The 55,044-nt window shown below is 39.7% G+C and carries 49 protein-coding genes and 4 tRNA genes; 30 read left to right on the top strand and 23 right to left on the bottom strand.

The genetic code is table 11. The features are described 5' to 3' along the window. Window positions 1-245 precede the first annotated feature (245 nt). Window positions 246-1,409 (top strand): acyl-CoA dehydrogenase family protein, encoded by a 1,164-nt coding sequence (locus AC1M9I_RS13600; RefSeq protein ID WP_481595111.1) that lies wholly within the window; start codon window positions 246-248, stop codon window positions 1,407-1,409. A 52-nt stretch (window positions 1,410-1,461) separates the two neighbouring features. Here AC1M9I_RS13600 and AC1M9I_RS13595 read toward each other — a convergent pair whose 3' ends face one another. Then, on the bottom strand, window positions 1,462-2,064 hold the full coding sequence (locus tag AC1M9I_RS13595; RefSeq protein ID WP_481593999.1) for a TetR/AcrR family transcriptional regulator: 603 nt from the start codon (window positions 2,062-2,064) through the stop codon (window positions 1,462-1,464). 154 nt (window positions 2,065-2,218) lie between these two features. Between AC1M9I_RS13595 and AC1M9I_RS13590 the strand changes: the two genes are divergently transcribed. The 6 genes from AC1M9I_RS13590 (at window position 2,219) to AC1M9I_RS13565 (ending at window position 10,795) form a co-directional block, all read left to right on the top strand. Further along, window positions 2,219-4,024 (top strand): acyclic terpene utilization AtuA family protein, encoded by a 1,806-nt coding sequence (locus tag AC1M9I_RS13590; protein WP_481595110.1) that lies wholly within the window; start codon window positions 2,219-2,221, stop codon window positions 4,022-4,024. A gap of 72 nt (window positions 4,025-4,096) precedes the next feature. Next, window positions 4,097-4,978, top strand: a complete 882-nt coding sequence (locus tag AC1M9I_RS13585) for an SDR family oxidoreductase (RefSeq protein ID WP_481595109.1) — start codon at window positions 4,097-4,099, stop codon at window positions 4,976-4,978. A 31-nt stretch (window positions 4,979-5,009) separates the two neighbouring features. Then, the gene (locus AC1M9I_RS13580) at window positions 5,010-6,623 is read left to right on the top strand and encodes an acyl-CoA carboxylase subunit beta (RefSeq protein WP_092768482.1); all 1,614 of its coding nucleotides are present in this window, start codon (window positions 5,010-5,012) and stop codon (window positions 6,621-6,623) included. Between the two features lie 136 nt (window positions 6,624-6,759). Continuing rightward, on the top strand, window positions 6,760-7,917 hold the full coding sequence (locus AC1M9I_RS13575; RefSeq protein ID WP_481592318.1) for an acyl-CoA dehydrogenase family protein: 1,158 nt from the start codon (window positions 6,760-6,762) through the stop codon (window positions 7,915-7,917). A gap of 14 nt (window positions 7,918-7,931) precedes the next feature. After that, window positions 7,932-8,762, top strand: a complete 831-nt coding sequence (locus tag AC1M9I_RS13570; RefSeq protein ID WP_481595108.1) for an enoyl-CoA hydratase/isomerase family protein — start codon at window positions 7,932-7,934, stop codon at window positions 8,760-8,762. 83 nt (window positions 8,763-8,845) lie between these two features. Next, complete coding sequence (locus AC1M9I_RS13565; RefSeq protein ID WP_481595107.1) at window positions 8,846-10,795, top strand: acetyl/propionyl/methylcrotonyl-CoA carboxylase subunit alpha; 1,950 nt, start codon at window positions 8,846-8,848, stop codon at window positions 10,793-10,795. 44 nt (window positions 10,796-10,839) lie between these two features. Here the strand turns inward: AC1M9I_RS13565 and AC1M9I_RS13560 are convergent, their stop codons facing one another. The 5 genes from AC1M9I_RS13560 to rplM all read right to left on the bottom strand — a co-directional run bounded on the left by AC1M9I_RS13560 (window position 10,840) and on the right by rplM (window position 14,318). After that, a complete protein-coding gene (locus AC1M9I_RS13560; RefSeq protein ID WP_035269490.1) occupies window positions 10,840-11,490 on the bottom strand; it encodes a hypothetical protein in 651 nt (216 codons plus the stop codon). 21 nt (window positions 11,491-11,511) lie between these two features. Next, window positions 11,512-11,946, bottom strand: a complete 435-nt coding sequence (locus AC1M9I_RS13555; RefSeq protein ID WP_035269488.1) for a ClpXP protease specificity-enhancing factor — start codon at window positions 11,944-11,946, stop codon at window positions 11,512-11,514. A gap of 21 nt (window positions 11,947-11,967) precedes the next feature. Continuing rightward, complete coding sequence (locus AC1M9I_RS13550) at window positions 11,968-12,621, bottom strand: glutathione S-transferase N-terminal domain-containing protein (protein ID WP_481595106.1); 654 nt, start codon at window positions 12,619-12,621, stop codon at window positions 11,968-11,970. Window positions 12,622-13,490: 869 nt separating this feature from the next. Next, window positions 13,491-13,877, bottom strand: a complete 387-nt coding sequence (gene rpsI, locus AC1M9I_RS13545) for a 30S ribosomal protein S9 (RefSeq protein ID WP_035270019.1) — start codon at window positions 13,875-13,877, stop codon at window positions 13,491-13,493. Window positions 13,878-13,889: 12 nt separating this feature from the next. Continuing rightward, the gene (gene rplM / locus AC1M9I_RS13540; protein WP_035270016.1) at window positions 13,890-14,318 is read right to left on the bottom strand and encodes a 50S ribosomal protein L13; all 429 of its coding nucleotides are present in this window, start codon (window positions 14,316-14,318) and stop codon (window positions 13,890-13,892) included. A 211-nt stretch (window positions 14,319-14,529) separates the two neighbouring features. On the opposite strand from rplM, the gene AC1M9I_RS13535 reads away from it, so the two are divergent. The 4 genes from AC1M9I_RS13535 (at window position 14,530) to AC1M9I_RS13520 (ending at window position 17,733) form a co-directional block, all read left to right on the top strand. Continuing rightward, the gene (locus tag AC1M9I_RS13535) at window positions 14,530-14,952 is read left to right on the top strand and encodes a hypothetical protein (protein WP_035270015.1); all 423 of its coding nucleotides are present in this window, start codon (window positions 14,530-14,532) and stop codon (window positions 14,950-14,952) included. A 105-nt stretch (window positions 14,953-15,057) separates the two neighbouring features. Then, window positions 15,058-16,038 carry a 4-hydroxythreonine-4-phosphate dehydrogenase PdxA gene (pdxA, locus tag AC1M9I_RS13530; protein ID WP_228133293.1) on the top strand — a complete coding sequence of 327 codons (981 nt, stop codon included), beginning with the start codon at window positions 15,058-15,060 and terminating at the stop codon, window positions 16,036-16,038. Between the two features lie 30 nt (window positions 16,039-16,068). Further along, on the top strand, window positions 16,069-16,881 hold the full coding sequence (gene rsmA, locus AC1M9I_RS13525) for a 16S rRNA (adenine(1518)-N(6)/adenine(1519)-N(6))-dimethyltransferase RsmA (RefSeq protein ID WP_035270009.1): 813 nt from the start codon (window positions 16,069-16,071) through the stop codon (window positions 16,879-16,881). Further along, window positions 16,882-17,733 (top strand): symmetrical bis(5'-nucleosyl)-tetraphosphatase, encoded by an 852-nt coding sequence (locus tag AC1M9I_RS13520; RefSeq protein WP_092768500.1) that lies wholly within the window; start codon window positions 16,882-16,884, stop codon window positions 17,731-17,733. Between the two features lie 75 nt (window positions 17,734-17,808). On the opposite strand, the gene AC1M9I_RS13515 is transcribed toward AC1M9I_RS13520, so the two are convergent. From AC1M9I_RS13515 to hflX, 3 genes are read right to left on the bottom strand one after another with little or no spacing between them, the layout of a single operon-like run. Then, window positions 17,809-18,486, bottom strand: a complete 678-nt coding sequence (locus tag AC1M9I_RS13515; protein ID WP_035270007.1) for an LrgB family protein — start codon at window positions 18,484-18,486, stop codon at window positions 17,809-17,811. Window positions 18,487-18,495: 9 nt separating this feature from the next. Then, window positions 18,496-18,867, bottom strand: coding sequence for a hypothetical protein (locus AC1M9I_RS13510; protein ID WP_092768555.1), 372 nt, complete (start codon window positions 18,865-18,867; stop codon window positions 18,496-18,498). Between the two features lie 42 nt (window positions 18,868-18,909). Further along, window positions 18,910-20,241, bottom strand: coding sequence for a ribosome rescue GTPase HflX (gene hflX, locus AC1M9I_RS13505; protein ID WP_092768502.1), 1,332 nt, complete (start codon window positions 20,239-20,241; stop codon window positions 18,910-18,912). A gap of 378 nt (window positions 20,242-20,619) precedes the next feature. Between hflX and AC1M9I_RS13500 the strand changes: the two genes are divergently transcribed. Then, a complete protein-coding gene (locus AC1M9I_RS13500; protein WP_481595104.1) occupies window positions 20,620-21,414 on the top strand; it encodes a lysophospholipid acyltransferase family protein in 795 nt (264 codons plus the stop codon). 39 nt (window positions 21,415-21,453) lie between these two features. Here AC1M9I_RS13500 and AC1M9I_RS13495 read toward each other — a convergent pair whose 3' ends face one another. Next, complete coding sequence (locus AC1M9I_RS13495) at window positions 21,454-23,088, bottom strand: phospholipase D family protein (protein WP_481595114.1); 1,635 nt, start codon at window positions 23,086-23,088, stop codon at window positions 21,454-21,456. A 99-nt stretch (window positions 23,089-23,187) separates the two neighbouring features. Here AC1M9I_RS13495 and AC1M9I_RS13490 point away from each other — a divergent pair, with 99 nt between their 5' ends. Continuing rightward, window positions 23,188-24,198, top strand: a complete 1,011-nt coding sequence (locus AC1M9I_RS13490) for a metallophosphoesterase (protein ID WP_481594009.1) — start codon at window positions 23,188-23,190, stop codon at window positions 24,196-24,198. Window positions 24,199-24,238: 40 nt separating this feature from the next. Here the strand turns inward: AC1M9I_RS13490 and AC1M9I_RS13485 are convergent, their stop codons facing one another. Then, on the bottom strand, window positions 24,239-25,549 hold the full coding sequence (locus tag AC1M9I_RS13485; RefSeq protein ID WP_035267948.1) for an MFS transporter: 1,311 nt from the start codon (window positions 25,547-25,549) through the stop codon (window positions 24,239-24,241). A gap of 141 nt (window positions 25,550-25,690) precedes the next feature. After that, window positions 25,691-26,329: a PAQR family membrane homeostasis protein TrhA gene (gene trhA, locus AC1M9I_RS13480; protein WP_481611152.1), complete on the bottom strand. Its 639-nt coding sequence runs from the start codon at window positions 26,327-26,329 to the stop codon at window positions 25,691-25,693. Between the two features lie 103 nt (window positions 26,330-26,432). On the opposite strand from trhA, the gene AC1M9I_RS13475 reads away from it, so the two are divergent. Together AC1M9I_RS13475 and AC1M9I_RS13470 are read left to right on the top strand one after the other, a co-directional pair. Further along, a complete protein-coding gene (locus AC1M9I_RS13475; RefSeq protein WP_481589547.1) occupies window positions 26,433-27,644 on the top strand; it encodes a class I SAM-dependent methyltransferase in 1,212 nt (403 codons plus the stop codon). Between the two features lie 21 nt (window positions 27,645-27,665). Then, on the top strand, window positions 27,666-28,094 hold the full coding sequence (locus AC1M9I_RS13470) for a GNAT family N-acetyltransferase (RefSeq protein ID WP_481595102.1): 429 nt from the start codon (window positions 27,666-27,668) through the stop codon (window positions 28,092-28,094). Between the two features lie 38 nt (window positions 28,095-28,132). Here AC1M9I_RS13470 and AC1M9I_RS13465 read toward each other — a convergent pair whose 3' ends face one another. From AC1M9I_RS13465 to AC1M9I_RS13450, 4 genes are all read right to left on the bottom strand, one after another. Next, the gene (locus AC1M9I_RS13465; RefSeq protein ID WP_179999860.1) at window positions 28,133-28,462 is read right to left on the bottom strand and encodes a hypothetical protein; all 330 of its coding nucleotides are present in this window, start codon (window positions 28,460-28,462) and stop codon (window positions 28,133-28,135) included. A gap of 113 nt (window positions 28,463-28,575) precedes the next feature. Then, window positions 28,576-30,708 (bottom strand): 3-hydroxyacyl-CoA dehydrogenase NAD-binding domain-containing protein, encoded by a 2,133-nt coding sequence (locus AC1M9I_RS13460; protein WP_481595101.1) that lies wholly within the window; start codon window positions 30,706-30,708, stop codon window positions 28,576-28,578. Window positions 30,709-30,719: 11 nt separating this feature from the next. Next, complete coding sequence (locus AC1M9I_RS13455; RefSeq protein ID WP_035267939.1) at window positions 30,720-31,925, bottom strand: acetyl-CoA C-acetyltransferase; 1,206 nt, start codon at window positions 31,923-31,925, stop codon at window positions 30,720-30,722. Between the two features lie 745 nt (window positions 31,926-32,670). Further along, window positions 32,671-33,681 carry an AraC family transcriptional regulator gene (locus tag AC1M9I_RS13450; RefSeq protein ID WP_092768523.1) on the bottom strand — a complete coding sequence of 337 codons (1,011 nt, stop codon included), beginning with the start codon at window positions 33,679-33,681 and terminating at the stop codon, window positions 32,671-32,673. Between the two features lie 210 nt (window positions 33,682-33,891). Between AC1M9I_RS13450 and AC1M9I_RS13445 the strand changes: the two genes are divergently transcribed. After that, window positions 33,892-35,010, top strand: coding sequence for a CaiB/BaiF CoA transferase family protein (locus AC1M9I_RS13445; protein ID WP_481595100.1), 1,119 nt, complete (start codon window positions 33,892-33,894; stop codon window positions 35,008-35,010). A gap of 131 nt (window positions 35,011-35,141) precedes the next feature. Next, window positions 35,142-36,137: a DUF2804 domain-containing protein gene (locus AC1M9I_RS13440; RefSeq protein ID WP_481595099.1), complete on the top strand. Its 996-nt coding sequence runs from the start codon at window positions 35,142-35,144 to the stop codon at window positions 36,135-36,137. Window positions 36,138-36,191: 54 nt separating this feature from the next. Here the strand turns inward: AC1M9I_RS13440 and AC1M9I_RS13435 are convergent, their stop codons facing one another. Continuing rightward, window positions 36,192-37,061 (bottom strand): metal-dependent hydrolase, encoded by an 870-nt coding sequence (locus AC1M9I_RS13435; RefSeq protein ID WP_481594018.1) that lies wholly within the window; start codon window positions 37,059-37,061, stop codon window positions 36,192-36,194. A 158-nt stretch (window positions 37,062-37,219) separates the two neighbouring features. Then, window positions 37,220-38,095 (bottom strand): metal-dependent hydrolase, encoded by an 876-nt coding sequence (locus AC1M9I_RS13430; protein ID WP_481594019.1) that lies wholly within the window; start codon window positions 38,093-38,095, stop codon window positions 37,220-37,222. 141 nt (window positions 38,096-38,236) lie between these two features. Here AC1M9I_RS13430 and AC1M9I_RS13425 point away from each other — a divergent pair, with 141 nt between their 5' ends. Further along, the gene (locus AC1M9I_RS13425; RefSeq protein WP_481587987.1) at window positions 38,237-39,292 is read left to right on the top strand and encodes an AraC family transcriptional regulator; all 1,056 of its coding nucleotides are present in this window, start codon (window positions 38,237-38,239) and stop codon (window positions 39,290-39,292) included. Window positions 39,293-39,355: 63 nt separating this feature from the next. Here the strand turns inward: AC1M9I_RS13425 and AC1M9I_RS13420 are convergent, their stop codons facing one another. Then, complete coding sequence (locus AC1M9I_RS13420; RefSeq protein ID WP_481594020.1) at window positions 39,356-40,693, bottom strand: Na+/H+ antiporter NhaC family protein; 1,338 nt, start codon at window positions 40,691-40,693, stop codon at window positions 39,356-39,358. Between the two features lie 351 nt (window positions 40,694-41,044). On the opposite strand from AC1M9I_RS13420, the gene trpA reads away from it, so the two are divergent. From trpA to AC1M9I_RS13400, 4 genes are read left to right on the top strand one after another with little or no spacing between them, the layout of a single operon-like run. Beyond that, complete coding sequence (gene trpA, locus AC1M9I_RS13415; protein ID WP_481594021.1) at window positions 41,045-41,848, top strand: tryptophan synthase subunit alpha; 804 nt, start codon at window positions 41,045-41,047, stop codon at window positions 41,846-41,848. After that, a complete protein-coding gene (gene accD / locus AC1M9I_RS13410) occupies window positions 41,845-42,741 on the top strand; it encodes an acetyl-CoA carboxylase, carboxyltransferase subunit beta (RefSeq protein ID WP_035267924.1) in 897 nt (298 codons plus the stop codon). The genes trpA and accD overlap by 4 nt, the downstream gene beginning before the upstream one ends. Further along, window positions 42,738-44,027: a bifunctional tetrahydrofolate synthase/dihydrofolate synthase gene (gene folC / locus AC1M9I_RS13405; RefSeq protein ID WP_092768531.1), complete on the top strand. Its 1,290-nt coding sequence runs from the start codon at window positions 42,738-42,740 to the stop codon at window positions 44,025-44,027. The genes accD and folC overlap by 4 nt, the downstream gene beginning before the upstream one ends. After that, window positions 44,014-44,976, top strand: a complete 963-nt coding sequence (locus AC1M9I_RS13400; protein WP_481587984.1) for an SPOR domain-containing protein — start codon at window positions 44,014-44,016, stop codon at window positions 44,974-44,976. Before folC ends, AC1M9I_RS13400 begins: the two co-directional genes overlap by 14 nt. Before the next feature lie 144 nt (window positions 44,977-45,120). On the opposite strand, the gene AC1M9I_RS13395 is transcribed toward AC1M9I_RS13400, so the two are convergent. Then, window positions 45,121-45,762: a peroxiredoxin gene (locus tag AC1M9I_RS13395; RefSeq protein WP_481611151.1), complete on the bottom strand. Its 642-nt coding sequence runs from the start codon at window positions 45,760-45,762 to the stop codon at window positions 45,121-45,123. Between the two features lie 330 nt (window positions 45,763-46,092). Between AC1M9I_RS13395 and secA the strand changes: the two genes are divergently transcribed. The 8 genes from secA to AC1M9I_RS13355 all read left to right on the top strand — a co-directional run bounded on the left by secA (window position 46,093) and on the right by AC1M9I_RS13355 (window position 52,429). Further along, a complete protein-coding gene (secA, locus tag AC1M9I_RS13390) occupies window positions 46,093-48,807 on the top strand; it encodes a preprotein translocase subunit SecA (protein WP_092768537.1) in 2,715 nt (904 codons plus the stop codon). A gap of 134 nt (window positions 48,808-48,941) precedes the next feature. Continuing rightward, window positions 48,942-49,292 carry a hypothetical protein gene (locus tag AC1M9I_RS13385; protein ID WP_092768561.1) on the top strand — a complete coding sequence of 117 codons (351 nt, stop codon included), beginning with the start codon at window positions 48,942-48,944 and terminating at the stop codon, window positions 49,290-49,292. 170 nt (window positions 49,293-49,462) lie between these two features. Next, window positions 49,463-50,683 carry a bifunctional glutamate N-acetyltransferase/amino-acid acetyltransferase ArgJ gene (argJ, locus tag AC1M9I_RS13380; RefSeq protein WP_035267912.1) on the top strand — a complete coding sequence of 407 codons (1,221 nt, stop codon included), beginning with the start codon at window positions 49,463-49,465 and terminating at the stop codon, window positions 50,681-50,683. Between the two features lie 114 nt (window positions 50,684-50,797). Next, a complete protein-coding gene (gene nadA, locus AC1M9I_RS13375) occupies window positions 50,798-51,865 on the top strand; it encodes a quinolinate synthase NadA (protein WP_481595113.1) in 1,068 nt (355 codons plus the stop codon). A 156-nt stretch (window positions 51,866-52,021) separates the two neighbouring features. Continuing rightward, window positions 52,022-52,098: transfer RNA gene (locus tag AC1M9I_RS13370), tRNA-Pro, on the top strand. A gap of 47 nt (window positions 52,099-52,145) precedes the next feature. Further along, window positions 52,146-52,222, top strand: a tRNA-Arg gene (locus tag AC1M9I_RS13365). Window positions 52,223-52,259: 37 nt separating this feature from the next. Beyond that, a tRNA-His gene (locus tag AC1M9I_RS13360) sits at window positions 52,260-52,335 on the top strand. 17 nt (window positions 52,336-52,352) lie between these two features. Next, a tRNA-Pro gene (locus tag AC1M9I_RS13355) sits at window positions 52,353-52,429 on the top strand. Between the two features lie 110 nt (window positions 52,430-52,539). Here the strand turns inward: AC1M9I_RS13355 and yfiB are convergent. Genes yfiB through yfiR form a run of 3 tightly spaced genes read right to left on the bottom strand, consistent with a single transcriptional unit; the run spans window position 52,540 to window position 54,770 of the window. Next, window positions 52,540-53,019, bottom strand: coding sequence for an outer membrane lipoprotein YfiB (yfiB, locus tag AC1M9I_RS13350; protein ID WP_035267906.1), 480 nt, complete (start codon window positions 53,017-53,019; stop codon window positions 52,540-52,542). Window positions 53,020-53,043: 24 nt separating this feature from the next. Continuing rightward, window positions 53,044-54,261: a diguanylate cyclase DgcN/YfiN gene (gene dgcN / locus AC1M9I_RS13345; protein ID WP_481595097.1), complete on the bottom strand. Its 1,218-nt coding sequence runs from the start codon at window positions 54,259-54,261 to the stop codon at window positions 53,044-53,046. 5 nt (window positions 54,262-54,266) lie between these two features. After that, window positions 54,267-54,770 (bottom strand): regulatory sequestration protein YfiR, encoded by a 504-nt coding sequence (yfiR, locus tag AC1M9I_RS13340; protein ID WP_092768549.1) that lies wholly within the window; start codon window positions 54,768-54,770, stop codon window positions 54,267-54,269. Between the last annotated feature and the right edge of the window lie 274 nt (window positions 54,771-55,044).

Here is a 55,044-nt window from a genome sequence, read left to right as displayed (position 1 = left end):
GTGTGGGGTTACCCATGTGAGAGTAAGTCATCGCCAGCTCATTATTCTAAACACCCCCTTCAATAGAAGGGGGTGTTTTTTTATGTGAAAAAAATCGAATTTGAAAATAATTAAACCCTTGTAATTAAATAAGAAGCTCCATTCAGTTAATTTATGCCAAAAGATTGATGATTCTTGCAATTAAAAAAACAACAATAAATGTCAGTATGCCTATGAGGATTTAAATAATTTCAGGGACATAGTTGATGCAATACAATCCGATCTATTACACAGATGAACACTTTGCATTTGCCGATGCAGTAAAAAAATTTGTAGAAAAAGAAATTATTCCCTATGTAAATGAGTGGGACGAAGCTGAAATTTTTCCACGAGAACTCTACAAAAAAGCTGCAGAAGTTGGATTGATGGCATCAGGTTTTGATGAAAAATACGGTGGTATCCCAGATACAGATGCATTCTATACTTTATTGGGATGTGTGGAGTTGGCAAAGGCGGCATCAGGTGGGTTAATCGCTTCCTTACTTTCACATATGATCGGTGCACCGCCAATCAATAGCTTTGCAAGTGAAGATGTTAAAGCAGAGGTTTTGCCACAAATCTTATCAGGTGAGAAGATTTCTGCTTTAGCAATTACAGAACCAGGCGGAGGTTCTGATGTTGCAGCACTTAAAACAAAAGCAGTAAAAGAAGGTGATTACTATATAGTCAGTGGTGAAAAAACATTTATTACTTCTGGTATTCGTGCTGATTACTATACTGTTGCCGTTCGAACTGATCCTGAAGGAAAGGGACCCAATGGTATCTCAATGCTACTGATTGATGCCCATACGCCAGGTATTACAAAAACGAAGTTAGATAAAATGGGATGGTGGGCGTCTGATACCGCTCATTTGCACTTCGATCAAGTTAAAGTGCCTGAAAAAAATTTGATTGGTCCTGAGAATATGGGCTTCTTTGTTATCATGAATAATTTCAATATGGAACGATTTTTCTTGGCTGCGAGTAGTTATGGTTATGCAAAAGTTTGTTATGAAGAAGCTTTAGATTGGGCTCAACAGCGACGTACTTTTGGTAAGCGTTTGGTTGATCACCAAGTGGTTCGTCATAAATTGGTAGATATGGCAACACGTTTACAAACGACTCGCGCTTTACTTGAAGATACGGCATATAAAATGGGTCGTCCTGAACTTCAGGGGAATGAAATGATTGCACAAATTTGTATGCTCAAAAACGTAGCAACGCAAACTATGCAATTCTGTGCTGATGCAGCCGTTCAAACACTAGGCGGCATGGGCTTTATGCGTGGCATGAAATCTGAACGTATATATCGCGAAGTTAAAGTGAATATGATAGGCGGTGGAGCTGAGGAAATTATGAAAGATTTGGCAAGCCGACAGCTGGGCTTCTAAAAGAAATAAAAAGGTGGCTAAAGCCACCTTTTTTAATTGATCAGATATAAAGTTAAGCATTCATTGCCATATCCCAGACGATATTGGTTAACTCATCAAGTGACATTTTCCCTTCTGGATTGTACCAAGTTACGGTCCAAGCGATTGACCCACCAATCAGTCTTCGCCAGATAAAAGGATCGTGCTTAATTTTGCCTTTGTCATGTAATACCTTGATGACACTCAGCCATATCTCTTCATAATCATTTCTTAATTTTAATAGTTTCTTCTGATTTTCCTCAGAAAGTGAAAACCATTCATAGACCAATACAGCCATAGCGGAACCTGTATCCCCAGAGATCGCATCGAGTTCAGCTTTAATCAGAGCCTTGAGTTGTTGCTCTGGATGGTCTGAAGTGGATATGGCACTTTCAAGGCAAGCGTGATTGTAAATGATGGTTTGTTCCATCACATGTGCCAAAATATCGTCTTTGGTTTTGAAATGATGAAATAAACTTCCAGATTGGATACCAATAAACTGAGCGAGTTCACGAACAGTGGTTTTGGCATAACCTTGTTTATGGAATAAATAAGCTGCCCCCAAAAGTAAACGACCACGTGGTGTATCGTCAAAGCAGGCTATTGGTTGAATTTGGTCAATAGAGGTCGCGATCATCTTGTTATTTTATCCTATTTTGTTTTCTAAACGCGTTGCTTCCATGCAAATTTTAGCGCAATAAGCAGATTTGCAAATAATAATAACATTTTGCACTTTACAAACCAAGCGCTTGCTTGGTAGATTAAGCTCAAATTCTAAACAGAATAATGAGATGGTTATGACAAATATTCAGGACGAACAAAAAATTGTAAAAATTGGCTGTGCTTCAGGTTTCTGGGGAGATACCAACACAGCTGCATTTCAATTGGTACACATGTCGGATATTAACTATTTAGTATTTGATTATCTTTCAGAAATCACCATGTCTATCATGGCAAAAGCCAAAATGAAAGATCCTTCTCATGGATATGCATTGGACTTTGTTAGTCGTGTTATGACACCGCTCATCAACAAAATTGCGGACAAGAAAATCAAAGTTGTAAGTAATGCTGGCGGTGTAAATCCATTGGCATGCCGTGATGCACTTCAAGAAGTGATCAAAAATGCTGGTTTGGATTTGAAAGTTGCGGTGGTACTTGGTGATGATTTAATGGATCAGCACGCTGAACTTCAAAAACAAAATATAAAAGAAATGTTTAATGGTGAGGATCTTCCTCCACATGTCGCAAGTAGTAATGCATATTTAGGTGCTGTAGCGATTCGTGATGCTTTAGATTTAGGTGCAGATATTGTAATTACAGGTCGTGTTGTGGATTCGGCTGTGGTGATTGGGCCTTTATTGCATGAATACAAATGGGATTTAGCAGATTACGATAAATTGGCACAAGCGGCACTTGCAGGTCATGTGATTGAGTGTGGTGCACAATGTACTGGCGGTAACTTCACAGATTGGCGTTTGGTTGAAGGCTTTGACAATATGGGCTTCCCAATTGTTGAAGTGAAAGCAGATTCATCATTTGTGGTGACTAAGCCAAATGGTACAGGTGGTTTAGTATCTCCGGGTACGGTAGGCGAACAAATTGTATATGAGATTGGTCATCCACAAGCTTATCTATTGCCTGATGTAACGGCTGATTTTAGCCAAGTCAAACTTGAGCAAGTGGGTGTGCATCGTGTACTTGTGACAGGTGCAAAAGGTACAGCGCCAACACAACACTACAAAGTAAGCACGACCTATCCTGATGGTAACCGTGTATTAGTCAGCTTCTTACTTGCAGGCCAAGATGCAGAAGAAAAAGCTTATGCCGTTTCTAATGCAATTTTAAATAAAGTTGAGCGTGTAATGGCGCTTCGTTCAATTCCACCATTTACTGAAAAATCTATTGAGATTTTAGGTACGGAAACAACTTATGGTGCAAACCGACGTGTGCAAAATCCACGTGAAGTTGTGGTGAAAATTGCCGTTAAACATATGTTTAAAGAAGCATGTATGTTCTTTGCTTCTGAAATTGCACAAGCTTCTACAGGTATGGCACCTGCATTAACAGGGATTGTGGGGGGGCGTCCAAAACCATCTCCAGTAATTAAATTATTCTCGTTCTTGGTAGAAAAATCGAAATTAAATATCGAGGTGGATATCAATGGCGAGCGTCATAAAGTTGATGTTCCGCATGGTGAAGCACCACAAGAAATCCCAACCATTCCAGCAGGTGAAGTGGCAACTTTAACAGGTAATGAAGTTGAAGTGCCTTTAGTACAAGTTGCACATGTACGTAGTGGTGATAAAGGTAACTACAGCAACATCGGTGTACTTGCACGTAAACCAGAATTTTTACCTTGGATTCGTGCATCTTTAACTGAAGCGAATGTTGCGGAATATATGAAGCATGTGTTTGAAGGTGGTAATGGTGGCGAAGTACGTCGCTATGAATTGCCGGGCTTAAATGCACTTAACTTCTTGTTAATTGATGCGCTTGGTGGTGGTGGTGTTGCAAGTTTACGTATTGACCCACAAGGTAAAGCCTTTGCACAGCAATTATTAGATATGCCAGTGAAAGTGCCTGCAGATTTACTGTAAGCATAAATTTGGGCATCGCCATGGTGCCCAATCTAAAACAATTTACATCAATTAAAAATGGAAATATGCGCAATGGGTTATCAATCAATTTTTAGAAATGATGCATTCGCTGGCAAAGTCGTGATTGTAACAGGTGGTGGCTCGGGCATTGGTCGTTGTACGGCGCATGAGCTTGCATCACTTGGTGCGCAAGTGGTGATTACAGGTCGTAAGATCGAAAAACTTGAAAAAGTGATTGCTGAAATCACTGAAGATGGTGGTCGTGCACATGGCATCGTGTGTGATAACCGCGAAGAAGAACAAGTTAAAAAAATGATTGCGGAAGTGATCGAAAAATTCGGTCGTATTGATGGTTTAGTGAATAACGCAGGTGGTCAGTTCCCATCAACATTAGAAAGTATTTCTGCCAATGGTTTTGATGCGGTCATCCGTAATAACTTACATTCGACCTTCTATCTTATGCGTGAAGCCTATAACCAGTGGATGGTAAAAAATGGTGGTGCCATCGTCAATATGGCAGCAGATATGTGGGGCGGTATGCCGGGTATGGGGCACTCAGGTGCAGCACGTTCAGGTGTTGATAACCTGACCAAAACGGCTGCGGTGGAATGGGGTAAATCAGGTGTGCGGGTAAACTGTGTGGCACCGGGTTGGATTATTTCATCAGGGATGGATACCTATTCAGGCCCTGTCGCAGAATTCATTATCCCAAACCTTTCAGGCAATGTGCCTTTACAACGTATGGGAACAGAATCGGAAGTGTCTTCAGCGATTGTGTATTTACTTTCTGAAGCGGCCAACTTTGTTTCAGGGATGACAGTACGTATCGATGGTGCGGCTTCACAAGGTACACGCGTATTCCCATTATCATCTGCAGAAAATAGTGAGTCTTATAACGGCTTCCACCGTGCATTTATTCCAGATGTACTAAAGAAAAAAGACGAAAAGAATTAATCGAGATTATAAGGAACAAGGAGGAAACGGAATGGCAGTGATTCAGTCCGAAGTTGCAGTAGGAAGCGAAGTATTTGAACAGAATAAAGCGAAATTGCTCGAGCAAATTGAAGAGATTCGAGCGATTCAAAAAAGTGCGCTAGATCGTTCTTATAAAGCTAAGCCTAAGTTTGATAAAAAAGGAAAGATTTTACCGCATGAGCGTGTACGTATGTTGCTCGATGCAGATTCTCCATTTGTAGAGTTGTGTGGTCTTGTGGGTTACAAGATGCATGATGATAAAGATGGTTCAGAAGCAGGTGGCGGGATCATTGCAGGGATTGGTTTTGTAAATGGTACACGTTGTATGGTGGCTGCCAATAACAGTGCGATCAAAGGCGGTACGATTGCCCCAATGGGTGTACACAAAAGCCTTCGTTTACACCAAATTGCGTTAGAGCAAAAATTACCAATCATTACTTTGGCAGAAAGTGGTGGTGCAAACTTAAACTACGCAGCAGAAGTATTTACTGCCGGTGGTACAACATTTGCCAACCAAGCACGTTTATCTGCAAAAGGAATTCCACAAGTTTCTGTAGTCCATGGTAACGCAACAGCAGGTGGTGCATACCAACCGGGTCTTTCTGATTATGTGATTACTGTACGTAAGCAAACTGAAATGTTGCTTGCAGGACCGCCATTGTTATTGGCAGCAACAGGGGAAGTGGCAACTGCTGAAGAATTGGGTGGTGCAGAAATGCATGCACAAGTGGCAGGTACAGCAGAATACTTAGCAGAAAATGATGCTGATGGTATCCGTATCGCACGTGAAATCTTTAAGCATTTAAACTGGAAAGAGCAAGTTAAGCTTGAAACACCAGAATATAAAGAGCCACGTTACTCGGCAGAAGAATTGCTTGGCATCATTCCTTCAGATCCAAAACAACCTTTGGATATGAAAGAAATCATTGCCCGTATTGTTGATGATTCTGATTTCTTCGAGTTCAAAAACGAATATGACTCACATACAGTGTGTGGTTGGTCAAAAGTCGGTGGTATGCACTTAGGCATCATTACTAATAATGGCCCAATTACGCCACAAGGTGCAGCAAAAGCAGCGCAGTTTATTCAATTATGTGAACAAACCAAACGCCCAATTTTATTCCTGCATAACACCACAGGTTTTATGGTGGGTACAGATGCAGAACAAAACGGCATCATTAAACATGGTTCTAAACTGATCCAAGCTGTTGCGAATTGTACAGTGCCGAAGATTTCGATCATTGCACATGGTTCATACGGTGCAGGTAACTATGCGATGTGTGGTCGTCCACTTGGCCCACAATTTATCTTCTCATGGCCGAACTCTCGTGTTGCGGTAATGGGTGGTGCGCAAGCTGGTAAAGTTCTTCGTATTGTTGCAGAAGCAAAACAGCGTGAATCTGGCATGGAGCCAAATGAGCAAATGTTAGATTTCTTAGAACAATCGACAGCAATGAAATTAGAGTCGCAATCGACTGCATTATTCAACACAGCGATGTTGCATGATGATGGCATTATCGACCCACGTGATACACGTAAATTGCTAATTTTCTTATTGCAAACGATTAATGAATCACAAGCACGTGAGTTGAATCCAACACGTTTTGGTGTGCCAAGATTCTAATAAATCCCTCTTGCGGAATATATTCCTCATCCCTGTGAAAAGTGAGGAATTCCCCCTCTTTTTAAAGTGGTGAGAAGCATGGCTTCGCAAGGGAGATTAAAGATTAAAAAATATTGAAATTTTAAGGAAGACAAAAATGAAATTTACTGAAGAACATGAAGCGCTACGCCGTACAACACGTCAATTTGTAGAAAACGAAATCAACCCATTTACAGCAGAATGGGAAAAAGCGGGTCGATTCCCAATTCATGAAGTATTCAAAAAAATGGGTGATTTGGGTTTATTAGGTATTTGTAAACCTGAAGAAAACGGTGGTTTGGCACTCGATTACTCTTATAACTTGGTGGTTGCAGAAGAGTTAGGTCGTATCAATGTTGGTGGTGTTGCACTTGCGATGGGTGTACAAACCGATATGGCAACGCCTGCGATTGCACGTTTTGGTTCTAAAGAGTTACGTGATGAGTTTTTAACGCCAGCAGTTGCAGGTGAAAAAGTTGCAGCGATTGCAGTATCTGAGGTTCAAGCAGGTTCTGACGTTGCAGCACTAAAAACCACAGCAACTAAAGATGGTGATGATTACATCATCAATGGTCACAAAATGTGGATTACAAACTCTCTACAAGCAGACTTCTTCTGTTTATTAGCGAATACCTCTGATGGTAAGCCACACTTTAACAAATCAATGATTGTGGTTCCTGCAAATACACCGGGTATTACATTCTCTGAGCCATTAGACAAGTTAGGTATGCGTTCAAGTACCACTGCACAGGTGTTCTTTGACAACGTACGTGTGCCACAGCGTAACTTAGTGGGTCAAGAAGGCATGGGCTTTATGATGCAAATGCTTCAGTTCCAAGAAGAGCGTATGTGGGGTGCTGCTAACGCCATGGGTGGTATGTTGCAATGTATCGAAAAAACAATTCAGTACACTAAAGAGCGTACGACATTTGGTCAGCCGTTAATTGACAACCAATATATCCATTTCCGTTTTGCTGAACTCATGACTGAAATTGAAGCGCTGAAAGCATTAACCTATCGTGCTTGCCAATTACATATCGAAGGCGAAAACGTAACGCAAATGGCGTCTATGGCAAAACTGAAAGCAGGTCGTTTAACACGTGAAGTTGCAGATAGCTGCTTACAATTCTGGGGTGGTAATGGCTTTATGGCAGACAACCCAGCAGCACAATTCTACCGTGATGGTCGTTTAGTTTCGATCGGTGGTGGTGCAGACGAAATCATGCTTGGCATTATCTGTAAGATGATGGACATCCTTCCTGGTAAGAAAAAATAAGCAGGAGATCTGATATGACATTATCAAGCTCAATTGCCAATTTAGAAGTTGATGGCAGCATCATCCTAGAGCAAGACGGTGGCATTTTAACCTTATGGTTAAACCATCCTGAAAGCCGTAATGCGATGAGTCTAAAGATGGTGCAATCGATGCAAGCGGTATTTGCTGCGATCAAAGATGATGTGTCTGTACGCGCTGTAATTTTGCGTGGTAAAGGCGGTCATTTCTGTGCAGGTGGAAACATCAAAGATATGGCGGGTATCCGTGCTAAAGCGATGGAAGTGGGAAACAACACACCATATACCGAATTTAACCGTACCTTTGGTGCGTTGATTGAGCAAGTCGATCAAGCACCACAAACGGTTGTGGCTGTACTTGAAGGTGCTGTACTCGGTGGTGGTTTCGGTTTGGCATGTGTCTCTGATGTTGCAATTGCGCATGCAGAAGCACAATTTGGCTTACCTGAAACTGGCTTAGGGATTTTACCTGCACAAATTGCACCGTTTGTGGTGACACGTGTTGGCTTAACTCAAGCACGTCGTTTAGCCTTATTAGGTATGCGCTTTAAGGGTCAAACCGCTTTAGAGGTGGGGATTGTGCATCAAGTGGTTGCAGATGAAGTTGAACTTGCATCAGCACTTGAAGAAACCATTACCCAAATTAAACGCTGTGCGCCATTGGCATCGCGTGCAACCAAAGCATTATTACATCGTACCACCAAAGAAGAATTGGGGCCGTTACTTGATGATGCAGCACGTCAATTTGCAGATGCCGTGGCAAGCGCAGAAGGCATGGAAGGCACAATGGCGTTTATTCAAAAACGCCAACCAAGCTGGGCAGAATAAACCACATTCCAACGCCTGTATGAATGTGAATTAAAAAGGATACGCTCCTCAAGATCAGAGGAGCCTAAAAAATTGGTGGAACTATGGCGTTTACAAAAGTATTAGTTGCAAACCGTGGTGAAATTGCTGCTCGTGTGATGCGTACAGCAAAAGCCTTAGGTTACGAAACCGTTGCTGTGTACTCAGATGCCGACAAAAATGCGCGTCACGTACAAGTCGCAGATGAAGCGGTTTATATCGGTCCTTCAAAAGTATCAGAATCTTATTTATCGATTCCAAATATTATCGAAGCATGTAAGAAAACTGGCGCAGATGCGGTGCATCCGGGTTATGGTTTCTTATCAGAAAATACTGATTTTGCTGCAGCATGTGCAGAAAATGGCATTATCTTTATCGGTCCACCTGCAGGTGCGATTGAGCTCATGGGTAGCAAGCGTTTGTCTAAAATCGCCATGATCGAAGCAGGCGTACCATGTGTACCGGGTTATGAAGGCGACCAACAAGACATCGACTTTTTAGCAGATCAAGCGAAAAAAGTAGGTTTCCCATTGATGGTGAAAGCATCAGCAGGTGGTGGTGGACGTGGTATGCGTCTTGTACATCAAGAAGCTGATTTGCTTGAAGCGTTAAAAACTGCCCGTTCTGAAGCAGAAAATGCGTTCGGTTCGGGTGAGCTGATTATCGAGAAAGCAGTGATTGCGCCTCGCCATGTAGAAATCCAAGTCTTTGGTGATACACATGGCAACTACGTGTATTTATTTGAACGTGATTGCTCGATTCAACGTCGTCACCAAAAAGTGGTTGAAGAAGCACCATGTCCAGTATTGACACAAGAAACACGTCAAGCCATGGGTGATGCCGCAGTTGCCGCAGCCAAAGCTTGTAACTATGTGGGTGCAGGTACGGTTGAATTCTTACTAGATCAATCAGGTGAGTTTTATTTCTTAGAAATGAACACACGTTTGCAAGTAGAGCATCCTGTAACAGAGATGATTACAGGTCTTGATCTTGTGGAATGGCAGCTTCGTGTGGCAAACGGTGAAACATTACCGCTCAAGCAAGAAGAATTGACTATGAATGGTCATGCCATTGAAGTGCGTTTATATGCAGAAGACCCACGCCAAGACTTCTTACCACAAACAGGCAAAGTATTGCGTTGGCAACCTTCGGATTTAGAAGGCGTACGTATCGATCACGGTATGATGCCAACTGATGAAGTTAGCCCATTCTACGATCCAATGGTGGCTAAAATCATCGTACATGGCAAAACACGTACCGATGCGATTCGTTTACTTGCACGTGCTGTAAATGATTCTGTACTGTTAGGTGTAAACAGTAATAAGGAGTTTTTAGTTAACTTATTACGTCATCCACTTGTGGTGGAGGGTGATGTGAACACTGGTTTTATTCAACAGCATTTCCAAAGTGATGTGAGTTTGAATAAACAGAGTCTAAATTTAGAAAGCTTAGCATTGATTGCAGCGTTGTTGATAAATGCATCTGCGCAAACAGATTGGAACACAGGAGTTTCTTCAGCATTACCACTGAAACTTCGATATGATGATCAAAAGTTAGATCTCATTGTGCATCGTGATGGTCTTTCAGTGAGTGTTGAAACCTGTGGTGAAAGCCAGTCGATTGAGGTTGTAGCGCAAAATACACAGCAATTGATTTATAGCATTAATGGAATTCGACGTCGAATCGACTATGTTCTTGATGGTAATTTTGTTTATTTAGATCGCGCGAATGGCAACGTCATGGTGGAAAATATTACCTATTTACCACCTGAGACTGCCGATGTGGCAGGGGATGGTAAAATTCGTGCCCCAATGGATGGTGCAATTATAAATGTCATTGCTCAACCTGGAGAGCGTGTAACTAAAGGGCAAACATTATTGATTCTTGAAGCGATGAAAATCCAACAGCAAATTAAGTCAGATGTCGACGGTGTTGTGGGTGAAATCGTAGGACAAGTTGGTCAGCAAGTGAAAAAACGTCAAATCTTGATGAATATTGAGGTTGATGCTGAATAAGCAATAAAAAAGCCATCTAACGATGGCTTTTTTTATGACCGGATTTATGCAAATACTGTTTGTACGGCACAGTAAAGCACCCAAAGAATTGCAATCGCAACTACAGGTTCTAAAACTTTTGCCCAAGTTGGTGTAGCCACTACTTCTGGCTCAGCAACATCGTGGTGATCATGTTGAACTTGATTGACCATGTCATGAAACTCCTTCATCGTTTGGTCTAATGATATCTCTTCTTGAATGACAGGTTGAGAACCAATCAACTCATTTAGGTTATTTGTTAGCCAAACCCAATCTTTTGCTTTACCAGAGAGATGTTCAACTTGACCCTGAAGTAATTCATTCATGCCTTGTAGTTGATAATGACCTGTTACATCAAGTTGTTTAAGTTCATTAAGCTGTAAGGTCAAAATCTCTGATGTCGCAGTTTCAAGTTCTTGATGAGACAGCGTAGACTGATTATGTTGAGATGTCGTCAAATGCCGTGCGACTTCTTGAATATAAAGTTGGTCAGCGGCATGAATTTCTTGGTATATTTTTTTTTCGTCTTTACGCCATAGGCTGATGAGTTTACCTAAAGCTAAGATATTTAATTCATTGAGATATTCATGCCGTTGTTCAGCTGGATACTGTTTCAACAGCTGAGGCTTTTGAATTTTGGTCTGCTCAACAAAATATTGTACTAAATCAAAAGCCATTCAACTCTCCTGTAAGTTTTTTCAATCCAAAATTCTTAAACTCGGTTTTTTCTTTGGTGCTTCATTTTCTTGATTTTGTTGCTGTTTAGATTCTATCGGATTTTCATCCGTTTGTGCATTGGCATATTCATCAGGATCAAAGAATAATCCTTGACCATTTTCTTTTGCATATAACCCGAGTACAGCATTGATTGGCACATAAATATCTTTGGAAACACCACCAAAACGTGCAGAAAAGGTAATCGCTTCATTGCTCATGTGTAGTTGATGCACAGCATGTGGCACGATATTTAAAACAATCTGACCGTCTTGAACGAACTGTGTAGGTACATCGGTATAAGGCTGTGTGGCATCTACCAGTAGATATGGGGTGAGATTGTTATCGCAAATCCATTCATAAATCGCACGTGCTAAATACGGGCGAGTTGGACTTAATTTGATTTCTTGATCAGACATGTGACTCACTCTTTTGCTTTTTTAAGCGGATTTTAATTCAGGACTATAACGATTTTTTTCCTGAACCGTCATGGACTTAATGAAGGCTGGACGACTGAAAACACGCTGGCAATATAAATAAAACGGGCGGCATTGTTGCTTTGGAAGCTCAATACCCATCGTTCTTAACCGTATAAAAATCGGTGCCAACATGCAATCTAAAATTGTAAATTGTTCAGACATGAAATAAGGATAGTGCTGAAACAAAGGTGTCAGCGAGATAAGCGTATCTTTTAACTTTTTTTGGGCTGCCTTTTGTGCGTCAACATCAAGTGTGTCTGGGTGGCGCAACATATCATCTGCAAGTTTTAACCAGTCATTTTCAAAACGCCATATATATTGGCGTTGTTCTGCACGTGGAGCAGGAGCATCTGCATATAACTTATTCTGACGATAGCGATCATCTAAATATTCAGAAATGATGGATGTATTGAAAAGTTTTAACTCATTTTCAATCATCATCGGGAGTCGATTGTATGGATTTAAACTCGCAAGATCCTCGTTGTCTTCGTCGATAATAAATAAATTGTGTTTAATTTGTTTTTCTGCCAGTAAGAAGCGAATCCAATGCGATCGAAAGTCATCTGCATGACTATAAATGGTGATGCCTTGTAATGGGGTGGTTTCGACTGACATATTCCAATCAAAGTATTAATGAATAGATAAGGATACTAAAAAAGCACGCTAAAATCATCGTTTAATGAGCGATGCATATTAAAACACTTGGATTTTATATTGATTCGTATTTATGTCTGGAACGTTTTTTATTAACTTCTATCCTTGCATTGTTGAAATTCAATCTTTAACTTTTTTATCCAAAGCGATGTAAAAAGCCGATCTTTAAATCGGCCTTGTGCACTAATGTATGATTCCACTCCACCATTGACGGACGTCGCGATTGTTAGTTAATGCACTTGTGTCGCCAGGTCTAAGTTTATAGCCACACTTGTAAACCACTGAGAATTTTTGACCTAAAGATCGATGTACCAGACTATTATTTTGTACAGGATATCCATCTGAGCATCCAACTAACTCTAATGCTTTATTTATGTTTTCATATGAAGACATTAATCTTTGTATAGGTCCATCACAAACATGCTTACCCGTATTGGATTGCCAGCACACGGCTAAAGCATCTATTGATTGTGAGTTATTTGCTTGTGCAATATTGGATGTACCGAATATTGTAGCGGCTACGGCGAATGATAAACATATTTCCCTATTTAACATTTTTATCCTCTTAATTTAAAAAACTGCATGAAAGTATTTTTTAATGAAGTTATAAAAGTTAACAATCCTCAAATTGGGATAGATGATTAAGCATATGTTTGTTTAAGTCAGTCAAAATAGAGCAATAAAAACTAGCGTCTTTTTATTGATATCAGAGTTTAATATTCATTTTAAAGTATCGTGTACGACTGATTTTCATGAGTAAGGGAAAATATAAAGATGAAAAAAAACCTTGGCATAAGCCAAGGTTTTTTTGTCCGAATTCGGAAAACGAATTAACGTTTAGAGAATTGTGGACGTTTACGAGCTTTACGTAAACCAAGTTTCTTACGTTCAACTTCACGAGCATCACGAGTAACGAAACCAGCTTGACGAAGAGCAGGTTTTAAAGTTTCGTCAGCAGCGATCAATGCACGAGTAATACCGTGACGGATTGCGCCAGCTTGACCACCGATACCACCACCAGCAACAGTGATGTAAAGGTCATATTTCTCAGTAGCATCTAAAAGCTCTAGTGGTTGACGTACAACCATACGAGCAGTTTCACGACCGAAGTATTGTTCTAAAGAACGGTTGTTAATAACGAGTTTACCAGTACCAGCAGATAGGAAAACACGTGCAGTTGCGGTCTTACGGCGACCTGTACCATAGTTAGTAGCCATGTGCTGTATCCCTTAGATGTCCAAAACTTGTGGCTGTTGAGCTGTGTGAGGATGCTCAGCACCAGCATACACTTTCATTTTCTTGATCATAGCATAACCAAGAGGACCTTTTGGCAACATGCCTTTTACAGCGCGTTGGAAGATTTCTTCTGGCTTGTGAGCAACTAATTTTTCAAAGTTAGTTTCACGGATACCACCAGGGAAACCAGTGTGGCGATAGTATTTCTTATCAAGTGACTTGTTACCAGTTACTTGAACTTGCTCAGCATTGATAATTACGATGTAATCACCAGTGTCAACGTGAGGAGTATAAGAAGTTTTGTGCTTACCGCGTAAACGACGTGCGATTTCAGTCGCAAGACGACCTAAAGTTTTGCCAGAAGCATCAACAACGTACCAGTCGTGTTGAACTTCAGCTGGCTTAGCGCTGAGAGTTTTCATTAACCACTACCTATTATAGTTGGTTTGGACGGTGGAATCTGTCCAAACAAAAAGGAGAGCGAATTCTAGCGGAAAAACACTAGAACCACAATCAAAATATTAAGATTTCGAGGGGCATATTCTATTTAATTTAGATTGAAAAGTATAGCGGTTTATTTAATCAATTTCTTTTAGAATGAGGAAATAATCATAATAATAGCTCGGAGTTTTGATGAGTTCACAAAATAATAATGATCGTTTCTCTCATTCTGTTCATCATTCAGATTTATCTTCACGCCATGATCAAATTAAAGTGAGTAAAGTGACGAAATTTTTGACCGGATTTTTATTTATTTTTCTCGGAATATATTTAGCGTTAGGCGTGGTGTTTGGCGCTATTTATGGAATCGATGTTTTGAGTGTCATTCTTATATATTCAATGTATGCACATTTTATGATTTTCCCTTGGTTTATTTATTCAATCGGTGGCTTTGGTTTCTTGTGCATTAAAGACTCAGCGTTTTATTCAGTGCGTTCAACGATTGGACGGATTCTTTTGTTAGGTTTGTTCCTCGTTATCGTGATTGTATGTGTATCCGAGATGGCTCATGCAATTGGTCTATTAGATGCAAGATTTCGTATGGATTGGCGCTAAAAGACTCAAAAGAACGATTAAAAAATCAGAGGGCTAAGATTTTACCATTTTGGGATTGTTGAACATCGCACATTCGATCTGTATTAAAATAATAAAAATCCTTGAATGATGATCGTTATGCTTCCTTTGTATGTCACCAGCGGTGAGCCTGCTGGAATTGGTCCTGATATCTGTTTAAGCCTTGCGCAACGTCTGGATGAGCGTCCACTCGTCGTGCTTGCTGATATACAAATGCTCAAGCAACGTGCAGAAATACTTCATCTTGAAGTTGAAGTGATTGAGTATCAAGGGCAACAAACATCGTCAAAAGTGGGTCAGCTTTATGTGGAACATATTCCTTTAAATGAAAGAGTAGTACTGGGTGAGTTAAATGCTCAAAATGCGAGTTATGTCTTAGAGCAACTCCGCCGTTCTGCAGATTATGCGATGTCAGGTAAAAGCGTTGGCGTGGCGACAGCACCTGTACAAAAGTCAGTGATTAATGAGGCAGGTATTCATTTCAGTGGTCACACTGAGTTTTACCAAGAGTTTGCTGGTGTGTTACGCGTGGTCATGATGCTGGCAACCAAAACCTTACGTGTTGCACTTGCAACCACGCACTTACCCCTTCGTGCGGTTGCGGATGCGATTACAGCTGAGCGCTTGCATCAGGTCATCGACATTCTGATTCATGATTTAAAATCAAAATTTAAAATCGAATCTCCCAAAATTTTGGTGTGCGGTTTAAATCCTCATGCAGGTGAAGATGGTTATTTAGGAGTGGAGGAGATCGAAGTGATTAATCCTGTACTTGAACGCTATCGTGCGCAAGGGATAGACATGAGTTTATGTCTGCCTGCAGATACCTTATTTACACCAGAAAATTTAAAAGATGCCGATGCAGTTTTAGCCATGTATCACGATCAGGGATTACCTGTGTTAAAATCGCAAGGATTTGGTGAAGCCATTAATATTACTTTGGGCTTGCCGTTTATTCGCACCTCTGTCGATCATGGCACAGCACTCTCCCTCGCAGGTACTGGACTTGCGAAAAGCTCGAGCTTACAGGTGGCTGTGGACTTAGCGCTCGATTTAGCGCGTCAGTGATCTTGTCTTAATTACACGTTGGAAATCTTTATGTATCAGATTAATGCCTTAAACCCGAAAGATGAAGGGCATCACACGCGTAAGCGTTTTGGTCAAAACTTCTTACATGACCAACGTGTCATTGCCAAAATTGTGCGTTCGGTGAACCCGCGTACTGGTGACAATATTGTTGAAATTGGTCCAGGTCTTGCTGCTTTAACATCGCCTTTAATTGGTGAATGTGATGCTTTGACTGTCATTGAATTAGACCGTGATTTAGCAGCTGGATTACCCGGTCGTGTACCGCATCCTGAACGTTTAACTATTGTGGAAACTGATGCCTTACGCTACGATTTCACTGAACTGTTTGATGGTCGTCCGTTGCGTGTTGTCGGTAACTTACCTTATAACATTTCTACACCTTTGTTATTTCATCTCTTAGAGTTTGGTGACAAAGTCAAAGACATGCACTTCATGTTGCAAAAAGAAGTGGTCGATCGTATTACGGCATCACCAAATACCAAAGAATATGGTCGTTTATCAGTCATGATTCAGTACTACTGTAAACCGACATTCTTGTTTGAAGTGCCACCTGGTTCGTTCAATCCACCACCCAAAGTAACTTCTGCGGTATTTCGCTTAGAGCCGTATGATGTAAAACCAATAGTGGCGAAGAATGAAAAAGCCTTGGCACGTTTAGTCTCCCATGTATTTACACAACGCCGTAAGACACTTCGCAACAGTTTAAAAGGCATGTTGCAAGAGGAAGGATTTGAAAAAGCTGGTGTTGATCCAATGGCGCGTCCAGAAACATTAACACTTGCTCAATTTGTTGCACTTGCAGATCAAATGGTAGATGCATAAATGGCTGGTGAAAACATTCGATATAATTACGTGATTGGTGATGTTCAGGGCTGTTTTGAAGCTTTGAAAATGTTACTCAAGGAAATCAAATTTGATCCTGATCAGGATTTTTTATGGTTTGCGGGTGATTTAGTCGCACGTGGTGAAAACTCGATTGGCGCTTTACGTTTTATCAAGAAACTGGTCGATCGAGGCGTTGCTGCGACAGTCTTGGGTAATCATGATCTGACCTTGTTAGCGGGCGCAAGGGGCATTAAAGAGATTAAAGAGAAAGACAATACTCGTGATGTGATTGATGCGATTGACAGTGATGATTTAATCGACTGGTTACGCAAACAACCCTTATGTTTATGTCCAAATGAAAATATTGTCATTACACATGCGGGTATTCCACATATTTGGACAGTAGAGCAAGTGAAACAGTTTGCTCAAGAGGTTGAAACGGTTATTGCGCATGATGATTTTGATGTTCTGGATGCATTTTTGAAAGAAATGTATGGTAAAGAACCTACATTATGGTCAGATGATTTAACAGGATATGAGCGCTTACGATGTATCGTGAATTATCTAACCCGTATGCGTTTGACTGATCCAGAGGGTCGACTTGAATTTAGTTTTAAAGATGCTTTAGATGAGCCGATGCCAGCTGGCTATCAGCCATGGTTTGAATATGAGTCAAAAGCTGCTCAAACTCATCAAGTCATTTTTGGACATTGGGCTGCCTTACAGGGCAAAACAATATCTGCGCATATTCAGAATGTTGACGGTGGTTGTGTCTGGGGCAATCAATTAATGGCGTATCGTCTTGAAGATCAGCAAATGTTTGCTGTAGATAATCCTATGTTTGCATAGAATCTACTTTTGGTCGTTTTCGTCTAATAAAAAAGCCACTCATCAGTGGCTTTTTTATTTTCAGTTGTGGGTATATCAAGAGGTCGCTTTTAAAAAGTGAATAAAAGTAGGGAGCCAAACGGCTGTAAACGTTGCATTTACCGCCATACCAAATGCAGCATAACGACCAGCTACACTGCCTCGTTGCCAAGCTTGAGCTGTCCCAATCGCATGGGCTGCTAAACCGAGTGCTAAGCCTGAGGCACGCTCATCATTAATATGACGTAGTATGAGTGGTGAAAAAGCTGCGCCAATCACGCCAGATAAAATAACGATTAAAATGGCTAAGCTAATTGGTGCATGGAGTAAGGTCGCAATATTAATTGCGATTGGTGTTGTCACTGCACGTGTAGCGAAAGCCATAATGGTCGAATCTGCCATATGCAGTAGATACGCTAAGCCCATAGGCAATGCGACAGCACTGACACTAGCAAACACTAATATTCCTAAAATGCCTTTTAGTGGTAAATCGTCATAACGCATCGCTGCAAGTGGGATCGCGAGAGCCACTGTGACGTATCCTAATAAATGATCAAAAATCGGATTGACATCTTTCATGTAGTGATCATAAGGAATACCAATAATCAGTAAGATGACGATCACAAAGAACATCCCGAATACAATTACAGGAATCTGTGGTACGACACGGTTACAGGGTTTTGAAATTAAATAGGCGAATAACGTAATAGCAAAGCCGATTAAAATTGCGAGCATATTTCTCTCCTATAACCAGCGTTTTGCCATTTTGGCGTAAACCCAAAGTGGAATAAGTGTACTTAACGTGAGTACGAGTAAAAAAAGAGGAATTTCTTTACCCATATGAACCAACATAACCAATGCCCCAGCACTAATTGGTAAAAATGCGAAAGCACTTTCTTTCATGATTTTATTATTTACATCGACAACTCTGGTTGGAAGAGTGCCAAATCTACGCCAAGCAAACAGTACAAGTAGTAAGGAAAGCAACCCGACAAGATTGCCCAGTTCGGGATGATTCAATTGAGTCATAAGCCAAACTGAACCTTCTCGGAAGCCAATAATAAGCACTATGGTGCCAATCCATGCTGGCCAATCTATCGTTTTCATCCACTGCATCATGATTATACTTTTAACATTATTTATCACGTTTTAACTGATTTATGATTTGATTTCAAACTCTTCTAAAGGTCTTTTAAATTGTTGCGCCTTATCACCAAGAATTTGATCAATTGGTAAATGTGCTTGTTTTATAAGTTGCTCTAATTTATGTGGCGCAATTTGAATATTTAAAATCAAATGACCTAGATCATCATAATGTTCAGACTGAATCACATTTAATTCATACAGTTGATTGCGTAATTTGCCATATTCAGGTCTGAGTGTGAGTTCAAATTGTTGTATTTGCCCCATTAAACACTCTTGAACGGCTTGTCGCAGTAAATCTAAACCTTGACTTGAGTGTGCTGAAACATAGACTCGATCAGGCAAATTGGGAGAAGCATAAATGATTTTAGGTTCTTCTCCCGTTTGATCAATTTTGTTGTATACGCGTAGTATTGGCACTTGAGCCCCAATTTCTTTTAGGACTTTTTCAACAGCATCAATTTGCTCAAGCTTTTCTGGACTATTTGAATCGATAACATGTAAAAGCAAAGTCGCCTCAAGTGTTTCTTCAAGGGTTGCTTTGAATGACTCTACTAACGAGTGTGCAAGATTGCGAACGAATCCCACTGTGTCAGCCAAGACCAATGTTCCAATGCCATCCCAATTTAATCTTCTTAAAGTTGGGTCAAGAGTTGCGAACAATTGATCTGCTGCATACACATCACTTTCAGCAAGAATATTAAATAGGGTGGATTTTCCTGCGTTGGTATAACCGACTAGAGACACTGTTGGAATAGACGCTTTTTGACGCGCTGCACGACCTTGAATTCGTGTTTGGCGGACTTTTTCAAGTTTGTCTTTGAGCTGGGTTATGCGGAGACGAAGTAAACGACGATCTGTTTCTAATTGTGTTTCACCTGGACCACGTAAACCAATACCACCTTTTTGGCCATCTAAGCCCATGCGACCACCCACTAAACGTGAAGCGAGATGGTCTAACTGAGCCAATTCAACTTGTAGTTTACCTTCATGTGTGCGTGCGCGTTGTGCAAAAATATCTAAGATAAGGCGAGTACGATCGATGACACGACATTGAATAACACGCTCGAGATTACGTTCTTGAGATGGTGTGAGGGAATGATCGAAAATGACAATATCAGCTTCTACCGCTGCAACAAATTCGGCGATTTCTTCAGCTTTACCCGAACCAATAAAAAATTTAGGGTCAGGTTTAATACGTTGAGCTTGTATATGTTCAAGAATCTCTGCACCAGCAGATTTGGCCAATAAACGAAATTCTTCTTGATCAAGATCTTCTAATATTTGGACATTAACACTCACCAAGACCGCACGTTCATTTGCTTGATTTTGTCCAGTAACTTCCACTCAGCTAATACTCCACATCAAAACTCTAGTGTAGAGGAAATTGAACAATTGAGGGAAATAGATTTAAATTAACCTAAAGCAGTTTTGAACATAAGTATAAACGCCAGCATAAATAAAAAGACGCCACCGACAATTGATGCCAATGAGAAGAGTGCCGACCAGATGGGAATGACTTGATTTGATGGTGATTGAGTTGTAGTTTGCATAATTTTTAAATCTATAAATTCGATTTAAAAATTATATTTTATTGGGTATTTGAATTGAAATTGAATTTTCAAATCTATGTATACGGTTTTTATAATCAATGCATCTCTGGTGAGCTCAGTATAGAATGGAGCTATAGTGGATAACGCCTGTTATTATTTAGTGAAATAATTTATGACAACATTAACGCCTAAAAAACTCAATTTATTTTCAAAAACAGCGCTATATAGCCAAAAAATCATCTCAGGTACTGCTGCTGTCACTGAAGGGTTTTATTTAATTTTTAGGCATCAAATGTATAAAAATCCGAATAATCCAAACAATACTCGCTATGTACAACATTTTTGCCGTCGCTTATGCAAAGTTTTTAATATCGATTTACAAGTGCATGGCAACATTCCTCGTGAACCCGCATTATGGGTGAGCAATCATATCTCTTGGTTAGATATTCCTGTATTAGGTTCGAGTGCGCGTGTATTTTTCTTAGCAAAAGCAGAAATTGAAAATTGGCCGATTTTTGGGAAACTTGCCAAGGGTGGTGGAACACTGTTCATTAAACGAGGTTCAGGAGATTCGGTCCGTATTAAAGAGCAAATCACAGAATTTTTGAAGCAAAATATCCCTGTCTTATTTTTTCCAGAAGCAACCACGACTGATGGAACTAAAGTCAAAAAAGTGCATGGAAGAATTTTAGCTGCAGCCATCGAGGCTCAAAAACCAGTGCAAGTTTGTTTAATCTGTTATGTCAATCAAGAGGGGGAGTTAGATCAGGTTGCTCCCTTCATTGGAAATATCGGATTTGCCGCGCATCTCAAAGCGGTATTGGAAATGCCTCAAGTCGTTGCACATTTAACAGCCTTGCCCACGATTGATGTTACTGGGCATACAGTAGAAAGCTTAACGAGAGAAGTGCAACTCAGAATGCAGGAAGGATTGGAAGCATTACATCAAAAAGTACTCAAAGCTTAATCATTAGAAGCAAAGCAGGGATCATGATGATCCCTGCTCTTACATGAATCCTTCGATTGGCAACCATGAGATAACTTTCAAGCTTGCTTTTTGCCACCATTTCATTTTTGGTTCTTTGGTATAGATTTTAATACCTTCAGGTGTCGCTTGTTTCCAATTAATATTATTTTGTGAATCTAGAACTAATTTATAGGCATATTTTTTTAGGTTCTGATCCATGGTTTTATGCACAGCTTGCGCTAGGGGTTGGCTGTTTAAAATGACGCCAATTTCAGTATTTAAATTGGCTGAACGTGGATCAAAATTAAATGATCCGATAAATACTTGCTTATCATCCAAAGCCATCATTTTTGCATGCAGGCTTGAGCGACTCAGCCCTTTAAGGCTCACTTTGGACTGCTTAGAAATTTCAATATTATTTTTATTTTGGAATTCTTCTGGCAAAGCAGGGAGGAACTCATATAACTCTACGCCGTTTTGCAGTAAATCCTGACGATATTTCGCATAAAATGCATGTACAAGCGCAACATCATTGGCTTTAAAAGAGTTGGTCAGTACGCGAACTTTAACGCCATCTTGTGCGATCGCACTTAAGCGTTGCTCACCCTTGCGTTCAGGAACGAAGTAAGCGGAAATGATATCGACACTTTTTTCTGGTTTCTCTAAGCGTTCAACCAGTTGAAAGTTGAGATGTTCCTCTTTCTTTGCTTTCGCTTTGATTTTTTCTGGTGAATCTTTGATAACTTCTGCTTTCACCCAATCCAGCTTAATTTCTTGATTGAGCCAACGATCAAAATCATGAGATTCACGAGTAATTTCAACATAACTACGTACAGCACCATCATCAAAGTGCTCTTGCAGTTGCTGTTTTAAACCTTCATAGCGCAATGTATATTGTTGATGATTGACAATATTTTTAACTGGATAGGCATATTCATGATTCCAGTACTCATCAAATGAGTGGGTAATATCACTTACTGCATGACCGACAAGCATGACATCGACATCTGAAAATTGATATCGGTCACTGACATTGTAGTATTGATTACTCATATTTCGGCCGCCAATCAGGGTAATTTGATTGTCAGCTGTAAACGTTTTGTTGTGCATCCGTCGATTGATACGTTTCAGATCCAAAATCATATCAACGGGTCTAAGGCGTCGGAATTTATAAGGATTGAATAACTTTACGTCAATGTTTTGATGTTGGTCCAACGCGAGATAAATACTTTCCATCGTCTTAGCGTTGTTGTCATCCATTAACAATCTGACTTTTACACCACGATCAGCAGCTTGAATGATTTTATAAAGAGCCAATGCACCTACACGGTCGTTATCCCAAATGTAATATTGAAGGTCGAGTGTTTTCTCAGCTTTCTCAATTAATTGAAAACGTGCAGCTATCGCTTCGATTGGATCATATAAAACATGAAAACCTGTTAATTCAGGATTCTTAATTTTCAAAGGTTCGACAATTTGCGCCAATGAAGTGTCATGAGTGTCGATGTCGTACGCATATTGAGGTGCAATAGCTTGTTGAGTAGGTAAAGTTGAGCATGCAGGTAAAGCAAGAACCAAACATGAACTCATGATGAAGCGCATTTTAAAAGATGTACTCTTTTGGCGATTCAATTGTTGAGATTGATTCTTTTTCATGTGATTTGCTTGCATAATCTATTCTTTGAACTCAGTGTGCTAAAGTATAAAGAGCACCATTTAAAAGATAAATGAACCACTCAGATTATTCGTCTGATTTAATGAAAGAGATTGAATATGTGGACAACAAATAACATCCTTGCTGCGTTCTATATTATTTTCTCGCTCTTCGCTATTTGGGGAGTCACGCAAGCATGGATGAGCCAATCTCGAACTGAAACCATACATCCATTTAAAGCCTTTGTTCATCTCTTGGCATTTTATCTTTCTTATTTACTTGTTCCGTTGTGGTTTTTTAGTATTTTTGCTACTTGGCAAGGTATATTTTCATTGCATGAAGGTGTGTTTATTTTCTTGTTGAGCAGTATATTGATTTATGCACGTTTCATTGAGCCACATCGTGTAGTAGTGAATAACCTGAGTTACAAGTTAAGTTCAACGCAACCCTTTAAACGTCCGATTAAAGTGGCATTAATTGCAGACCTACATATTGGATTGTTTTCTGGGCATGAAAGACAATTGAAAATTATCGTAAATAAGATTAATCAAGTTCAACCAGATTTAGTGGTTGTGGCAGGAGATTGGACCTACGAACCAGAAAATAAGCTGGCAGAAGAGCTCCGAGTATTGAGAGAAATCCAAGCGCCTGTCTATTCTGTGAATGGTAATCATGATGAGCAATATCCAGGTCCACCAATTCAGGCATTATTAAAAGATGCGCTAGCTTCAAATCAGGTGATGGATATTGAAGGTAAGATTGTTGAGTTTGATGAGTTTAGATTGATTGGTGTGGGGGATTTGTGGGCAGGTAAGGCCGACATGAGGGATATGCCTGATTTACCACAAGATAAGCCGTGGTTAATTCTGTCACATAATCCGGATACGGTGGATATGGTGCCAAAATTGCCAACTCATCCGTTGATGTTGTCAGGGCATACACATGGGGGACAAGTGGAGCTTCCGTGGTTGACAGATTACATCATGAAAAAAGTGTCTATCTTGGGTCATAAACGTGGTTTATATAAGCATGAACATGCCAATGTTTATGTGTCCGTAGGTACTGGCATGGTAGGTGTCCCATTCAGATTCAGAGTACCACCGATGATTGATATCATTGAACTCAGCTAATAAAAAAACCGGCTTAAGCCGGTTTTTTTAGATGAAAACATCAAATTTGATTATTCACATCATCATGTTTCGTTTCGCGAATCATCAGGAAAGCAATCAGTGAAAGGATTGATGCAGCCGTCAAATAATAGCCTACTGCAGACAAACCATATTCAGTTGCCAATTTCGTTGCAATCAAAGGTGCGAAAGATGCACCAAAAATACCAGCAAGGTTAAATGTTAACGCCGAACCAGTATAACGCACCGATGTCGGGAAGATTTCTGAAAGTACCGTACCGATTGGACCATAGGTTAAGCCCATAATCGCAAGACCAATACATAAGAATAAGAACACAATCAGTGTGCTTCCTGACTCCAACATGTCCGCAAAGAAAATACCAAAAATAGCAGAAATTACACACACCGCGATCGAAGTGGTTTTACGACCGAACTTTTCCGCAAAAATTGCAGAAAGGGGAATAAATGCTGCAAAACAAAGCGTTGCAACCAACTGAAGTTGTAGGAACTCTTCACGAGAGTAACCTAATTGTTTTGTACCCCATTGCAATGCAAATACAGTGGTTAAGTAAAAAACTACGAAAGTACAAATGGCTGCAATCGTTCCGAGTACAAGCATTTTTGAATGCTTTTTAAAAACTTGTACAAAAGGGACATTCACTTCTTTTTGTTTATCAAGCACGTTTTGGAATGCTGGCGTTTCATGCAACTTTAAGCGAATCCACAAGCCTACAATCACCAATAAGGCACTTGAAATAAATGGAATACGCCATCCCCATGACATGAATGCTTCTTCACTCATGAATGCCCCAAGCGTAAGGAAAGAGCCTGTGGCAAGGATGAAGCCGATAGGTGCACCAAGTTGAGGGAACATACCGTACCAAGCACGTTTGCCTTCTGGCGCATTTTCAGTTGCGAGTAGAACTGCACCTGACCATTCGCCACCTAAACCTAAGCCCTGACCTAATCGGCACAAAGCTAAAAGTAAGGGTGCCACAATGCCAATTTGCGCATAGGTTGGAAGTAAACCAATCGCAACGGTAGAAAGTCCCATGGTTAGCAAGGCTGCCACTAAGGTTGCTTTACGACCGATTCGATCTCCCAAATGACCGAATAGTGCGGCGCCGATAGGACGTGCGATGAATGCGATTGCAAAAGTTGCTAATGATTGAATCGTTGCTGTCATAGGATCTGTACTTGTTGGAAAGAACAAGTAGGGGAAAATAATGACTGCAGCTGTTGCGTAAATATAAAAATCGAAGAACTCGATGGTTGTACCAACGAGACTTGCAGTTAATACCCGAGTTTTAGAGTTTGCGGGTTGAGCTTGTTGTGATGCTGTATTAGACGCCATGAGAGACCTTACACTTACTAAAAATAAAAAACTTAGATTTAATAGCGTAATCTTTTTAAAAAAGGCGTAATTTCTTAAAAAAATACGAAATACCAACTCGCTCTACGGTGTTAGGGTTGCTAGACGATGTAGTTAAAGTGGTTATAGCACGTAAAGATAAATAGACAAGAAATGTGATCCTGCACCTATCAATACAAAAATATGCCAGATAGCGTGAGTGTATCTTACCTTTTTTAAAGCATAAAACAATGCGCCTATGGTGTAAGCAAGGCCACCAATTATAAGTAAGCTTAAACTTTGATCAGATAAATATGTACGCATATCATCGATCACAAGTAATGCTAACCATCCCATTGCAAGATAGGCAAAAAGCGATATTTTTTGAAAATGGTGAATAAATACCAATTTAAATAAAGTGCCAATCGCCGCAATTACCCAAAGTGCAATTAATAAATAGTGAGCTTTTTGCGTTGGTAAAGCTATAGATAGAAAAGGCGTGTATGTTCCTGCGATGAGATAATAAATAGCCGTGTGGTCCAATTTTTTAAACCAACCCCGACGCTCAGGTGTTTCCGCAAAATGATAAAGACTAGACGCCGTAAAGAGTAGAACTAAACTAAGTCCATAGACCCAAAGCCCGATCCATTGTGCCATAGGATAAGCAGCACCTTTTATAATCAATAAAATGGCACCGATGACGGCCAAGACAGCACCAATGGCATGACTGATGAAATTAATTTTTTCTTCTAATGGATCATACGAAGCAGGAGATGCTTTCATTGTTCACTTACACATTTAATTATACATCTGTATCGTAATTGAATTTTGCTTTTCGCGTAAGACGCATTAAAATTTAATAGCATTTCTTTTTTTGGCACTGTTTATGACCGTTTCGGCATCCTCCACACCGCAAGAGCAACAATTTCTTGAAGCATTTCATCAAGCATTAGCTTCTCAGCGTTTTGATCGTATGATTCTGAGTCAGTATCAGGGCGAGATAGAAGCTTTAGAGAAGATGACTTTACGCATGATTCGATTACAAGATGAATGGATGCTGAATGTTCTGTATCGCTTTAAAACTCAAGATGTGACCAAAAATTTTCCAATTGATGAAGCTGATCCGTTGGTGAGTAAATTGGTCAGTGAATGCAAACAAGCCAATCTTTTTACATTGGACAGCGAGTTACAGCTCAAGAAAAATAAGAAAAAAGCGATCTTAACTCAAAGTAAAAAGGCTTCAGTCTCCAAGATCATTGAAAAATCACACGACCGTCAAAAACACCGTTTTGTTGAGCAAGAAAGTTATTTTCTTCAACCGTTGGGTATTACGGATCAAAAAGAACAAATTATTCCAAGCATGGCGCGTAAGTGGAAACAGATTAATAAATTTGTTGAGATTTGCTCAGGCGCATTAAACCAAATTCAAGTTGATCAGCAGCTCAACGTTGTCGATTTTGGCTCAGGTAAAGGTTATCTCACCTTTGCACTGTATGACTACTTACAAAAAAATGATTATAATCCTTATGTTACAGGTGTGGAACTGAACGAGAAAATGGTTCAATTCTGTCAAGATGTTGCCCGTAAATCAGATTTTAAGCATTTAGATTTTTTCCAAGGAGATGTACGAACTTACTCGCCTGAAAAACTCGATGTCATGATTGCGTTGCATGCCTGTGATGTAGCAACTGATTTTGCGATTCATACCGGTATTCGATTGAATGCGCAAATGATTATGTGCGCGCCGTGCTGCCACAAAGAGTTGAGACCTCAAATGCAAAGTCCCTCTGTATTAAAACCAATGTTGCAGTTTGGTATTCATGAGGGGCAACAAGCTGAAATGCTGACAGATACAATTCGAGCGCTATTGTTAAAAGCCTATGGTTACGAGACTAAAGTTTTTGAATTTGTGGCTTTGGAACATACTAGCAAAAATAAAATGATTTTAGCCACCAAGCGCAAAGATTTGAACGCACCAGATCAGCAAGTGTTAGATCAAATAATTGCATTAAAAAATATGTATGGTATTCAAAAGCACTCATTAGAGTTGCTTCTAAAAGGAGAGTGGGAGCAACAAAATATTGGTGAAAAGTGCTAACACCCCTTTGGGAATTAACACATGAGTAATGTCTTCGATGTTCAAGTAGGTTCATGGTCGCAATTAAAGTGCTACGCGATGCAGATACGAGAGCAAGTATTTATTCTGGAACAACAAATTTCACCTGAAGACGAATGGGATATGGAAGATGAGACATCGATTCATTTCGTTGTTTTCCATGAAGGTGAGGCAATCGCCACGGCTCGACTACTTCAAAACCATAGTATTGGAAGGGTAGCAGTCATAAAGGCTTATCGAGGAAAAGGTGTTGGGTTTGAGCTCATGAAATTTATAATTGAGTTTGCTCAAAGGGAAAAGCGACCAACCTTGAATCTTTCTGCTCAAGTTCATGCATTACCATTTTATCAACGTTTAGGGTTTGAGCCCCACGGTAAGGAATACTTAGATTGTGGTATTCCTCATGTTTATATGACGATGCAGCTTGAATAAAAAAACGGAGCCAATGCTCCGTTTTTTCATCACAAATATCAATGACTATGTGAACCTGATTCACCATCATGTGTATGACTGTGTTCGCCCATTGCTGCGTGTTCTTCTTCAGTCATATTGTGCTCAGTTGCACTAGCTTGAGCAGCTTTGTTGGCTTCTATTTTTGCTGCTGCTTCTTCAGACATCACAGGTGATGCTTTGAATGCATGATGTTCACTGGTTTCTGTTCGTTGTTTACTTGGCATATAGTCAGGTTCATTTTCAATGGCTACATAGAAAATCACCATAAATATAATACTTAAAATGATCGCGATAATTAGCGCTTTCCAACCCCAAGGAGATTTTTCTGGTGAAGAATGATCAGTCATAATGCTATACCAAGTTGGGTAAAATGAATCTGAGAATATGTTACTTTATAACACATATTTATCGACAAGACCGAAAAAAACCTCTCCGAAGAGAGGTTTTTAATTTATATCAATCAGATCGACTTTCCATACTGAACTTTGTCCTTGAGGAGTTGAGGTGCTTTAAAACGCTCACCATACTTCGCTTCAAGCTGATTCGCGCGCTCAAGCGCTTGTGCGAGTCCATATTGATTGAGGAACTGTAAAGCGCCGCCAGTCCAAGGGGCGAATCCTATGCCAAAAATAGAACCGATATTTCCATCAATGACAGACTCTAAAACACCCTCTTCAAGACAACGTAAGGTATCTAAAGATTGCACAAACAAGAAGCGATCAATCATTTCTTGCTCAGAAATATCAGCCTCTTTCGTCCAATGGTTTAAACCATCCCAAAGGTATTTTTTACCACCTTCTGGATATTCATAAAAACCAGCACCAGCAGCTTTGCCTTTACGCCCAAATTCATGGATCATTTGCTTTAAAACATCTTCAGCAGGGGAGTGTGGTAAATCTTTGCCTTCAGCCTGAAGTGCTTTACGCGTTTCGTTGGTCACATGCTCAGACAAGGTTAGTGCGACTTCATCTTGGATTGCTAATGGACCGACTGGCATACCTGCTTTTAAAGCAGCCATTTCAATTTTGGCTGGATGTACTCCTTCAGCCAGTAAACGCAAACCTTCGTTGACAAAAGTACCAAATACGCGGCTGGTGAAGAAACCACGACTATCATTCACCACGATAGGTGTTTTTCCAATTTGTTGAACATAATCATAGGCTTTAGCTAGTGTCTCAGCTGAAGTCTCTTTACCTTTAATAATTTCAACCAACTGCATTTTATCAACAGGGCTAAAGAAATGCAGTCCAATAAAGTTTTTCGCATCTTTACTTGCTGTTGCAAGACCTGTGATCGGTAAGGTGGATGTATTAGAAGCCATCACACCGCCGTCAACCAAATATTGCTCAGCTTCTTGAGTTACTTTAGCTTTGAGTTCTTGATTTTCGAATACAGCTTCAATGATTAAATCACAGCTTTGTAAATCGGATGCATTCGCTGTAGGGGTAATGAGAGATAAAATTTGTTCGCGCTTTTCAGCAGTCATTCGACCTTGTGAAACACGTTTATCTAACAGTTTTTGACTATACGCCTTACCTTTTTCCGCATTTTCAATCGATACATCTTTAAGGACGACTTGAATCCCTTTAACCGCTGTCGAGTAGGCAATGCCAGCACCCATCATTCCAGCGCCTAAAACACCTACTTTAGTCGCTTGCCATTTTGAAGGCTCTTTAGGGCGGCTTTCACCTGATTTGATTGCATTCAGTCCATGCCAGAAAGTACCAATCATGTTTTTCGCAATTTGACCAGTTGCCAGATACGTAAAATAGCGAGATTCAATAGTTAATGCAGTATCAACATCTACCTGAGCACCTTCAACGGCAGCAGCCATAATGGCTTCAGGGGCTGGATAGCAACCTTTTGTTTTGTCACGCAACATTGCTGGGGCAATGGCAAGGACTTGAGCCACTTGAGGTGATGATGGCGTACCACCCGGAATTTTGTATCCTTTAACATCGAATGGTTGTTGAGATTTTGGATTTGCTTTAACCCAAGCAATTGCTTTATCCATGAGCTCTTGTTCAGAATCAGCCGTATCTTGAATTAAGCCTAGAGATTTTGCTTTTTCTACACCAAATTGTTTACCTTCCATCAAGAAAGGAAAAGCATTCTGCAAGCCGAGCAGTCGTACCATACGCACGATACCACCGCCGCCTGGTAACAATCCTAAGGTAACTTCAGGTAGACCAAATTTCGCTTTAGGATCATTTAATGCAATACGAGCATGACAGCCTAGTGCGATTTCCCAACCACCACCGAGAGCTGTTCCATTTAACGCAGCAACAACAGGTACACCCAAGGTTTCAATATAGCGGAATTCCGCTTTCATTTTTTGGATCATGCCAAAGAATTCAGTGGCGTGTTCTGGTTGAGCTTGAATCAACTCATCCAAATCACCGCCTGCAAAAAAGGTTTTCTTTGCAGATTTAAAAATGATACCTGTAATGCCAGATTCGGCTTTCAGTTTTGTTACCGTCTCTTCCAAAGCAACTCGGAAATCTGCATTCATGGTATTGGCAGACTGATTAGGTGAGTCTAAGGTGAGAATAACAATGCCATCAGCATTTTTTTCAAATTGAATTGCACTCATTATTATTCTCCTTATACCAATTCAATGATCGTTGCGATACCCATACCACCACCTACACACAGTGTAGCCAAGCCACGTTTTTTACCTTGACGTTCAAGTTCATCGAGCAACGTACCTAAAATCATGGCACCTGTCGCACCGAGTGGATGACCCATTGCAATTGCACCACCATTTACATTGACTTTTGCAGGATCGACATTCAGTTCATTAATAAAGCGCATTACTACAGCCGCAAACGCCTCGTTCACTTCAAATAAATCGATATCATCAATGGTTAAGCCAGCTTTTTCCAAAGCTTTGCGTGCCGCAGGTGCTGGACCAGTTAACATGATTGTTGGATCAGTTCCGACAAGCGCAGTTGCTAATACTTTGGCACGTGGTTTTAAGCCTTGTTCTTGAACCGCTTTTTCAGATGCAAGTAGAACAACAGCAGCGCCGTCTACAATGCCTGAAGAGTTTCCTGCATGGTGAACGTGATTAATCTTCTGAGCTTCTGGATATTTTTGTAATGCGACTGCATCAAATCCCATACCGCCCATCATTTCAAAGCTTGGATTTAATTTGGCTAAGCCTTCAACGGTAGTCGTTGGTTTGATGAACTCGTCTTTATCTAAAACGACAACGCCAGCTTTATCTTTTACTGGTACAACTGATTTATTGAAGTAACCATTCGCTTGAGCCGCTGCTGCTTTTTTTTGTGAATCTGCAGCAAAAGCATCTACATCAGCACGAGAGTAGCCATCTAAAGTTGCGATTAAATCAGCACCAATCCCTTGTGGAACAAACGTAGATTTCAGGTTTGTTTCTGGATCGAGTGCCCATGGTCCACCATCGGAGCCCATTGGAATACGCGACATTGACTCTACACCACCAGCAACTACAACATCTTCCCAGCCTGAACGAACTTTCTGTGCAGCAAGATTGACAGCTTCTAGTCCTGAAGCACAAAAACGGTTGATTTGAACGCCTGCTACATCATCATTCCAGCCTGCTGCAATTGCAGCAGTTTTAGCGATATCACCGCCTTGATCACCAATTGGAGTTACACAACCCAGTACGATGTCATCGACTTTAGAAGTATCGAGTTGATGGCGAGTTTGAAGTTCATTTAACAGCGTTGTGAGTAATGTGATTGGTTTTACTTCATGTAAAGAACCATCTTTTTTTCCTTTTCCGCGCGGTGTGCGAATGGCATCAATGATATAAGCCTCGCTCATAATAGTTCCTTTTTTATAGGTTGAAATTGTTATGGTGTTTTGAGTGTAGATGATCTATGTGATTGTGCAATGACGAGAACGGATGAGTCGTTTGATATTTTTGGTCACTGAAAAATTAAGTGTTTTAGATTGCGAAATGAAAAAATTTTTAATGAATGTTAAAAAATTCATAAAGCGAATGCTTAGATTATAATTCAGCTATATCAAATCTTTGGCGCTTGATATGGCAAGCTTTACAACATAAGAGCCTTCATCATCTTTATCAACATACCAACCACCGTTAATTACAGCGGGCACTTTTTTATTGATAAACTGCCCTTTCAGATTCTAATTTACTTAAATAGCCAACGGTTAATCCGTTGATTTCAACTGTGATCGCATTTTGATCGTATTGGTTATATGGTTCTGACAGAACATGAGCAGTACATTCATGAAATTTAGATACAGCTTTTTTTTGACCAGCTATTTTAAGTAAATTTTTTTGATATGCATTTTCTCCGACAATATTATAAGTGTACTGTATATCAGCTTGAGGTACAGAGCTGTGCGATTTTACACTGTAAAATAAAGCGCTATTCCAATCAAAATTGATATTAGGATTGCAGTAAGTGTCATCTTATTATTCCTTTAAATATTCCGAATAGTTTAATTTCAACTTGAATATTTTTGCAAAATAAATAAGCACTTAAATCCATATGTAAAAAAAAGCCTGAACAATGTCAGACTTTTTTTATGTTTGAATAAATTAATGATAACCATGTAATTGACGATACAGTCCTGGTGTTACCCCTGTCCACTTCTTAAATGCTCGGTGGAAGGTACTGGTTTCACTAAAGCCGACTTGTTGTGCCACATCTTCTAAAGTTAAAGATGGGTTTAACAGTAAGTGAATTGCGGCGTCTCGACGCAAAGCATCTTTCACACCTTGATAGCTCTTACCTTCAGCAGCTAAGCGACGGCGAAGCGTCTGTGGTGATAAATAGAGCATGGCTGCAACATCATTTAATGTTGGCATTTCTTCACCAATTTGGCTCTTCAATACTTCGCGAATACGTGATGTGAGTGAATTGGTATTCTTGAATTTCACCAACAGTTTCGCTGGAGCACCTTTTAGAAACTCTTCCAAGGTGTTTTCATCTTGGCGAATTGGAAGGTCTAAGTAGTCTGCAGCAAATGTGATTTCAGTACGAGCTGAATCAAATTGGATCACTGGCGCAAAAAATAACGCATCATATTCATCTGCATGTTGTGGGCGTGGATAAGAAAAATGCACACGCTCTAACGGGATACGACGCTCAATAAGCCACGATGCCAAACCATGCCAGATCATGAGCATACTTTCAGTAATGAAATGGTCAGGATCCATTGTTTTTGGAATGAGTGGAACTAAGCGTGCTTCATGTTTATCGCGCTCTAAAGTCACAGACCACTCATCACCGAATAACTTATAGAACTGTGATGATAACTCAAGCGCATCACCTAAAGTTTTGGCATGTATGATCAATTGACACATGATCGCAAAGGTCCCTAAGCGACGTGGCTGGATATCAAAACCAACGTGTTCATCTTGGGTGACCATCCACAGCATTTTAACAAAGCGTGTGTACTGCTCAGGAGAAATACGTGCTTTAGGTTGGCGGAGTAGTTCAGCTTCAATGCCGACATGTGAAAGTAAAGTGTCAACATCCATCCCTAGACGTTTTACCCCAGTCAGGGCTGCATTCACAAAATGGATACTTATCGTATCGCGACTCATGTTAAATCCTTCAGTCTCTTTGATGTTCACTGCTACTTGACCTAAATGACACAAAAAATAATTTAATTGGCAATTATCACTAGAGTAATTGCTCTTTTACATCATAAATTGCCGAAATGATCAAGGTAAATGGCTGAACATGACATTGTTAATCTTGTTTTATATTTCTATTATGGGTGAAAAATCAACATATTCTTGGTGAAAATAACAATGACAGCTGCATTAAAGGGATTGAAAGTTTTAGATTTTTCCACATTATTACCCGGACCCTTTGCGACCTTGTACTTAGCAGATCTAGGGGCAGAGGTGGTCCATATAGAGTCACCAAATCGACCAGACCTTGTCAGAATGTTGCCACCTTATGCAAATGGTCAAGCCACGGCGCACAGTTATTTGAATCGCAACAAGCAGTCGATTGCTCTAGATTTAAAAGATAGTCAGAGTATTGAACTCATTAAATCAAAAATTTCAGAATACGATATCGTGATTGAGCAGTTCCGTCCTGAAGTGATGCGACGTTTAGGACTCGACTATCAAACTTTATCTGAAATAAACCCACGTCTGATTTATTGTTCAATAACAGGATATGGGCAAACAGGTCCTTATAAAGATAAAGCGGGACATGACATTAACTATGTATCGCTCTCAGGGATTGCTGGGCATTCAGGTCGGCAGGAAAGTGGACCACCACCTATGGGGATTCAAATTGCTGATGTCGCAGGCGGTTCTTTACACGCAGTGATCGGCATTTTAACAGCCGTGATTGAAAGGCAACGGAGTGGTTTAGGTCAATATATTGATATCTCTATGACGGATTGTGCGGTGACCTTAAACAATATGGCTGCGGCAGCTGTACTTGCAGGTGGACAGAATCAATACCCTGAAAATGAACATCTGAATGGGGGAACATTTTATGACTATTATCAAACGCAAGACGGGCGCTATATCTCAATTGGGAGTCTAGAACCTCAATTTATGACAGGTCTGGCAACTATATTAGAACTGCCTATCTTATTGGAAAAAGGAACTTCATTTGATGTTGAAGATCGAAAAGCAGTCAAGGCTGCGATCGCTGATAAAATCAGGGAAAAAAGTTTTGATGTATGGCGTAAAACATTTTCTGAATTAGACGTATGTGTAGAACCTGTGTTAAATCTAGATGAAGCTCTGACGTCAGATTTGGCTCAACAACGTGCTTGGACAGTAGATGTACCTCTAAGGATAGATGCAAATGAGGTAGAAAAACAGTTGGCTTGTCCAATTAAATTTTCAAGATCCAAGGCACAGTATCATTATATCGGCCAAACACTGGGTGAAGGGAACTGGTAGTCAAAGTATTGAATATATGAGAAAAAAGAACCGATCTTTATCGGTTCTTTAGTCTATGCTGTCACACAGTAAATGAAATACTTTAGACTAAAGTCTATAATTGTCATGGAATGAAATTAGGCTGAGTCCCAATGGATTTAATTCAAGTAAATGGTCAACCGCGCTATGGGCGTTTTACAGAATTGCCAAGCGCAATTTCTGTTTCAAAATATATTTATAAAACGCCATATGGCAAAGTGCTCAAAGGGTGGAGAAAAAAACTTAAATATAAGAAATTTAAGTTTTGTAGTATCCAACATGAGCATTACAGCATTGGGATGGCTATCGTCGATATCGCTTGGGCGGGACATGGTTTTATCTATATTTATGACCATAATACCGGACAAGTCGTCGAGTGGAATGCGATTAATGTATTGGCACACAGTACGGTTCTAGATGAACAGCCACTATTTAATCATAGCCATTTTAAACATGGAAAAATCCAACTCGATATTCAACATGCCAATGGTGTTCGTTATATCAAAGTGATCAAACATGGTGAAGAAAAACTGTCTGCACGTATCTTTTGTGCTGGAACAGATCCTTTGTCGATGTGCAGTCCTACTGGAATTAATGGTTGGACCTATACTCAGAAACTAACTACATTGGCCGTTGAAGGGTATTTCATTAATAAACAAAAAGAAAAAATTGAATTTAACTCACGAACTTTTGCTTCGCTTGATGATACTTGCGGTTTTCTAAGACCTGAAACGGCTTGGTTTTGGCTATCTTCAAATTTTTGGGATGCGCAAGGAAACCGTGTGGGTTTGAATCTTGCCTCTGGCGTGAATGAAAGTTTTGGGAATGAAAACTGTTTGTGGATTAATGGACGCCTTTATGCGTTGACGGATGTTCTTTTTGAAATGCAAAATGATCAGATGTGGACCATACGATCTATGGATGACAAATTACAATTGACCATTGAAACAGGCTGGCGCCGTTATGAAAATCTTAATCTTAGAATGGTAGGCAGCCAGTTCAGTCAGTGGCAATCTAAAATTACGGGTTTTATTATTTCAGATGATGGTCAGCATATTGAGCTTAATCAAGAGTATGGACTATTAGAGCAACATTACGCTAAATGGTAATGGCGTCATAACAACAAAAAAGTCCGATTGATCGGACTTTTTTTACATTCTTTTTTATATCGCAGCTTGCCAAAAAGCTTCACCTGCTTGAATTGGATCTTGAGTTTCAGCGAGCGTATCAACCCAAACTTGGTATTGATGAATAATAGGGTGTTGGTTTGGGTGAAAATCAGGTTTAAACCAGTCTAAATATTCTCGTTTTTTTGCCGTTAAAATGCCATCTTTTCCAAGCAACCATTTCAAGCCTTGAGCAAACATTTTTAACCTTTCAATTCGAGTAAAACCATCTTGTTTGAGAAGTCCATGTGTTCTTTGCATGGTAAATCCAAACATCATAAGCGTAACTAAAACCAAGGCGGTATAACGTGTAAGGTTTGAAGTCTGCGCTACCTCGATCATAACATCATAAGCAACATCGCGATGTTCCATTTCTTCAATACTATGCCATGCAAATAAACCACGGACAAAAGGATGTGCATGGGCCATCGTACTTTTATGACTGAAAAAGGTCGTTGCCATTAAAGCGGTTAAGTGTTCGCATGAAGCGGTGATCGCAATATTAAAACGATCAGGATACCTTTTTAACGCATGTTTGAAACGTTGATTGACTTGATGAATATATTTTTCAATCGGCATACCTTGCTCAATTAAAATTTTATTCATTTTGTCATGGGCAATACCGTGTTGCGCTTCTTGTTGAATAAAGTCTTTCACACGTTTGGCTAAGACAGGATCTTGAATATGCGGTTGAAATAGTCGGACACACTGTATGAAATATCGTTCTCCATCTGGAAATGTCAAACTCAAAGCATCAAATACACGTGTTTTAAAAGGATCGTTGTTAAACCAAAATCGTGGTACTTCGTTGAGTCGGAAATCAAGGTGCTTACGAATCACTGGATGGTATGTGGTAATTGCATTCATTTTATTTTATCACTTATGCAGAAAGAACAAGTATGTAAAAAAATCACATTGAGGTCATTATCTCTACAGGACAAAAGAAGAGAGAGAAGGAGATTAAAACTGTAAGTAATGTCGGCTAAATCATCTGAATAAAAATGATCCAGCCGGCAATAGGAATATTATCGAGCTGCTTGCCAGAATGCTTCACCAGCTTGAATTGGATCATTGGTCTCGGCTAATGTTTTTACCCAGACATCATATTGGGCAATCACAGGATGTTGGCTTGGATGGAAGTCTTTTTTAAACCAATCTAGGTATGGACCTTTCATTCTCGTTAACATGCCATTTCGACCGATAAACCATGGAAGTCCTTTGACGGTCATTTTGAAACGGTCTAAACGACTAAATCCGTCATACTTCAACATGATATTGGCACGATAAGTTGTAAATCCAAGCATCATGAAAGTTGTAAATGCCAAAGCAAATTGTCGAGTAAGTTCTGGAACATCACCGACTTGTTTCATGACATCAAAAGCCACATCACGATGCTCCATCTCTTCGATAGCATGCCATGCTAAAAGCGCGCGCACATAGGGGTGAGCATCTTCAAGGGTTGCTTTTTGACTATAAAAAGTATCAGCCATTAATGCAGTTAAGTGTTCGGCTGCAGCAGTCATGGCAATATTGTATTGAGGTGAATGACGTGTCAGTTCGAATTTAAAAATTTTGTTAAGAACCTTAATAAATTGATCGACAGGCATACCTTGATCTTTCATGACCTGATTCATCTTGTCATGCGCAATTCCATGCTGTGCTTCTTGTCGAATAAAATCTGCGACTCGTTTTTGTAATTCAGGGTCTTTGATTTTATCTCTAAATAATCGAACTGATTCAATGAAGTAGCGCTCTCCGTCTGGGAAAGTTAGACTCAATGCATCAAACATACGGGTTTTGAATGGATCTCCACCAAACCAAAAACGAGGAATTTCTGAGAGCTTGAAATTGAGATTCGTGCGTACGACAGGATCAACCTGATATTTTACCAATGCGTTCATCTTATTTTCATTCATCCGCTTTAGATCGTTTAAGTATGTATGGCATTGGTCTGATTGTTTTGACAGTACTTGCCATTTTTTATACATTTTACGACAAATGAAAATGAATAAAGTCAATTTTGCCTAAAGGAATAGTGCATCGTGAAAGATATTCAAATACCCAATGGATATTTCCATTTATGGCAAACATTTATTCAAGTGAAACAGCTCGATAAAGAGATAAAGACTGCATTAAATCAGGATGTTGATACGCTGAATAAGATTTTGGCAGCACCGATTGCCATGCAATCCTCTTATTCTTTTTTCTTAAAACTTAATTCTCTCACGCAGGTTTATTTGAATCGCGCCAATTATATTTTTGAAATGGCTCAATATGTGAAACCTGAGCATTTTGGTGTGCTTGGATATATGGCGACACGAAGTGAGACGGTGGCGGAAGCACTGAACTATATTTTAAGATTTAGCCGCTTGGTGATTGATGGTGAAGAGATTACACCCATGCAGATTCACCAGAACGGTGAAATACTGATTTTAAGCTGGCCGTTTATTTGTGATGACTATAATTTTATCAATGAGCTGACGAATGCCATGATGGTTTCATTGGCAAAGCAAATATTAGTGCACGATACCTTTCCACTGTATAAAGTGATCATGGCGCATGAAGCTATCGCACCATTGTATGAATATCAAAAGTTCTATGGTTGTCAGGTAGAGTTCAGCCAAGTTGAATATCAGTTTCAAATTCGCACGCAGGGGTTGCAGCTAAAACCCCAACAAGCAGATCCTTCACTTATGCAATTGTTGGTTCAACAAGCGGAAGAGGCGATTGCATCAAAACCCGTGCAATCGAGTCTTGATCGGCAACTCCACTTAATTATTGCTGAGTATTTGCGTATTCGTCACGAAGCGCCAAAGATTGAAGATATTGCGACAGAATTATGTTTGTCGGTGAGGACTTTGCAACGACAATTAAAAGATCGCGGAACATCATTTAAACGCATACTTGAGCAAGAACGGATGTCACAATGTGAGCGCCTATTAAATCAGGGGCTAGAGTTAACGGATATCGCCGTGCAACTCGGTTACTCAGATCAGTCTGCGCTTGCTAGAGCATTTAAAATGTATAATGGAATAACGCTGTTGCAGTTTAAAAAACAACTTAAACAACGTCCAATTCATCGTCATAATCTAAGTTAGAACATGAAAAATAAAAAAGGTAAGCATCTAGCTTACCTTTAAAGACTCTATTTTTATGCCAGTCTAAATTTGATTCATCTGTATTTTGGGATATCTAAAAGCAATGGAGAGTATAGCAATCACCGCTAAGATCCAACAGTAATAAACGTTTTGGATCATTTCCATTGGCGATAATTTTGCAATTGAACACGCCAATAATAATTGTGCGCCAAACGGAATTAAGCCTTGAACAACACAAGAAAAAATATCCAACAAAGCAGCCGAGCGTTTTGGGTCAACACCATATTCTTTAGCAACTTCACGTGCCATATCGCCAGATAGAATAATGGCAACCGTATTATTTGCCACAAAGAAATTAGACAAGATTACCAGAAGGCAGATTCCGATTTCACCAGCTCTTTGCGTTCCCACTTTGAATAAACGCGTAAGTTGATAAATGCGTTGTATTAGCCACTCTAAGCCACCTTCTTTTCGCATAATGGCTGAAATACCACCGAGTAACATTGAAAGCAATGCGACTTCAAACATGCCCAAAAAGCCATCGTAAATCGCATTATTTAATTTAAGTAGGTTAAAGTCAGGGGCTTGAATCAGACCGACGAGTCCAGACATAACAATGCCCAGCATAAGTACAGCCAACACATGTAATCGGCTAAAAGCCAAAGTAAATACGGCTAAATAAGGCAAAATCAGCCAAAAATTATAGTCATTGAAAGAAATTTGTTGCGTATCACGACTCATCACAAAATAAATCAAAATCGTGAAAAGCGCTGCTGGTACTGCAATCCATACATTGACTTTAAATTTATCCTTTAGTTCTACACGTTGGCTACGAGTTGCAGCGATAGTGGTATCTGAAATCATAGACAAGTTATCACCAAACATGGCTCCTCCAACCACAGCACCAATCGCAACAACAGGATTTATATCGGTGACTTGAGTGAAGCCAAATGCGATCGGTGCACAAGCAGCGATAGTACCCATCGAGGTTCCCATCGCGGTAGCAATAAATGCTGAAATAACAAAGAGCATTGGCAGGACAAAAGCCGAAGGAATGAGAGATAAACCTAATTGTACTGTTGCATCAACACTACCAATGGCGCTACTAATACTGGCAAAAGCACCTGCCAGCATAAAGACCATAAACATTAAAATAAGATTAGGATGGCTTGCCCCACGGAGAAACTCATCTATACCTGTGTTTAATTTGCCACGATAAAGTAATACCGCAAGAATGAGGGCAGGGATAGCAGCAATGGGTGCTTTAATTTGGTAGAAGGCAAACTCAGTGCCAATCAGAGTGTGATAAATACCGCTGCCCAAAAAAATGGCTAAAAACACAATAAGCGGTAGAAGGGCAAGCGCTCGCGGAGAAGCTTTGCCTGGGGAGATTGTGGTCATAACATAAGAAATAAAAGAGTAAGCATGTATAGTATAGAACAGCTTTGGCTAATTCAGAAAAGTTAAAATGTAAGTGCTAAGCTATTTGTTTTTAAACATTTTTAATCAATAAACATAAGTTCATATAAATATTCATGATTTAGAAAAAACAGAAAAAATCGAGCTTTTTGATCATTGTTAAAAAAATCAAAACATTGATAAATATGCACTTGGAATACTTAACTGAAAAGAGTGTTTGGTGCTTTTCATCACACTCTGTTCAATGAGTAAAAAATAGCGTTACAATGGGCCGTCTTGTATTTTACAAAACCAACTCCTCAATTCTATACAATTCAAGGAAAGTACATCCCTATGTCACGTTTAGCCACACGATTTGCACAGCTTAAATCTCAACAGCGTAAGGCTCTAGTTTCTTATGTCATGGCAGGTGACCCTCATCCACACGTAACGGTTCCTTTGTTACATCAAATGGTGGAAGCAGGTGTGGATGTAATTGAACTTGGCTTACCATTTTCAGATCCAATGGCCGATGGTCCAGTGATTGCACTTGCGGCTGAGCGTGCATTGGCAGCCGGTACAAATACATTGGATGCATTGGAAATGGTCAAGCAATTCCGTGAAAAGGACACAGATACACCAGTGGTGTTGATGGGCTATTTGAATCCTGTAGAAGTCATTGGATATGAGAAATTTGTATCAACTGCTCATGACTGTGGTGTGGACGGTATTCTGTTGGTGGACTTACCACCTGAAGAAGCACAAGCGCTCGATGTTGTCTTGAAAAAGTTTGATATGGATCAGATCTTCTTGTTGGCGCCAACATCTACAGATCAACGTATTCAACATGTCGCTAATCATGCGAGTGGTTTTATTTATTACGTGTCTTTGAAGGGTGTAACAGGTGCAGCGACTTTAGATGTGAATGAAGCTGCTCAACGCATCGAAAAAATTAAGTCGATGACGGATGTACCTGTTGGTGTAGGTTTTGGTATTAGTGATGCAGCCTCTGCAAAAGCAATCGGAAGCGCAGCGGATGCGGTCATTGTTGGTAGTGCTTTTGTTAAACCATTTGCACAGACAACTCCTGATCAAGCAGTTGAACAGGCGGTCAATAAAGTCAAGGAGCTTCGAGCAGCGCTCGATGAGTTAGTATGAATCAAGAAGTTAAATCAGGGAAAACTTTAGCACCTGCAACACCTTGGACAGATCGTTCAGTACCAGGTATTCAAATCCCTGATCAACAGCAATCGTTAAAAGCGACGTTTACTGAGCCTACGATTGAATGTCCAGAATGTCATGCTCTGGTGACTCGTACGGCGATGTCTTTCAATGCTTATGTTTGTCCTCAATGTGATGAGCATTTAAAAATGAAAGCACGTGACCGTTTAAATTGGTTCTTTGATCAAACCGCAAAAGAATTAGGTCAAGAGTTTGTTGCAAAAGACCCACTCAAGTTTGTGGATAGCAAAGCTTATCCTGTGCGTATGAAAGAAGCACAAGAGAAAACTGGCGAAACTGAAGCACTCGTGGTGATGGAAGGACAAATCAAAGGTTTATCTTTAATCGCTTGTGCATTTGAATTTGATTTCATGGGCGGTTCGATGGGTACTGTAGTTGGTGATCGATTTGTACAAGCAGCAGAGCGTGCGATTGAAACCAAACAGCCAATGATTTGTTTTGCTGCCTCTGGTGGTGCTCGTATGCAAGAAGGAATGTTATCTTTAATGCAAATGGCACGTACATCAGCTGCGATTCAAAAAATGAAAGATGCTCGTATTCCGTACATTGTTGTATTAACTCATCCAGTATATGGTGGTGTGACCGCATCTTTAGCCATGTTGGGTGATGTGCATATCGCTGAGCCTAAAGCAATGATTGGTTTCGCTGGTAAACGTGTCATTGAACAGACTGTACGCGAAAAGTTAGAAGAGCCGTTTCAACGTGCTGAATTCTTGCTTGATCATGGTGTAGTCGATCAAATTGTTCATCGTCACGCATTACGTGATACAGTTTATCGTATCGTAGCGAAATTGATGAATTTGCCTTGAACCTCACTGCTCCACTCAGTACAGATAATTTACAAACATGGCTCGATTATTGGAGCCATGTTCACGTTACAGGAATTGATTTAGGGCTTGAACGCGTCATTCCTGTGGCTGAAAAATTGGGCGTTACACACCCGCAAGCGAAAGTCATTACTGTCGCTGGTACGAATGGTAAGGGTTCAACAACCACAACCTTAGCTTCTATTCTGAATGCTCAAGGATATCAAGTCGGTTTGTATCAATCTCCGCATATCTATCGTTTCAATGAGCGTGTAAAACTCGCAGGTCAGGAAGTTTCAGATGAGCTTCTGATCGAAGCATTTGTTCAAGTTGATCAAGCACGACGTGAATGTGATTTAAGTTTATCTTTTTTTGAAGCAACAACCCTTGCAGCTTTTGTCATCTTCAAACAACAGAAATGTGATGTTTGGGTATTGGAAGTTGGACTTGGGGGACGTTTGGATGTTGTGAATGTCGTTAATCCAAATGTTGCGGTCATTACCAATATTGGATTGGATCACACAGATTGGCTGGGTGACACCATTGAAAAAATTGCTTTTGAGAAAGCGGGTATTATTCGTCCAGATATTCCAGTCATTTTTGGTGGGCAACAAATACTTCCAACATCAATTCAGGATAAAGTCATTGCATGTAATGCGACGCTGTCATGTCTAAATCAGGATTATTTTTATCAAGCAAATGGTGATGGTAAAACTTGGACATTTTCAAGTTCAGCACTGACCTTAAAATTACCATGTGGTCAGTTGGCCCTAGATAATGTTTCAACTGCCGTGGCTGCATTATTGGTCAGTGGATTGAAAATTTCTCAAACTGCACTAGAGCAGGGCATTATTCAAGCACATTTACCAGGTCGATTTGAAATAAGGGAAATCGCAGGAAAAACAGTGATTTTCGATGCGGGACATAATCCGCATGGTGTAGAATTTTTGTTAAAGCAATTGCGAAATTATTTAGAATACAATAAACAGTACACAGAAGTTATCGCTGTGTTTTCGATGTTAGCGGATAAAGATATAGATTCAGTCGTTAATTTATTGAAAAACACGGTATTTATGTGGAAAATTGCGCCGATGGATGTGCCTCGTGCAGCACCATTACAACAATTAGAGTCAGCGCTTCAAGGTGAGACAGTACAACAGTATTCAAATGTACAGGTCGCATTTAAATCAGCACTTGAAGAAACAAAAAATAATCAGCTGATTTTGGTGTGTGGTTCGTTTCATACCTTAGAAGCGGTCTGGGAGTATTTAGAGAATGTCAATGAATAACAAACAACGCTGGATGGGTGGTGTTGTTTTATTGGGTGGTGGTGTTTTATTGGCAGCATTACTTCTAAAAGGCAAAGAAGAGATCCACCAAAATAATGTTGAACAACCGGTTGAAGCTGTTCAACAAAAAAAGAATGAACCTGAAGCAGTACAACTTCAACCTCTCACAGTTGATGTGGAAACTGAAAAGCGTTTACTTGAAGAGCAACGACGTGCTCGTGAGAAAGCTGTGGCAGAGCAAGAGGCTCGTGCTGCTGAATATTTAAGAATGCAACAAGAGGCCGAAGCTGAAGCCGCACGTCGCGCTGCTGAAGAATATGCTGCAATGAATGCTCGTCGAAACGCTGCTCAGCAAAGTTCAGACAATATTCCTCCTGAATTGGTTGAGGATGAAGCTGAAAAGCAAAAGCGTTTGGCTGAAGAAAAACGCATAGCTGAACAGAAGCGTTTAGCTGAGCAAAAAGAACAACAGGCGAAATCCTCAGAAGAACAAAAGCGTAAAGCCGAAGCAGAAAAACGTGCAGCTGAAAAGAAAGCAGCAGAGCAAAAAGCTGCTGAGGAAAAACGTAAAGCAGAAGAGGCGAAGAAGAAAGCTGAAGCTGATAAAAAAGCTGCAGAAGAGAAAAAACGCAAAGCTGCTGAAGAAGCGAAGAAAAAAGCTGAGGCAGAAAAAGCTCGTGATCTGCTGGAAAATGGAGATCGTCAATGGATGGTTCAAGTGGCATTGGCTGCGAATGAGGCGAATGCAGATGCGCTTGCGGCTAAGCTTCGTGCCAAAGGATATAAGGTAACGAAGAGTCCAACGTCGAAAGGTATTCGAATTATGGTTGGTCCATCTAAAGATCGTGATTCGGCAGATGCGTTACGTAAGAAAATTAACAGTGATGCAAGTTTAAATATGAAATCAGCATGGGTGATTGATTGGGTACCACTGGATAAGCGTCAATAGTTTCTTGCTTTGTTTTAGAAAAAAGGATTCAAACTATAATTTGAATCCTTTTTTAAATTAATATGTTAAAGAATATAAGCCATAATCAAAAAAAAAGCCTATCTGAGGATAGGCTGAACGCTGAAACTTGATGGCTCGTCAAAATTAATCAAGATCAGGTTGAGGTGTTAAACGTAGATAAGGTGTCACTGCCTTGTACCCTTTAGGGAAGCGTTGTTGAATTTCATTTTCGTCTTTAATAGAGGGAACAATCACAACATCTTCACCATGCTGCCAGTTTGCAGGGGTTGCCACTTTATAGTTATCTGTTAACTGTAATGAATCTATAACACGTAAAATTTCATGGAAATTGCGACCAGTTGACGCTGGATACGTAATAATCAAGCGTACTTTTTTATTTGGATCAATGATCACAAGAGATCGGACGGTTAGGGTCTCGCTGGCATTGGGATGGATGAAATCATATAAAGTCGAAACTTTACGATCCTGATCAGCAATGATTGGGAAATTTACCGTGGTAGATTGAGTTTCATTGATATCTTTAATCCAACCATGATGTGATTCAACATCATCTACAGAGAGAGCAATCGCTTTAACATTACGTTTTTCAAACTCGTCTTTTAGTTTTGCTGTAAAACCTAATTCCGTCGTACATACGGGAGTGTAGTCGGCAGGGTGTGAAAATAAAACTCCCCAATGATCTCCTAGAAAATCATAAAAATTAATTACTCTTTCACTTGATTGCTGTTCAAAGTCTGGAGTGGTGTCACCTAAACGTAATGCCATATATACCTCTATTCTTATCAAAACCTTAATGTGCTGAAATTAATATGGCGGAAACTATTTATAATTAAAAATAGTGTTTTTTTATTTGGTTATGAAAAAAACAGATTTGTTTCACTCTCTGGAGGCGAATAAACGTTCATAAATTTGAATTTGAACGATATATATTTCTGATCAAATTTGCTACATTAACTCGCCGTTGCTCATGCGTCATGGAAAATAATCCAGAAATTTTTTGATTGCATTTGTTTAAAACCCTTGTACTTCAAATTTCTAGCACCATAATAACGTTTGAGAAAAATCATTTTGATAAGTAAGTTTTAGAGAGTCTATATGTTGGCAAGTCTGATCGGAGGAATCTTCGGTACTAAAAACGAGCGCGAATTGAAGCGTATGCGTAAAATTGTCGAGAAGATCAATGCGCTCGAGCCGACGATATCTGTGTTAAGTGATGCAGACTTATCTGCAAAAACAGAAGAATTCAAACAACGTTATAAAAACGGCGAAAGTCTTGATCGCTTGTTACCAGAAGCTTTCGCGGTATGTCGTGAAGCTGGTAAGCGTATTATGGGTATGCGTCATTATGACGTACAGTTGATTGGTGGTATTACCCTACATGAAGGTAAAATTGCAGAAATGCGTACAGGTGAAGGTAAAACCCTAATGGGTACTTTGGCTGTATATTTAAATGCAATTAGTGAACAAGGTGTTCACGTTATTACTGTCAATGATTATCTGGCGCAACGTGATGCTGAGTTAAACCGTCCACTTTATGAATTTTTGGGATTATCTGTTGGGGTGATTTACTCCATGCAGAATCCTGTCGAAAAAGCAGAAGCTTATCGAGCAGACATTACCTACGGTACAAACAACGAATTTGGTTTCGACTATCTTCGTGACAATATGGTGTTCTCATTAGCCGAGAAAAAACAACGTGGTCTTGCCTATGCGATTATCGATGAGGTTGACTCAATCTTAATTGACGAAGCACGTACTCCACTTATTATTTCGGGTCAAAGCGAAGATTCCTCACAACTTTACGCGGCAATGAATGCGATTCCGCCAAAGTTACATGCTCAAAAAGAAGAAAAAGTTGCAGATGGTGGACACTTCTGGATCGATGAAAAACAACGTTCAGTCGAAATTACAGAAGCTGGTTTTGAAGCCATTGAAAGTGAACTTATTGCGATGGGTTTATTGGCAGAGGGTGAAAGTCTATATTCTGCAGCCAACTTAAATCTTGTTCATCATGTCACAGCTTCTATTCGTGCACATTACTTGTATCATCGTAACGTGCATTATATCGTCCATGACGGTGAAGTGATTATTGTCGATGAAAATACAGGTCGTACGATGCCTGGTCGTCGTTGGTCTGAAGGTTTGCATCAAGCGGTAGAAGCAAAAGAAGGTTTAGAGATTCAACCTGAAAACCAAACGCTTGCAACGACCACATTCCAAAACTATTTCCGTTTATACCGTAAACTTTCAGGTATGACAGGTACAGCAGATACTGAAGCTGCTGAAATGAAAGAAATTTATGGCTTAGATGTGGTGTTGATTCCAACCCATCGTCCAATGATTCGTAAAGATCTGAATGACTTAATTTATTTGAATCGTAATGGTAAATACAATGCGATTATTGAAGAAATTAAGAAAATTCATGAAGCTGGTGTTGCACCGATTTTGATTGGTACGGCAACAATTGAAGCTTCTGAAATCTTATCGGATAAACTGAAAGAAGCGGGTATCGCACACGAAGTGCTGAATGCCAAACAGCATGAGCGTGAAGCGGATATTATTGCACAAGCTGGCTCTCCACGTGCCGTGACTATTGCGACCAACATGGCAGGGCGTGGTACGGATATCTTGCTCGGTGGTAACTGGAAAGCGAAACTGGCGAAAATTGAAAATCCAACTCCTGAAGATGAAGCACGTTTAAAAGCAGAATGGGAACAAAATAACCAACTGGTGCTGAATTCTGGTGGTTTACACATTATTGGTTCTGAACGTCATGAATCTCGTCGTATTGATAACCAATTACGTGGTCGTTCAGGTCGTCAAGGTGATCCAGGTGTTTCGCGTTTCTTCTTATCGTTAGAAGATGATTTGATGCGTATCTTTGCAGGTGATCGTGTCGTCGCAATGATGCGTGCAATGGGTCTGCAAGAAAATGAAGCCATTGAACATAAAATGGTGTCTCGTTCGATTGAAAACGCCCAACGTAAGGTTGAAGCACGTAACTTCGATATTCGTAAGAACCTGTTGAAGTATGATGATGTAAATAATGAACAACGTAAAATTATATACTCACAGCGTGATGAAATTCTGGCAGAAAGTACATTGCAAGAATACATCGAGTCAATGCATGAAGAAGTGATGAAAGGGGTGATTGAAACGTATATCCCACCTGAATCAATTCATGATCAGTGGGATGTCCCAGGTCTTGAATCTGCATTACGCTCAGACTTTAATATTGATCTTCCTGTGCAGCAATGGTTGGATCAAGATCGTCGATTAGATGAAGAAGCATTAGCACGTCGTATTACTGATGAGGTTTTACAACGCTATCGTGCGCGTCGTGAACAAATGGGGGCTGAATCTGCAGCAGTGTTAGAACGAAACTTTATGTTAAGTTCTTTAGATCGCCACTGGAAAGATCATTTAGCAGCGATGGATTATTTACGTCAAGGTATTCATTTACGCGGTTATGCGCAAAAGAATCCTGAGCAGGAATATAAGAAAGAAGCATTTAATCTGTTTGTAAATATGTTAGCTGTCATTAAGTCTGATGTTGTGACAGATCTTTCATTGGTGCGATTACCAACGCCTGAAGAGCTGGCAGAAATGGAAGCACAGCAGCAAGCTCAAGCTGAAGCGATGCAACTTTCACTTTCTCATGCTGAAGTTGATGGTTTAACAGGTGAGCAAACAGTTAATACTCAAGAATTGGATCAGAATGAAGTTGAGATTACGCCACCTCAAAGCCGTAATGCACCTTGTCCATGTGGTTCTGGTTTAAAATACAAGCAGTGTCACGGTAAAATCTAAATTTCATGAAGCAGAACTTAGGTTCTGCTTTTTTTATTTTATTATAGTGCTTGGTCAGTTCATGTGAATAAGCATTGCCAATTTTCTCAGTTAATGCTATTTAATTTTGCATGATTGAATATATGGAAGCGACAATGAAAAAAATACTAAAACCGGCTTTATTTGCAGTTTTTGCTTTACCAGCTTTTGCATTTGCCAATACTGATACAAAAACTGTACCTCTAGCGAAAGTTCAAGCAGCTGCGGGTGTTACTCAAGCACAAACTGAAGTTAAAAATGACTCCACAACGGTGATAAGTCCACGCACTGGTATTCGTTATACACTTGGTAATACGGCTGGTCGACCAATTATTCTTCAAACAGCTGCAATAGCACCTGCAACACCAGCTACAGCAAATCGTATTGTTGCATCAAATCCAGCTCTTTCAAGTTCAAGTCAAGAAAAAGCAAAACAAGCTTTATTAGAACAAACTGTATCTAATTAATTTTAGAATTTCGTACTAAAGCCAGTCTTTGACTGGCTTTATTGTTTTTAGGGATCGAGATTTATTTCAAATCATTCAATTTCAATCAACCCTAATGCCTTATTCACTCGATTTTTTTTCTAATTTCTAATAAGCTTAGCCATCATTTTTTTTAATTCGGACAATCAAAAATGGCGGTGGGTGACGTATCAATGCCACAAATGCATGTGGTAAAGGGTGTAAGAATTGGCTCAGCAGAAGCGTATGTACGTTACCCAAATCGACGTGACTTGGTTGTATTTGAATTTGCACAAGGCACTCAAGTTGCAGGTGTATTTACCCAAAATGCTTTTTGCGCAGCGCCAGTACATATTTCAAAACTGCATTTGTCTCAAACAAATCCACGTTACCTTGTAATTAATACAGGCAATGCGAATGCAGGTACTGGTCCTACAGGTTTGAAAAATGCAAAGGACACTTGTGCTGAATTTGCCAAAATTGCTGGTGTAAATGAGAACGAAGTTTTGCCATTCTCAACAGGCGTAATTGGTGAACAATTACCCATGGAGCGTTTGATTGCTGGGTTAAAACCAGCATTTGAGAGTCTTGAAGATGATGTATGGCCTCAGGCAGCATCAGGTATTATGACGACGGATACTTTACCTAAGGGTGCTTCTGAACAATTTGAAATTGACGGGGTTGTTTATACAATGACGGGGATTTCAAAAGGTGCAGGAATGATCCGTCCTAATATGGCAACAATGTTGTCTTTCGTAGCGACAGACGCGCCTATTGCTCGTGAATTGGTTCAAAAACTATTAAAAACCACGGTTGAACAATCATTTAATCGCATCACGATTGATGGTGATACATCTACTAATGACTCTTGTATTTTTGCAGCAACTGGTCAAGCAGGTGGTGCTGAAATTACATCTAAAGAAGATGCTCGTTACTCTGTTGTTTTAGATGTACTTACACGTGTCATGAAGCGCTTGGCTCAGTTAATCGTTCGAGATGGTGAAGGTGCAACCAAATTTATAACTGTTTCAGTTGAAGGTGGTGCAAATACGCAAGAGTGTTGTGATATCGCTTACAGCATTGCACATTCACCTTTGGTAAAAACAGCGTTCTTTGCTTCTGACCCTAACTGGGGGCGTATCTTGGCTGCAATTGGTTATGCTGGGGTCCAAGATTTAAATGTCGACAAAATCCAAGTATGGTTAGATGATGTCCAGATCTGTAAAGATGGTGGTGCAGCGGCAGATTACACAGAAGAGGCTGGTGCTAAAGTGATGAATCAATCAGAAATTACTATTCGCGTTGATTTGGGCCGTGGTTCTGCCAAAGATACGGTTTACACCTGTGATTTGTCATATGATTATGTCAAGATCAACGCAGATTATCGTTCTTAAATAAATTAAGCCTCCCTGTTGAGGCTTTTTATTTATCAAATTTTAATGATTGGTCAAATCCAATCTGTGTGTAATTGCTTATATTTATAAGCGCTATGGATAGAGATGCAAATAATGAATGATGCAACCAATTTAATTGCAAATGATGCGAAAGCAATTGTTCAAGCTCATTTAGACCTGATTGATGAATCTAACAATCAAGATTTAACACCAGAGTTAAAGCAGCAAAAATTTGCTGAAATCCAAGCTGAATTGGAAAAGCGTAATGCGGTATTGGTTGCTCATTATTATTGTGATCCAGTCGTACAGGAGCTTGCGGAGCTGACTGGTGGTTGTGTTTCAGATTCACTTGAAATGGCACGTTTTGGGCGTGACCATGATGCGACAACACTCGTTGTGGCTGGTGTGAAGTTTATGGGTGAAACTTCTAAAATTTTATCACCTAACAAAACCATTTTAATGCCTACTTTAGAGGCAACTTGTTCACTCGATCTAGGTTGTCCTGTAGATGAGTTTAGCAAGTTCTGTGATGCTCATCCTAATCATACTGTTGTGGTTTATGCAAATACCTCAGCTGCGGTAAAAGCACGTGCAGATTGGGTGGTAACATCCAGTTGTGCTGTCGAAATTATTGAGCATTTAGATAGTTTAGGTGAAAAAATTATTTGGGCACCTGATCAGCATTTAGGACGTTACATTCAAAAGAAAACTGGAGCGGATATGTTGCTCTGGGATGGTTCTTGTATCGTACATGAAGAATTTAGAGCACGTGGCATCGCTCAGATGAAAGCCATCTATCCTGATGCTGCAGTTTTAGTCCATCCTGAATCTCCAGAATCGGTGATTGATGTTGCTGATGCAGTAGGAAGTACTTCGCAATTGATTAAGGCTGCAAAAGAACTACCGCATGAAACAATGATTGTTGCGACCGATCGCGGTATTTTTTATAAGATGCAGCAAATGGTGCCGAATAAGACTTTGATTGAGGCTCCTACGGCAGGTGAGGGAGCGACTTGTCGTTCTTGTGCACATTGTCCATGGATGGCAATGAATGAATTGGATGGCATTTTGCATGTTTTACGACATGGTGATCAGGAAGTGTATGTTGATCCCGCTTTAGCAGAGCGCGCTAAATTACCATTAGATCGAATGTTAAACTTTAGTGCGTCATTAAAGCGTTAATATTAGTCAAAATGCTTGATAAATATACATTTGAAGTGTTTTTTTGAATTTTTTTGAAGATAGGTGTTGACGTTATCCAGCGTCACGCCTAGAATGCACACCGTACCGAACGATACATCAAACGATAAGTTGAACGGTACAAAAGCTGAGATGAATCGGAGTATAGCACAGCCTGGTAGTGCACCTGGTTTGGGACCAGGGGGTCGTAGGTTCGAATCCTACTGCTCCGACCAATTCTTCAAGGCAAAGGTTTTCCAATGATCTCGCAATCATGGGTAATGCGCCTGTAGCTCAGTTGGATAGAGCATCCGCCTTCTAAGCGGATGGTCACAGGTTCGAATCCTGTCAGGCGCGCCATTGGTCGCTTGATTTTATAGAACCAAATTTTGTGATGGTGGATGTAGCTCAGTTGGTAGAGCCCCGGATTGTGATTCCGGTTGTCGCGGGTTCGAATCCCGTCATTCACCCCAACACAAACCGATGTAATCGGAGTATAGCACAGCCTGGTAGTGCACCTGGTTTGGGACCAGGGGGTCGTAGGTTCGAATCCTACTGCTCCGACCATTTATTTCATTATAAATGGTCAGATAAAAGATACCGCGTTAAGCGGTTTTTTTATGTCTGATTTTTGCTGTTAAAAAAAGATCCTATCAGGATCTTTTTTTGTTGAGTGTTTAAGGCACGATAATAACAGCAACGCGTCTATTTTCTGCATGGGCAGCGTCAGTATTTGCAGTATTAATAGGTTGGGTTGAACCGCGACCAATGGTTTGGATATGAGCTGGGTTAAAACCCTCCTCAATAAAAATAGTGCTTACGCTTCGGGCACGGCTTTCAGAAAGTTTAAAATTATAATCTGGATTGCCAATAAGATCGGTATGACCGACGATACGGACTTTCTTTAAATTGTACTTTTGTAGTTGTGCTGCGAGATGTTGAATCTGTTCACGATTTTTTTTAGAGATTTCAGCCTGATCGAAATCGAAAAGAAGTCGTTCGGGTAGTCCCAAACTCCAACCTTCCTCTGTGAGTACGAAACCTTGTTGTTTTAACATTTTTACTTGTTTATAGCTTAAAGATCCCATACCCAAGCATGCACTTAATCCTATACAAAGAATGCTCATGATAAAAAGTTTGAAACTACGATTGAGCATAGGTATTAATCCTCAGTAAAAACTCTATTGTTGAAATATGTGCCAATGATGTTTTAGATTCTTCGCTTTGTACATCGCTTGGTCTGCTTGAGAAATTAAGTCCTCTGGGTTATGAGCTTCTTTAGCCAAAGCAATACCAAGACTAAAACTAAAATGAATTGATTGTCCGTCATATTTTAAGGGTTCATCAGAACATTTTATAAGATTTTCGGCGATCGAAATTAAGTGATCCACCTGACTGACAGGACTTAGGATAATTGCAAATTCATCACCGCTTAATCTTGCGACAAAATCATTTTGACGAGTGTTTTGTTTTAATCGTTTAGCCATCTCTTTCAACACTTCATCCCCTACTAAATGACCATATTGATCGTTAATAGACTTAAATTTATTGTTATCTATAAAAATCAAAACAGTATTTTCACGTTTATCAGGCTGATCGAAAAGGCTACACAAAACTTTATAAAAGTAATGTCGGTTTGGTAATTGTGTTAATTCATCATGTTGTACTTGATAATTAAGCTGAGTATTTTCAGACTGTAACTGATTGTGCCAAGATTGAATTTCTTCTAATAGTTGATTAAATACTGAGTTTAGATGATGAAATTCTTGAATATCATTTTTTGGAAAGCGGAGATTATATGCTTTTTGTTGACTCACTAATTGTGCTGTATGAATAATTGGTGATATAGAATTCATAATATGACGATAGGTTGCATTAACCGACCACCATAAGGCGAAAATCATAAAAAGCATACCTAAAATCAAGGCTAAGCAAATCTTGATAATGAATAAAATGATATCTTGAGAACTGCCGAATAGATGAAGCTCACCGACCAATTGTCCATTGTGGGTAACTTCAATTTGAATCGGCTTAGAAAAAAATAATCCATCAAACCAAGTTTGAAGTTCTGAATGGCGATCTATCAGTTTGCTGCTTTCAGTGATTTTAACTTTATTGCTATCCAATACTTGGATAAGGCGAATTGAGTGTTGTTGTGTGTACTCGTGTAAAATATTGTCTAAAGTGTATTTATCTTGGAAAACAAGAGCAGGTTGAATGCGTTCCGCAATTGTGCGACTCACTAAGGTTAAGTTTTGATTGGCGTATGATTTCACCGTAAAAATTGAAATCGTTGCAAAAATTAAAGTGCAGATCAAAAAAGTAATCGCAAAAATTAAAAATTGTGATCTTCTAAATAGTGATTGGAGTGAAGTTAATCCAAAAAATTTATCAATCATCTGAATTACTCCATGTTCTGTGCAAGAAGTAATACACGAGGATCAACGTGGATTTTGGTTTTTGCAAGACTGTCTAAATTGACTTTAAATTTTGTAATACCTGCTTTATTGCTATAGAGACAGAAAACACTTCCAACCTCGCAATCTTCATTATTTGTTGAAAATGAGAGAATTGATTTCTTTAGTGATTCTCCGATGAGCTTTTGTTCGACTGTTGGAGAAGATTTAGAGAAAAATATAACATCACAATTGGTCTTGTTTAATTCGTAATCATGAATATTTTGTGCTTTGATCTTTGAATTTTGCTTTAGAATTATTTGATTAAACTCTGCTAATGCCACAGTGTTATCAATTAGACATAAATCTGGTTGTGGAGATGAAATTTTGGCATAGCTCAAAATAGATAGAGTCATTTGATAAATGTTCTGGTTGGAATTGGCATGGCTAAAGCTGCACATCAAAAGCAGTAGGGAGATCAATACGGCTTTTTTGATTTTAAATATAGCCATTTAGTAACATAGTTCTAGTCAGTTAAATAATAGAGACTATTCTAATCTAATTTTAATAAAGTTAAAGTGTTCGATTTTTTATCGATATCATACTGAATGATGTGAATTTGATTATTAAATACCCACTCAATACTCATAATTTAAAAAAATACTAAAATATTTAAAAAAGAGGTTGCATTGGGAGAGGAATGCTGTAGAATGCACATCCATCGGCGGTGATGTTGATTAAAACTTGTTGAAAAACAAGGATTTAGCTGAATAGGTTGGATCTAGG

Source organism: Acinetobacter sp. ANC_7553 (assembly GCF_056779895.1).
The sequence above is the reverse complement of the archived record's forward strand: the minus strand, read 5'-3'. Positions and strand labels throughout refer to the sequence as shown.

Excerpts from the sequence above, each read along its gene's own strand:
- AC1M9I_RS13600 (WP_481595111.1), top strand. The coding sequence starts at position 246 with ATGCAATACAATCCGATCTATTACACAGATGAACACTTTGCATTTGCC.
- AC1M9I_RS13595 (WP_481593999.1), bottom strand. The coding sequence starts at position 2,064 with ATGATCGCGACCTCTATTGACCAAATTCAACCAATAGCCTGCTTTGAC.
- AC1M9I_RS13590 (WP_481595110.1), top strand. The coding sequence starts at position 2,219 with ATGGTTATGACAAATATTCAGGACGAACAAAAAATTGTAAAAATTGGC.
- AC1M9I_RS13585 (WP_481595109.1), top strand. The coding sequence starts at position 4,097 with ATGGGTTATCAATCAATTTTTAGAAATGATGCATTCGCTGGCAAAGTC.
- AC1M9I_RS13580 (WP_092768482.1), top strand. The coding sequence starts at position 5,010 with ATGGCAGTGATTCAGTCCGAAGTTGCAGTAGGAAGCGAAGTATTTGAA.
- AC1M9I_RS13575 (WP_481592318.1), top strand. The coding sequence starts at position 6,760 with ATGAAATTTACTGAAGAACATGAAGCGCTACGCCGTACAACACGTCAA.
- AC1M9I_RS13570 (WP_481595108.1), top strand. The coding sequence starts at position 7,932 with ATGACATTATCAAGCTCAATTGCCAATTTAGAAGTTGATGGCAGCATC.
- AC1M9I_RS13565 (WP_481595107.1), top strand. The coding sequence starts at position 8,846 with ATGGCGTTTACAAAAGTATTAGTTGCAAACCGTGGTGAAATTGCTGCT.
- AC1M9I_RS13560 (WP_035269490.1), bottom strand. The coding sequence starts at position 11,490 with ATGGCTTTTGATTTAGTACAATATTTTGTTGAGCAGACCAAAATTCAA.
- AC1M9I_RS13555 (WP_035269488.1), bottom strand. The coding sequence starts at position 11,946 with ATGTCTGATCAAGAAATCAAATTAAGTCCAACTCGCCCGTATTTAGCA.
- AC1M9I_RS13550 (WP_481595106.1), bottom strand. The coding sequence starts at position 12,621 with ATGTCAGTCGAAACCACCCCATTACAAGGCATCACCATTTATAGTCAT.
- rpsI (WP_035270019.1), bottom strand. The coding sequence starts at position 13,877 with ATGGCTACTAACTATGGTACAGGTCGCCGTAAGACCGCAACTGCACGT.
- rplM (WP_035270016.1), bottom strand. The coding sequence starts at position 14,318 with ATGAAAACTCTCAGCGCTAAGCCAGCTGAAGTTCAACACGACTGGTAC.
- AC1M9I_RS13535 (WP_035270015.1), top strand. The coding sequence starts at position 14,530 with ATGAGTTCACAAAATAATAATGATCGTTTCTCTCATTCTGTTCATCAT.
- pdxA (WP_228133293.1), top strand. The coding sequence starts at position 15,058 with ATGATGATCGTTATGCTTCCTTTGTATGTCACCAGCGGTGAGCCTGCT.
- rsmA (WP_035270009.1), top strand. The coding sequence starts at position 16,069 with ATGTATCAGATTAATGCCTTAAACCCGAAAGATGAAGGGCATCACACG.
- AC1M9I_RS13520 (WP_092768500.1), top strand. The coding sequence starts at position 16,882 with ATGGCTGGTGAAAACATTCGATATAATTACGTGATTGGTGATGTTCAG.
- AC1M9I_RS13515 (WP_035270007.1), bottom strand. The coding sequence starts at position 18,486 with ATGCTCGCAATTTTAATCGGCTTTGCTATTACGTTATTCGCCTATTTA.
- AC1M9I_RS13510 (WP_092768555.1), bottom strand. The coding sequence starts at position 18,867 with ATGCAGTGGATGAAAACGATAGATTGGCCAGCATGGATTGGCACCATA.
- AC1M9I_RS13500 (WP_481595104.1), top strand. The coding sequence starts at position 20,620 with ATGACAACATTAACGCCTAAAAAACTCAATTTATTTTCAAAAACAGCG.
- AC1M9I_RS13490 (WP_481594009.1), top strand. The coding sequence starts at position 23,188 with ATGTGGACAACAAATAACATCCTTGCTGCGTTCTATATTATTTTCTCG.
- AC1M9I_RS13485 (WP_035267948.1), bottom strand. The coding sequence starts at position 25,549 with ATGGCGTCTAATACAGCATCACAACAAGCTCAACCCGCAAACTCTAAA.
- trhA (WP_481611152.1), bottom strand. The coding sequence starts at position 26,329 with ATGAAAGCATCTCCTGCTTCGTATGATCCATTAGAAGAAAAAATTAAT.
- AC1M9I_RS13475 (WP_481589547.1), top strand. The coding sequence starts at position 26,433 with ATGACCGTTTCGGCATCCTCCACACCGCAAGAGCAACAATTTCTTGAA.
- AC1M9I_RS13470 (WP_481595102.1), top strand. The coding sequence starts at position 27,666 with ATGAGTAATGTCTTCGATGTTCAAGTAGGTTCATGGTCGCAATTAAAG.
- AC1M9I_RS13465 (WP_179999860.1), bottom strand. The coding sequence starts at position 28,462 with ATGACTGATCATTCTTCACCAGAAAAATCTCCTTGGGGTTGGAAAGCG.
- AC1M9I_RS13460 (WP_481595101.1), bottom strand. The coding sequence starts at position 30,708 with ATGAGTGCAATTCAATTTGAAAAAAATGCTGATGGCATTGTTATTCTC.
- AC1M9I_RS13455 (WP_035267939.1), bottom strand. The coding sequence starts at position 31,925 with ATGAGCGAGGCTTATATCATTGATGCCATTCGCACACCGCGCGGAAAA.
- AC1M9I_RS13450 (WP_092768523.1), bottom strand. The coding sequence starts at position 33,681 with ATGAGTCGCGATACGATAAGTATCCATTTTGTGAATGCAGCCCTGACT.
- AC1M9I_RS13445 (WP_481595100.1), top strand. The coding sequence starts at position 33,892 with ATGACAGCTGCATTAAAGGGATTGAAAGTTTTAGATTTTTCCACATTA.
- AC1M9I_RS13440 (WP_481595099.1), top strand. The coding sequence starts at position 35,142 with ATGGATTTAATTCAAGTAAATGGTCAACCGCGCTATGGGCGTTTTACA.
- AC1M9I_RS13435 (WP_481594018.1), bottom strand. The coding sequence starts at position 37,061 with ATGAATGCAATTACCACATACCATCCAGTGATTCGTAAGCACCTTGAT.
- AC1M9I_RS13430 (WP_481594019.1), bottom strand. The coding sequence starts at position 38,095 with ATGAACGCATTGGTAAAATATCAGGTTGATCCTGTCGTACGCACGAAT.
- AC1M9I_RS13420 (WP_481594020.1), bottom strand. The coding sequence starts at position 40,693 with ATGACCACAATCTCCCCAGGCAAAGCTTCTCCGCGAGCGCTTGCCCTT.
- trpA (WP_481594021.1), top strand. The coding sequence starts at position 41,045 with ATGTCACGTTTAGCCACACGATTTGCACAGCTTAAATCTCAACAGCGT.
- accD (WP_035267924.1), top strand. The coding sequence starts at position 41,845 with ATGAATCAAGAAGTTAAATCAGGGAAAACTTTAGCACCTGCAACACCT.
- AC1M9I_RS13400 (WP_481587984.1), top strand. The coding sequence starts at position 44,014 with ATGTCAATGAATAACAAACAACGCTGGATGGGTGGTGTTGTTTTATTG.
- AC1M9I_RS13395 (WP_481611151.1), bottom strand. The coding sequence starts at position 45,762 with ATGGCATTACGTTTAGGTGACACCACTCCAGACTTTGAACAGCAATCA.
- secA (WP_092768537.1), top strand. The coding sequence starts at position 46,093 with ATGTTGGCAAGTCTGATCGGAGGAATCTTCGGTACTAAAAACGAGCGC.
- AC1M9I_RS13385 (WP_092768561.1), top strand. The coding sequence starts at position 48,942 with ATGAAAAAAATACTAAAACCGGCTTTATTTGCAGTTTTTGCTTTACCA.
- argJ (WP_035267912.1), top strand. The coding sequence starts at position 49,463 with ATGGCGGTGGGTGACGTATCAATGCCACAAATGCATGTGGTAAAGGGT.
- nadA (WP_481595113.1), top strand. The coding sequence starts at position 50,798 with ATGAATGATGCAACCAATTTAATTGCAAATGATGCGAAAGCAATTGTT.
- yfiB (WP_035267906.1), bottom strand. The coding sequence starts at position 53,019 with ATGCTCAATCGTAGTTTCAAACTTTTTATCATGAGCATTCTTTGTATA.
- dgcN (WP_481595097.1), bottom strand. The coding sequence starts at position 54,261 with ATGATTGATAAATTTTTTGGATTAACTTCACTCCAATCACTATTTAGA.
- yfiR (WP_092768549.1), bottom strand. The coding sequence starts at position 54,770 with ATGGCTATATTTAAAATCAAAAAAGCCGTATTGATCTCCCTACTGCTT.